At 67.5% G+C, this 57671-nt stretch carries 49 protein-coding genes, 1 pseudogene and 1 riboswitch (1 of these 51 only partly in view); of the genes and pseudogenes, 29 read left to right on the top strand and 21 right to left on the bottom strand.

The window, feature by feature from the left end:
- The 3 genes from ACIA76_RS03285 to ACIA76_RS03275 all read left to right on the top strand — a co-directional run.
- Window positions 1–5611, top strand: partial view of a non-ribosomal peptide synthase/polyketide synthase gene (locus tag ACIA76_RS03285; protein ID WP_397147827.1) — the 3' portion only. It extends 14921 nt beyond the left edge of the window; 5611 of the gene's 20532 nt are visible here — the last part of the coding sequence; its start codon lies beyond the left edge, outside the window; it ends in the stop codon at window positions 5609–5611.
- A gap of 71 nt (window positions 5612–5682) precedes the next feature.
- Window positions 5683–6921, top strand: a complete 1239-nt coding sequence (locus ACIA76_RS03280; protein WP_397147825.1) for an FAD-dependent monooxygenase — start codon at window positions 5683–5685, stop codon at window positions 6919–6921.
- 10 nt (window positions 6922–6931) lie between these two features.
- Entirely contained in the window at window positions 6932–8971 is a 2040-nt protein-coding gene (locus ACIA76_RS03275) for a M3 family metallopeptidase (protein ID WP_397147823.1), read from the top strand.
- Here the strand turns inward: ACIA76_RS03275 and ACIA76_RS03270 are convergent.
- From ACIA76_RS03270 to ACIA76_RS03250, 5 genes are read right to left on the bottom strand one after another with little or no spacing between them, the layout of a single operon-like run.
- Window positions 8942–10045 (bottom strand): glycoside hydrolase family 88 protein, encoded by a 1104-nt coding sequence (locus ACIA76_RS03270; RefSeq protein ID WP_397147821.1) that lies wholly within the window; start codon window positions 10043–10045, stop codon window positions 8942–8944. The two genes, ACIA76_RS03275 and ACIA76_RS03270, sit on opposite strands and share 30 nt — an antisense overlap.
- Complete coding sequence (locus ACIA76_RS03265; protein ID WP_397147819.1) at window positions 10032–12710, bottom strand: hypothetical protein; 2679 nt, start codon at window positions 12708–12710, stop codon at window positions 10032–10034. The genes ACIA76_RS03270 and ACIA76_RS03265 overlap by 14 nt, the downstream gene beginning before the upstream one ends.
- The gene (locus ACIA76_RS03260; RefSeq protein WP_397147817.1) at window positions 12707–13555 is read right to left on the bottom strand and encodes a carbohydrate ABC transporter permease; all 849 of its coding nucleotides are present in this window, start codon (window positions 13553–13555) and stop codon (window positions 12707–12709) included. Before ACIA76_RS03260 ends, ACIA76_RS03265 begins: the two co-directional genes overlap by 4 nt.
- Window positions 13552–14421 carry a carbohydrate ABC transporter permease gene (locus ACIA76_RS03255; RefSeq protein ID WP_397147815.1) on the bottom strand — a complete coding sequence of 290 codons (870 nt, stop codon included), beginning with the start codon at window positions 14419–14421 and terminating at the stop codon, window positions 13552–13554. The genes ACIA76_RS03260 and ACIA76_RS03255 overlap by 4 nt, the downstream gene beginning before the upstream one ends.
- Window positions 14418–15722 carry an ABC transporter substrate-binding protein gene (locus ACIA76_RS03250; RefSeq protein ID WP_397147813.1) on the bottom strand — a complete coding sequence of 435 codons (1305 nt, stop codon included), beginning with the start codon at window positions 15720–15722 and terminating at the stop codon, window positions 14418–14420. Before ACIA76_RS03250 ends, ACIA76_RS03255 begins: the two co-directional genes overlap by 4 nt.
- A gap of 127 nt (window positions 15723–15849) precedes the next feature.
- Between ACIA76_RS03250 and kduI the strand changes: the two genes are divergently transcribed.
- The 3 genes from kduI to ACIA76_RS03235 are packed head-to-tail and all read left to right on the top strand — an operon-like array spanning window position 15850 to window position 18190.
- On the top strand, window positions 15850–16668 hold the full coding sequence (kduI, locus tag ACIA76_RS03245) for a 5-dehydro-4-deoxy-D-glucuronate isomerase (RefSeq protein ID WP_397147810.1): 819 nt from the start codon (window positions 15850–15852) through the stop codon (window positions 16666–16668).
- Window positions 16665–17426: an SDR family oxidoreductase gene (locus ACIA76_RS03240; RefSeq protein ID WP_397147808.1), complete on the top strand. Its 762-nt coding sequence runs from the start codon at window positions 16665–16667 to the stop codon at window positions 17424–17426. The genes kduI and ACIA76_RS03240 overlap by 4 nt, the downstream gene beginning before the upstream one ends.
- Complete coding sequence (locus ACIA76_RS03235) at window positions 17423–18190, top strand: IclR family transcriptional regulator (RefSeq protein ID WP_397147806.1); 768 nt, start codon at window positions 17423–17425, stop codon at window positions 18188–18190. Before ACIA76_RS03240 ends, ACIA76_RS03235 begins: the two co-directional genes overlap by 4 nt.
- Here ACIA76_RS03235 and ACIA76_RS03230 read toward each other — a convergent pair.
- Window positions 18177–18971, bottom strand: coding sequence for an MspA family porin (locus tag ACIA76_RS03230; protein WP_397147804.1), 795 nt, complete (start codon window positions 18969–18971; stop codon window positions 18177–18179). The genes ACIA76_RS03235 and ACIA76_RS03230 overlap by 14 nt on opposite strands.
- An 11-nt stretch (window positions 18972–18982) precedes the next feature.
- Window positions 18983–19582 (bottom strand): MspA family porin, encoded by a 600-nt coding sequence (locus ACIA76_RS03225; RefSeq protein ID WP_397147802.1) that lies wholly within the window; start codon window positions 19580–19582, stop codon window positions 18983–18985.
- A 177-nt stretch (window positions 19583–19759) separates the two neighbouring features.
- On the opposite strand from ACIA76_RS03225, the gene ACIA76_RS03220 reads away from it, so the two are divergent.
- Genes ACIA76_RS03220 through ACIA76_RS03210 form a run of 3 tightly spaced genes read left to right on the top strand, consistent with a single transcriptional unit; the run spans window position 19760 to window position 22829 of the window.
- On the top strand, window positions 19760–21067 hold the full coding sequence (locus tag ACIA76_RS03220) for an ABC transporter substrate-binding protein (protein WP_397147800.1): 1308 nt from the start codon (window positions 19760–19762) through the stop codon (window positions 21065–21067).
- A 23-nt stretch (window positions 21068–21090) separates the two neighbouring features.
- Entirely contained in the window at window positions 21091–21975 is an 885-nt protein-coding gene (locus ACIA76_RS03215; protein ID WP_397147996.1) for a carbohydrate ABC transporter permease, read from the top strand.
- A gap of 47 nt (window positions 21976–22022) precedes the next feature.
- Window positions 22023–22829: a carbohydrate ABC transporter permease gene (locus ACIA76_RS03210; protein ID WP_397147994.1), complete on the top strand. Its 807-nt coding sequence runs from the start codon at window positions 22023–22025 to the stop codon at window positions 22827–22829.
- A gap of 2 nt (window positions 22830–22831) precedes the next feature.
- On the opposite strand, the gene ACIA76_RS03205 is transcribed toward ACIA76_RS03210, so the two are convergent.
- From ACIA76_RS03205 to ACIA76_RS03195, 3 genes are read right to left on the bottom strand one after another with little or no spacing between them, the layout of a single operon-like run.
- Window positions 22832–23917: a DUF4185 domain-containing protein gene (locus ACIA76_RS03205; RefSeq protein WP_397147798.1), complete on the bottom strand. Its 1086-nt coding sequence runs from the start codon at window positions 23915–23917 to the stop codon at window positions 22832–22834.
- 21 nt (window positions 23918–23938) lie between these two features.
- The gene (locus ACIA76_RS03200; protein WP_397147796.1) at window positions 23939–24739 is read right to left on the bottom strand and encodes an IclR family transcriptional regulator C-terminal domain-containing protein; all 801 of its coding nucleotides are present in this window, start codon (window positions 24737–24739) and stop codon (window positions 23939–23941) included.
- Window positions 24740–24762: 23 nt separating this feature from the next.
- Window positions 24763–25731: an alpha/beta hydrolase fold domain-containing protein gene (locus ACIA76_RS03195; RefSeq protein WP_397147794.1), complete on the bottom strand. Its 969-nt coding sequence runs from the start codon at window positions 25729–25731 to the stop codon at window positions 24763–24765.
- Between the two features lie 105 nt (window positions 25732–25836).
- Here ACIA76_RS03195 and ACIA76_RS03190 point away from each other — a divergent pair, with 105 nt between their 5' ends.
- From ACIA76_RS03190 to pcaC, 6 genes are all read left to right on the top strand, one after another.
- Window positions 25837–26589 (top strand): IclR family transcriptional regulator, encoded by a 753-nt coding sequence (locus tag ACIA76_RS03190; RefSeq protein ID WP_397147792.1) that lies wholly within the window; start codon window positions 25837–25839, stop codon window positions 26587–26589.
- Window positions 26590–26651: 62 nt separating this feature from the next.
- A complete protein-coding gene (locus ACIA76_RS03185; RefSeq protein ID WP_397147790.1) occupies window positions 26652–27842 on the top strand; it encodes a 4-hydroxybenzoate 3-monooxygenase in 1191 nt (396 codons plus the stop codon).
- Window positions 27843–27886: 44 nt separating this feature from the next.
- Window positions 27887–28603: a protocatechuate 3,4-dioxygenase subunit beta gene (gene pcaH, locus ACIA76_RS03180; protein ID WP_397147992.1), complete on the top strand. Its 717-nt coding sequence runs from the start codon at window positions 27887–27889 to the stop codon at window positions 28601–28603.
- Window positions 28600–29184: a protocatechuate 3,4-dioxygenase subunit alpha gene (gene pcaG, locus ACIA76_RS03175; RefSeq protein WP_397147788.1), complete on the top strand. Its 585-nt coding sequence runs from the start codon at window positions 28600–28602 to the stop codon at window positions 29182–29184. The genes pcaH and pcaG overlap by 4 nt, the downstream gene beginning before the upstream one ends.
- On the top strand, window positions 29181–30359 hold the full coding sequence (locus ACIA76_RS03170; protein WP_397147786.1) for a lyase family protein: 1179 nt from the start codon (window positions 29181–29183) through the stop codon (window positions 30357–30359). Before pcaG ends, ACIA76_RS03170 begins: the two co-directional genes overlap by 4 nt.
- Window positions 30360–31544 carry a 4-carboxymuconolactone decarboxylase gene (gene pcaC / locus ACIA76_RS03165; RefSeq protein WP_397147784.1) on the top strand — a complete coding sequence of 395 codons (1185 nt, stop codon included), beginning with the start codon at window positions 30360–30362 and terminating at the stop codon, window positions 31542–31544.
- Between the two features lie 110 nt (window positions 31545–31654).
- On the opposite strand, the gene ACIA76_RS03160 is transcribed toward pcaC, so the two are convergent.
- Together ACIA76_RS03160 and ACIA76_RS03155 are read right to left on the bottom strand one after the other, a co-directional pair.
- Window positions 31655–32377 (bottom strand): CoA-transferase subunit beta, encoded by a 723-nt coding sequence (locus ACIA76_RS03160; protein ID WP_397147990.1) that lies wholly within the window; start codon window positions 32375–32377, stop codon window positions 31655–31657.
- Between the two features lie 53 nt (window positions 32378–32430).
- Window positions 32431–33261 carry a CoA transferase subunit A gene (locus ACIA76_RS03155; protein WP_397147782.1) on the bottom strand — a complete coding sequence of 277 codons (831 nt, stop codon included), beginning with the start codon at window positions 33259–33261 and terminating at the stop codon, window positions 32431–32433.
- Window positions 33262–33398: 137 nt separating this feature from the next.
- Between ACIA76_RS03155 and ACIA76_RS03150 the strand changes: the two genes are divergently transcribed.
- Complete coding sequence (locus ACIA76_RS03150) at window positions 33399–33830, top strand: SSI family serine proteinase inhibitor (protein WP_397147780.1); 432 nt, start codon at window positions 33399–33401, stop codon at window positions 33828–33830.
- Here the strand turns inward: ACIA76_RS03150 and ACIA76_RS03145 are convergent.
- Window positions 33751–34872 (bottom strand): protein kinase family protein, encoded by a 1122-nt coding sequence (locus tag ACIA76_RS03145; RefSeq protein WP_397147778.1) that lies wholly within the window; start codon window positions 34870–34872, stop codon window positions 33751–33753. The two genes, ACIA76_RS03150 and ACIA76_RS03145, sit on opposite strands and share 80 nt — an antisense overlap.
- Window positions 34873–34948: 76 nt before the next feature.
- The gene (locus ACIA76_RS03140) at window positions 34949–35719 is read right to left on the bottom strand and encodes a TetR/AcrR family transcriptional regulator (RefSeq protein ID WP_397147776.1); all 771 of its coding nucleotides are present in this window, start codon (window positions 35717–35719) and stop codon (window positions 34949–34951) included.
- A gap of 82 nt (window positions 35720–35801) precedes the next feature.
- On the opposite strand from ACIA76_RS03140, the gene ACIA76_RS03135 reads away from it, so the two are divergent.
- The 9 genes from ACIA76_RS03135 (at window position 35802) to ACIA76_RS03095 (ending at window position 45076) form a co-directional block, all read left to right on the top strand.
- Window positions 35802–36758 (top strand): ATP-binding cassette domain-containing protein, encoded by a 957-nt coding sequence (locus ACIA76_RS03135; protein ID WP_397147774.1) that lies wholly within the window; start codon window positions 35802–35804, stop codon window positions 36756–36758.
- A complete protein-coding gene (locus ACIA76_RS03130; protein ID WP_397147772.1) occupies window positions 36755–37531 on the top strand; it encodes an ABC transporter permease in 777 nt (258 codons plus the stop codon). Before ACIA76_RS03135 ends, ACIA76_RS03130 begins: the two co-directional genes overlap by 4 nt.
- Window positions 37532–37752: 221 nt before the next feature.
- Window positions 37753–37956 carry a cold-shock protein gene (locus ACIA76_RS03125; RefSeq protein WP_397147770.1) on the top strand — a complete coding sequence of 68 codons (204 nt, stop codon included), beginning with the start codon at window positions 37753–37755 and terminating at the stop codon, window positions 37954–37956.
- A gap of 111 nt (window positions 37957–38067) precedes the next feature.
- Entirely contained in the window at window positions 38068–39351 is a 1284-nt protein-coding gene (locus ACIA76_RS03120; RefSeq protein WP_397147768.1) for a hypothetical protein, read from the top strand.
- Window positions 39352–39418: 67 nt separating this feature from the next.
- Window positions 39419–40969: an alkaline phosphatase D family protein gene (locus tag ACIA76_RS03115; RefSeq protein ID WP_397147766.1), complete on the top strand. Its 1551-nt coding sequence runs from the start codon at window positions 39419–39421 to the stop codon at window positions 40967–40969.
- Between the two features lie 66 nt (window positions 40970–41035).
- Window positions 41036–41123, top strand: a riboswitch (glycine riboswitch).
- A gap of 191 nt (window positions 41124–41314) precedes the next feature.
- Window positions 41315–42406, top strand: a complete 1092-nt coding sequence (gene gcvT, locus ACIA76_RS03110; protein WP_397147764.1) for a glycine cleavage system aminomethyltransferase GcvT — start codon at window positions 41315–41317, stop codon at window positions 42404–42406.
- A gap of 15 nt (window positions 42407–42421) precedes the next feature.
- On the top strand, window positions 42422–42793 hold the full coding sequence (gene gcvH, locus ACIA76_RS03105; RefSeq protein ID WP_397147762.1) for a glycine cleavage system protein GcvH: 372 nt from the start codon (window positions 42422–42424) through the stop codon (window positions 42791–42793).
- 16 nt (window positions 42794–42809) lie between these two features.
- Window positions 42810–44171 (top strand): L-serine ammonia-lyase, encoded by a 1362-nt coding sequence (locus tag ACIA76_RS03100; RefSeq protein ID WP_397147760.1) that lies wholly within the window; start codon window positions 42810–42812, stop codon window positions 44169–44171.
- A 50-nt stretch (window positions 44172–44221) separates the two neighbouring features.
- Window positions 44222–45076 (top strand): SAM-dependent methyltransferase, encoded by an 855-nt coding sequence (locus ACIA76_RS03095; protein WP_397147758.1) that lies wholly within the window; start codon window positions 44222–44224, stop codon window positions 45074–45076.
- Here the strand turns inward: ACIA76_RS03095 and ACIA76_RS03090 are convergent.
- From ACIA76_RS03090 to ACIA76_RS03070, 5 genes are all read right to left on the bottom strand, one after another.
- Window positions 45036–46307, bottom strand: a complete 1272-nt coding sequence (locus ACIA76_RS03090; protein WP_397147756.1) for a cation:proton antiporter — start codon at window positions 46305–46307, stop codon at window positions 45036–45038. The genes ACIA76_RS03095 and ACIA76_RS03090 overlap by 41 nt on opposite strands.
- Window positions 46304–47659, bottom strand: coding sequence for a cytochrome P450 (locus ACIA76_RS03085; RefSeq protein WP_397147754.1), 1356 nt, complete (start codon window positions 47657–47659; stop codon window positions 46304–46306). Before ACIA76_RS03085 ends, ACIA76_RS03090 begins: the two co-directional genes overlap by 4 nt.
- Window positions 47656–48744 (bottom strand): alpha-hydroxy acid oxidase, encoded by a 1089-nt coding sequence (locus tag ACIA76_RS03080; RefSeq protein WP_397147752.1) that lies wholly within the window; start codon window positions 48742–48744, stop codon window positions 47656–47658. The genes ACIA76_RS03085 and ACIA76_RS03080 overlap by 4 nt, the downstream gene beginning before the upstream one ends.
- 7 nt (window positions 48745–48751) lie before the next feature.
- The gene (locus ACIA76_RS03075) at window positions 48752–50335 is read right to left on the bottom strand and encodes an NAD(P)-binding domain-containing protein (protein ID WP_397147749.1); all 1584 of its coding nucleotides are present in this window, start codon (window positions 50333–50335) and stop codon (window positions 48752–48754) included.
- A gap of 121 nt (window positions 50336–50456) precedes the next feature.
- Window positions 50457–52568, bottom strand: coding sequence for an acyltransferase family protein (locus tag ACIA76_RS03070; protein WP_397147747.1), 2112 nt, complete (start codon window positions 52566–52568; stop codon window positions 50457–50459).
- Between the two features lie 161 nt (window positions 52569–52729).
- Between ACIA76_RS03070 and ACIA76_RS03065 the strand changes: the two genes are divergently transcribed.
- The 3 genes from ACIA76_RS03065 (at window position 52730) to ACIA76_RS03055 (ending at window position 56220) form a co-directional block, all read left to right on the top strand.
- Window positions 52730–54001: an acyltransferase gene (locus ACIA76_RS03065; protein ID WP_397147744.1), complete on the top strand. Its 1272-nt coding sequence runs from the start codon at window positions 52730–52732 to the stop codon at window positions 53999–54001.
- 223 nt (window positions 54002–54224) lie between these two features.
- Window positions 54225–55805 (top strand): amino acid permease, encoded by a 1581-nt coding sequence (locus ACIA76_RS03060; protein ID WP_397147742.1) that lies wholly within the window; start codon window positions 54225–54227, stop codon window positions 55803–55805.
- Between the two features lie 28 nt (window positions 55806–55833).
- Complete coding sequence (locus ACIA76_RS03055; protein ID WP_397147739.1) at window positions 55834–56220, top strand: transposase; 387 nt, start codon at window positions 55834–55836, stop codon at window positions 56218–56220.
- A 388-nt stretch (window positions 56221–56608) separates the two neighbouring features.
- Here the strand turns inward: ACIA76_RS03055 and ACIA76_RS03050 are convergent, their stop codons facing one another.
- Together ACIA76_RS03050 and ACIA76_RS03045 are read right to left on the bottom strand one after the other, a co-directional pair.
- Window positions 56609–57274: an LGFP repeat-containing protein gene (locus ACIA76_RS03050; RefSeq protein ID WP_397147736.1), complete on the bottom strand. Its 666-nt coding sequence runs from the start codon at window positions 57272–57274 to the stop codon at window positions 56609–56611.
- Window positions 57192–57359, bottom strand: a pseudogene (locus ACIA76_RS03045) (LGFP repeat-containing protein); the annotation flags it as partial. The pseudogene ACIA76_RS03045 and the gene ACIA76_RS03050, both read right to left, overlap by 83 nt.
- A gap of 46 nt (window positions 57360–57405) precedes the next feature.
- On the opposite strand from ACIA76_RS03045, the gene ACIA76_RS03040 reads away from it, so the two are divergent.
- Complete coding sequence (locus tag ACIA76_RS03040; protein ID WP_397147734.1) at window positions 57406–57669, top strand: hypothetical protein; 264 nt, start codon at window positions 57406–57408, stop codon at window positions 57667–57669.
- Window positions 57670–57671 lie beyond the last annotated feature (2 nt).

Raw genomic sequence — 57671 nt, 5'->3', positions numbered from 1 at the left:
CCGAGCCGATGATCAGGTGAAGATCCGTGGCTTCCGGATCGAACTCGGTGAGGTGGAAGCGGTACTGGCTCAGCATCCTTCGGTCTCGCGGGCGGTGGTGGTGGCGCGCCATTCCGGAATCGAGGGCGGTAAGCAGTTGGTCGGATATGTGGTCGCCGACCGATCGGGCGCGGAGGTCCGCCGGTGGGCGGCCGATCGGCTGCCCGAATTCATGGTGCCGACCGTGGTGATGGTGATCGACTCGGTGCCGCTGACCGCGAACGGGAAGGTGGATCGCCGGGCGCTACCGGCCCCGGAGTTCGGCTCGTCGGTGGCCTACCGGGCGCCGGAGGGCGAGCGGGAGCGGGCGCTGACCGAGTTGTTCGGCGAAGTCCTCGGACGCGACCGGATCGGTGTGGACGACAGCTTCTTCGAGCTGGGCGGCCATTCGTTGCTGGCCACTCGTCTGGTGAGCCGGATTCGGGTGGTGCTGGGGGTCGAGGTGTCGATCCGGGCGGTATTCGACGCTCCGACGGTGGCGCAGTTGGTGACTCGGCTGAATTCCGGCGGGCGGATGCGGCCGATGTTGTCGGCTCGGTCGCGGCCGGAGGTGGTGCCGTTATCGTTCGCGCAGCGGCGGCTGTGGTTCATTCATCGCCTGGAGGGACCGTCCGCCACCTACAACATCCCGTTGGCCGCGCGCTTGCGAGGGGTGTTCGATGCGTCGGCATTCGCGGACGCGGTCGGCGATGTCGTTGCGCGGCATGAGACTCTGCGCACGGTCTTCGTCGAGGTCGACGGTGTTCCGGCACAGCGTGTGCTCGATGCCGGCAGTGTCGAGGTGCCGGTGACCATTGCCGACGTGGATCCCGTGGATGTCGAGGCGGCGGTGAGTGCGGCGGTGGGATATCGGTTCGATCTGTCCACTCGGATTCCGATCAGGGTCACGGTGCTGCGTTATGGCCCGGACGAATACGTACTGGTCGTGCTGATGCATCACATTGCCGGAGATGGTTGGTCCATGGCGCCGCTACTGCGCGATCTGGCCACGGCCTATGCGGCGCGCCTCGGGGATCGCGCGCCGGGATGGGAGCCGCTCCCGGCGCAGTACGTGGATTACACGCTGTGGCAACAGGAATGGCTGGGGTTGCCGACCGATCCGGACAGTGTGTTGTCCCGGCAATTCGAGTATTGGCGGGGCGAACTCGCGGGGTTGCCGGAGCAATTGCGGTTGCCGACCGATCGGCCGCGGCCGCGGGTGGCCAGCTATCGCGGAGATCTGGTGGGTTTCGGTATCGATGTTCGGACCCGAGAGGCGTTGGAGCGGTTGGCGGCTCGCGAGGGTGCGACGGTGTCGATGGTGTGGCAGTCGGTATTGGCGGTGTTGTTGTTCAAACTCGGTGCCGGAGCCGATATTCCGATCGGGTCGCCGATCGCGGGCCGGACCGATGAGGCCTTGGCCGATGTGGTCGGATTCTTCGTCAACACCTGGGTGTTGCGCGCGACCGTCGCGCCGGCGGCGTCTTTCGTCGATATCCTGGGGCAGGTCAGGGAGAAGGCGTTGGCGGCGTACGAGAATCAGGACGCGCCGTTCGAATTGCTGGTCGAGTTGCTCAACCCGGCACGCTCGGCGGCCCATCACCCGCTGTTCCAGGTGTCGCTGGCATTTCAGAACAACGCACTGCCGACGGTGGACCTGGCGGGGGTCGGGATCGAGCCCTACCCCGTATCCATTGTGACCTCGCGGTTCGACCTGTATTTCAATATCGCCGACGCTCCCGCCGGTCACGAGTGGAGTGGGTTCGTCGAATACGCGACCGAGTTGTTCGATCGATCCACGGTCGAGGCGATGACGGCGCGGTTGATGCGGCTGCTGGAGCTGGTGGTATCGGATCCGCAGGCCCCGGTCGGGTCGATCGATGTGCTCGGCGGCGACGAACGCGAGTGGGTGTTGGCTCGCTGGAACGACACCGGCGTCGCGATCGATCCGGGCGTCACCCTGGTGGGATTGATCGAGGCGCGGGTGGCCGCGACCCCGGAGGCGATCGCGGTGGTCTGCGGAGACGCCGAGTTGACGTATCGGGATCTCGATGGCCGGGCGGATCGGCTCGCGCGGATCCTGATCTCGCGGGGAGTGCGCCCCGACACGGTGGTCGCGGTCGCGTTGCCGAGATCGGTGGAACTGATGGTGGCTTGGCTGGCGGTGTTGAAGGCCGGTGGCGGGTATCTGCCGATCGATCCGGCGTATCCGTCGGATCGGCTGGCATTCATACTCACCGATGCCGCACCGGCCGTTGTCGTGACCGACTCGGCCACCGCGCAGGCATTGCCCGACACCGCGATACCGCATATTCACCTCGACGCGCTTGCTGTCGATGGTGCGAGTGGTCGCGAGTCGGTCGTCGTGGTGCGGCCGCAGAATCTGGCGTATGTGATTTACACATCGGGTTCGACCGGTGTGCCGAAAGGTGTTGGTATCACGCATCGTAACGTGGTGAATCTGGTCGCTCAGGCGTGGCCGGTGCGTCCCGAGGATCGGGTGCTGGCGCATTCGTCGGTGGCGTTCGATGCCTCGACCTATGAGGTCTGGCCCGCGCTGTGTGGTGGTGCGACGGTGGTGATGGCGGGTGAGCGGCGTTCGGATCTGACGGAGATCGCACGACTGATCCAATCCTGGTCGGTGACCAAGATGTTCGCGACGCCCGCGCTGCTGTCGGCATTGCTCGATCACGTCGAATCCTCGCCCGAGGATCCGTTGCGAACCGTGACGCGGGTTCTCGTCGGCGGCGCCGAGGTGACAGCATCGGTGGTTCGGAAACTGCATGCGGCGTACGCCGATGTTCAGATCATGAACGGTTACGGTCCCACCGAGACGACGGTGTGTGTGACCGCCTACGACGCGGTGGGTGAGCTGGGTGGTGCCGTTCCCATCGGGCGCCCGTTGGGGAATGTGCGGGTGTTCGTACTGGATTCGTGGCTGGTTCCGGTTCCGGTCGGGGTGGCCGGCGAATTGTATGTGGCCGGTGCGCAATTGGCGCGGGGCTATCAGGGGCGCGCCGGATTGACCGCGGCGCGGTTCGTGGCCGATCCGTTCGATCCGAAGGGTGGCCGGTTGTATCGCACGGGCGATGTCGTGCGCTGGAATGCCGACGGGCAGTTGGAGTTCGTGGGGCGGGTCGATGATCAGGTGAAGATCCGTGGTTTCCGGGTGGAGCCCGGTGAGGTGGAAGCCGTTCTGGCACAACATCCTTCGGTATCGCAGGCGGTTGTGGTGGCGCGCGATACCGATGCGGGCGGTAAGCAGCTGGTCGGGTATGTGGTCGCCGATCGGTCCGGGCCGGCGGTCGGCGAGGACGAGCTGGTGGGGCAGTGGCGTCGGGTATACGACGACCTGTATTCCGGTGCCGGAGACAGCGATACCGGCGGTGCCGGATCCGGAGCCGGATTCGGCGCGGACTTCGACGGCTGGAACAGCAGCCTCACCGGAGAGCCGATTCCGATCGAGCAGATGCGCGAATGGCGGATGGCCACGGTCGAGCGGATCCGCGGATTGGCGCCGCGGCGCGTCCTCGAGATCGGTGTCGGATCGGGACTGTTGTTATCGCAGTTGGCCCCGGAGTGCGAACAGTATTGGGCGACGGATTTCTCCGCCGCGACCATCGCCACACTGCGACAGCAGCTGGGTGAACTGGGTGCGGGATGGGTCGATCGCGTCTCGCTGTCCGTGCGCACCGCCGACGATATCGACGGACTGCCGGAAGGTTACTTCGACACCGTGGTGTTGAACTCGGTGATCCAGTACTTCCCCGGCCAGGGCTACCTGCGTGATGTCCTCGACAAGGTGCTGGGGCTCCTGGCTCCCGGCGGCGCCGTATTCGTGGGTGACGTTCGCAATCTGGCACTGCTCGAGGATTTCGCCACCGCGGTGCAGATCGCGCGGAACGGTGGCGACGATCCCGCCGCGGTCGCCGCTCGGGTCCGTCGGGATATCGCCGCCGAACAGGAGCTGTTGCTGGCCCCGGAGTACTTCGTGGGGCTGCCCGGATTCGCCGGCGTCGATATCCAGCTCGAGCGGGGGTATTCGGTCAACGAGTTGACCCGGTACCGCTACGACATCGTCTTGTACAAGTCCCCGGCGACGCCGATCTCGCTTGCCGAGGTGCCGAAAGTCGTGTTCCGCGACCATGATTGGTTGCGTGGACTGCTCGGAGATCGACATCCCGGCGGTATTCGCGTGACCGGGATCCCGCATACCGGGCTGACGGGCGAGGGCATGGTGCCCGAGGATCTGCACGCGCTGGCACGGCAACGGGGATACACCGCCGCGGTCACCTGGTCGGCCGAACCCCTGCAGATGGACGCGGTCTTCCTCGATGCCGGAACCGGCGACGGCCGACCGCTGACCGGCATCTACCTGCCGTCGGCGGAGGTCGGCGACCCCGCGGTGTACGCGAACAATCCGCAGGCCGGTCTGCTGGCCGCGGACGTGCGCGGGTTCGCCGGTGAGCGATTGCCGGAATACATGGTGCCGTCGGTGGTGATGGTGCTCGAGTCGATGCCCTTGACCGCGAGTGGGAAATTCGATCGGCGCGCGTTGCCGGATCCGGAATTCGCCTCGGCGGTGCGGTACCGCGCACCGGAAACCATCCGCGAACATATGCTGGCGGAGTTGTTCGCCGAAATCCTCGGACTCGACCGGGTCGGCCTCGACGACGATTTCTTCGCCCTGGGCGGACATTCCCTGTTGGCGACCCGCCTCACCAGCAAGATCCGGGCGGTATTGGGAGTGGAAGTCCCGGTCCGGGTGATATTCGACGCGCCCACCGTCGCCCAATTGGTGACCCGGCTCGACGAGGGTGCCGCCGCGGGAACGGATTTCGATCCGGTGCTGCGGCTCAAGAGCTCCGGATCGCGGCAACCGCTGTGGTGTCTGCACCCCGGCGGCGGTCTCGGCTGGTTCTACCAGCAGCTCGGACCCCATCTCCCCGACCGGCCCGTCTATGCCATCCAGTCCCGCGGCCTCGACGGTGGGCCGCTGGCCGCCTCCTTCGAGGAGATGGTGACCGACTACGTCGACCGGATCCTCGACCTCCAGGACGAGGGCCCCTACTTCCTGTTGGGGTGGTCCTACGGCGGGATAGTCGCGCATGCGATAGCGCACCGGCTCGCCCGGCGGGGACTGCGGATCGGATTCCTCGGCATCGTGGACAGCAAACCCCCGATGCCCTCCGACGACCAACCCGACGTATCCGAAGACGATGCCCTGGCCGGTGTCCGGGACTGGGCGGCAGACAGATTCGGCGAGCAGCTCGAATCCCCGGTGATCCAGGAACTGGTGCGGCAGGCGACGAAGGTGCTCATCAACAACAGCACACTGCTCGACGGCTACACCTCCCCCTACTACGACGGCGACGCCACGATCGTCTGCGCCGCACTGGATACGGACGGTAGTCGAATCATCGATCCCGAGGAGGAGCTCCGACACGCCTGGCGTGCGCATATCGGCGGACGGATGGACGTCTTCGCCGTGGACTGCGCACACAGCGACTTCGACCGCCCGGAGAACATGAATCTCGTGGGCCGAATGCTGAACCTCCTCCTGGCCGAGGGCGATGTAGGCCCAGCGGCGTAATCGGGTTGTCCCGTCGCGGTGATCGCTGGAACACTGGCCTTTCCGAGGGAATCGCACGGGAGGGGTCCACCATGTCTCGACCGATTCGGGTTCTGGTGTGCGGCGGCGGGATTGCCGGTAACGCGGTCGCGTTGCAGCTGCTGCGCGCGGGGATCGACACCACCGTCGTCGAACGCGCCACCGAGCCTCGGCCCGGCGGTCAGGCGGTCGATCTGCGCGGGCCCAGCCGCAAGGTGGCCGAGCGGATGGGCCTGATGCCGGGCATCCGGCGACGTCAACTCGATGAGCGCGGCATGGTGTTCATTGATGAGCGCGGCCGGCTGCGGGCTCGGATGCCCGCCGAGATGTTCGGCGGCGAGGGGTTCGTGGCCGATATCGAGATCACCCGCGGCGATCTCAACCAGGTGTTGCTCGACGAAATCGCGGCGCTCCCAGCGGATTCCGGCACGCTGGACTACCGCTACGGGGAATGGGTCGAGGAGCTGGATCAGGGTGCCGAGGCGGTGAAGGTGCGCTTCGCCTCCGGCGCCACGGCCGTCTTCGATCTGGTGATCGGCGCGGACGGCCTGAATTCGGCCCTGCGCGAGCGGGTTTTCGGCCCACGCGAGCGGTTCACCGAATACCTCGGCGCCTACATCACGTTCTTCACCATCCCGACCCCGCCGGGGACGACGCTGGAAACCGGTTGGGTCGGTGTGTATCCCGTGCCGGGCAGTGTGGTCGCGCTGCGCCCGGATATGGATCCGGCGACCTCGATGGCGATCATCTCCACCCGCATCCCGGTCGACGATCGACTGCGCGGGGATGTGGCGGCGCAGCAGCGGCTGATCCGCGATCGGCTGACCGGGCACGGCTGGGTGATTCCGGCGATTCTGGACGCCATGCCCGAGGCGCCCGACTTCTACTTCGACGAGGTGACCCGGGTCCGGATGCCGTCCTGGTCGCGGGGCCGGGTGGCGCTGCTCGGCGACGCCGCCTACTGCGGGTCGCCGATGACCGGGATGGGCACCGCGCTCGCACTTATCGGCGCCTACCTGCTCGCCGGTGAAATCGCCGCCGCACCAGCCGATTTCGCCCGCGCGTTCGGTCGCTACGAGGAACAGCTGCGGCCGCTGGTGACCGAGGTGCAGAAGGGCACCGAGGGCTCGGTGCGGATGCGTCATCCCGAAACCCGGCGCGGGGTCGCGTTCCTGCTGGCCGTGGTGGGGGTGTTCGTCTCGCGACCGCTGCATCCGGTGCGGGCCCTGCTCACCCGTCTGATCGGTAAGCGGGGCGAGTATCCGCTGCCGGACTATCCAGATGCCGCATAGGGTTTCGGCTATGACGAGCAATCCCTTCTTCGAGCCCAGCACGCTGCCCTATCAGCTGCCGCCGTTCGCCGAGATCGCCGAGGAGCATTATCTGCCCGCGTTCGAGCGTGGCATGGCCGAGCAGCTGTCGGAGATCGCCGCTATCACCGCTGGTGGCGATGCGGCCACCTTCGCCGATACGGTGGTGGCGCTGGAGCTTTCGGGTGCCCTGCTGACCCGGGTGTCGCGCGTGTTCTTCAATGCCACCGCCTCCGATGCGAGCGCCGGTACCGACGCGATCGAGGCGGAGATCTCCCCGCGGCTGGCCGCGCACTGGGACGCCGTCTACCTCGATCGCGATCTGTTCGCCCGGATCGAATCGCTGTATCGGCGTCGCGACGACCTGGGGTTGGACGCCGAGGAGCTGCGGCTGCTCGAGCAGTACCACATCCGGTTCGTGCGGTCCGGCGCCCGGCTGGACGACGCCGGACAGGGTCGGCTCCGCGAGCTGAACGCGGAATTGGCGACGGCGGCAACCGAATTCACGCACAACCTACTCGCCGACACCAACGCCGCGACGGTGATCGTGGACAAGGCGGAGCAATTGAGCGGACTCGCCCCGGCGGCGCTGGCCGCCGCGGCCGAGAATGCGCGGTCGCTGGGCCATCCGGGGTCATGGGCGCTGAGCCTGCAGAACGTCTCCAATCAACCGGTCCTCGCGGAACTGGCGGACCGGGATACGCGGCGGCGGGTGATGACGGCCTCGCTCGGGCGCGGGCTGGGGGAGAACAGTCGTGTCGCCGTGCGGATCGCCGCGCTGCGGGCCGAACGGGCGGCGCTGCTCGGATATCCGGACCATGCGGCGTATGCGGTGGAGGATCAGACCGCCAAGACCGTCGATGCGGTGGAACAGATGCTGGGTCGGCTGGTCGGGCCCGCGGTGGCCAATGCCGAGCGCGAGGCCGCCGAGCTGACGGCGGCGATGCGCGCGGACGCCTCCGATATCGACGAACTGCGTTCCTGGGATTGGCAGTTCTGGTCGGAAAGGGTTCGGGCCGAACGGTTCTCGGTGGACGCCGAGGCGCTGCGCCCCTACTTCGAACTCGAGCGCGTGCTGCACGACGGGGTGTTCTTCGCCGCCGAACAGGTCTACGGGATCACCGTTCGCGAGCGCGGTGATCTGATCGGATATCACCCGGAGGTGCGGATCTTCGAGGTATTCGACGCGAACGGCGAGGAGCTGGGCCTGTTCCTCGGCGATTTCTTCGCCCGGCCGTCGAAACGCGGCGGGGCCTGGATGGACGAATTGGTCAGCCAGTCCCGGCTGCGCGGGACACTCCCGGTCGTGGTCAACAACCTCAATATCGTGAAGCCGCCCACCGGCGAACCGGCCCTGCTCACCTGGGACAACGTCCGCACGCTGTTCCACGAGTTCGGACATGCGCTGCACGGGTTGTTCTCGGATGTGCGGTTCCCGATCTTCGCGGGGACCGAGGTGCCGCGGGACTTCGTGGAATTCCCGTCGCAGGTGAACGAGATGTGGATGATCCACCCGCGGGTATTGCCCAACTACGCCAGGCATATCGAGACCGGTGCGCCGATGTCCGCCGAGCTGGTCGAGCGGATGACCGCGGCCACCCGTTTCGGTGAGGGCTTCCGGACCGTCGAGGCTCTCGCCGCGGCGCTGCTGGATTGGGCCTGGCATCGCGTGCCCGATGCGCGGACCCTGAGCGGGGTGGACGCCGAGGCCTTCGAGGAGCAGGCGTTGCGCACGGCGGGTCTGGCGATGGCGGCCATTCCGCCGCGCTACCGGACGGGCTACTTCCAGCACATCATCTCCGGCGGTTATGCGGCGGGCTACTACTCCTATATCTGGAGTGAGGTGCTGGACGCGGATACGGTCGACTGGTTCGACGACGGGACCGCGACGATCCGTGAGAAGGGCGAGACCTTCCGTCGCGAACTGCTGTCGCGGGGCGGCGCGGTGGATCCTCTCGCGGCCTTCGAAGCCTTCCGTGGCCGGGCGCCGCGGATCGAGCCGCTACTGGCCCGCCGCGGACTGGCCGACTGACGCCTCGAGCGCGGCGGCCACCGCGTGCAGGGCCAGGCCCTGGCCCCACGGCTGCAGGCGATCATCGCGAATGACGCTGTAGCCGAACGGAACCAGCTGCAGGACGGTGCCGGCGCTGACCCTGGTCAGCGTCCCCGCGGGATCGACATAGCCGAGCGCTCCCGCCACCGCCCGCAGGCCCGCGGTCATGAAATCCGTTCGGCGGCCGGGGATTACCGCCGCGGCCCGCAGCAGGGCCGCGCCGATCCCCGCCGCCGCGGAGGTCTCCAGGATTCCCGCGTTCTCGGGCTGCTCGTCGACGAGCACACTCCAGACACCGTGTGCGGGCTGCAGTGCGATCAGGGCGGACAGCTGCCGGGTCAATGATTCACTGATTCGGCGCACTTGGCTCGGATCCGTATCGACGGTTGCGCGCGCGGCCAGTTCGAGATACTCGACCGCGCTCAGCGCGCACCAGGCATTGGCTCGACCCCAGTAGTTCCAGATCGTCTCGCCGCGATGTGAGCCGTGCGCGAACAGGCCGGTGCCGGGATCCTGCAGCGTCTCGGCATGGGCCAGTAGCTGTTCGCCGAACAGCGCGACCAGATTCCGATCGCGCCGATACTCACCGAGATGTCCGAGGAAGACCCCGGCCATGAATGTGGTGTCCGCCCACACGCTTCCGGGCCAATGCTCCAGCGCGCCGTTGGAAGACCGTGTGGCCGAGGCTGATTCGTGCAACCACCGGCCGAGTTCGGTGGCCGGGGCCGCCAATTCCGGATACTCGGCGGCCGCGAGCAGCGCCACGATGCCCGGCGCCAGGTTGTTGACATGCGTGACGCTGATCCCGGCCGCGTACCGCCGCCGCAGCCACGTCACGATCCGGTCGGGGCACGGCGCGCGGCGGGCCCGCGCGAATCGCAGCATGCCCAGCAGGCATACGCCCTCGCCCCAGAACCAGGACGGCAGGCCCGCCGCCCAGGCTCGGGCACATAACCGTTCGCCGATCTCGATCAGGCGCGCCGCCGACAGATCGGCCAGCGGCGGCAGCGGGGCCCGCGCATACCGCGCGGAGGTGAGATCAGCGCCCGACATCGGGGCCGCCCGTGACCGCACTGGCTGGGTGGAGGCGGCGGCCGTGGGCGAGATCGAGCACCAACCGGTGCCCGTGCCACTGCGCGTCGAGCCGCTCCGCGCCGAACGGCACCCGCATCGCCGGATTGTCCAGATGCGGTGGATCATTCCCGAGATCCGGTGCGGCCGAACCGTTTACGGTGAACGCGCCCGGCCAGGCCAGGGCGAGGTCGCGCCCGTCGCGGGTCCGCCACGAGACCGAGCCCGGCGCGAACATCGGCTCGGACAGGGCGGTGACGAAGTCCTCGAACGAGCCGTCGGCCGCCGCGCGCCCGACCGTGGCGACATAGGCCTGTCCGTCGCCGAGGGGCAGCCAGGTCTGTCGCGCCTCATCGCCGGTCGTCAGCATCCGGAATCCGCCCGCGGCCGCGACCGCGACGAATCCGTCGCCCACCCGCCCGGCCAGCCACGACCCCCGGGTCACCCATTCGGCCATCCGGGGAGTCGGGAACCATAGATGTGTTCCGCCGAACCAGTCGGATTCGGGGATGCGGTGCAGGGCCAGCACGGTGTCCCGATGCTGATGGACGCGCGGCAGGACCCGGTGTCCCGCCCAGGCATTGGGCCGCGCCGCCGAGGAGGTGCTGTCGGCGGCGGGATGGGTCGCGAACACCTGCACCTCGGGCGCCAGCGTCGCGCCCCACACATGCTCCTGCAGTCCGGGCAGGCCCGACCGGTAATCCTGCACGCTGGACAGCATGGCGTCGGGGGTGCGCCACACCCGCAGATCGGAGCCGTAGGGCCGGTCCAGCAGATCGTGATGCGGGCGATAGCCGCCGCGATACACCTGCCGTCCCTCCCAGTGCTCGGGCAGTTCGGTGGCGACGGCGCGGATCAGTGCGGGCATGCGGTAGTGCCGGGCGGTGGCCAGCGCGGTCGCGGGCAGCACGGCCGCGTTCAAAGCCCCCGCACCCCAGAGCATCCACATCAGGGGTGCGGTCTCCTCGAAGCGGGAGGAGCGCAGTGTGGGCACATAGGAGCGGCCGTGCGCGGCGCCGTGCACGCCGTGCCAGGAGTTGCAGGCCAGGGTCAGTAATGCCTTGTCCAGCAGGGCTTCGGCCAGCTCCCGGGATCGATCGTCGGATCCGAATTCGAGCCAGGAGATCAGGGCGAGCGCATCGATGGCGAGGTAGGCGTTGGAGTCGAATTCGCTGAATCCGCCGGATAGCTTGCGCCCCATCCATTCCCGGGCCAGGCCCACACCGTGCTCGGCGTGTTCGCGTCCGGTCCACCCGGTATTGGTGAACGCATCATCCGCGAACAGCTCGCCGACCAGTGTTTCGGCTGTGTGCCAGACGAATTGGTGGTTCTCGGTGAAGTAGCACATGGCGTCGAGGCCGGGCTGATCGATCCAGTACTTGAACCCGAGCAGCGCCCGGCGGGCCCGGTCTCGCTGGTCCGGGGACCAGACCCGGTCGTCGAGCCGCCGCCACAGGTGAACCAGCCCGACGGCCTCGAAATCCGCGCAGTCCGACCGCGATTCGATCATGCGCAGGGCTGGTGTGAGGTCGTGGTCGGCGAGTTTCGTCGCCGGATTCAGGGCGTGGCGGGCGAGGGCGCGGGCGATGCCGGGAACTCCGGCGGCCGCATGGCGCAGCAGTTCGGTCCGCCAGGTCGCGGCGTCGGAGCCGTCGGGTCCGGCTCGGTGCACCGCGGGGATGCGCGCCGCGCGCAGCTGCCGCAGCACCGGGGCGGCGGGATCGTCCACGCGTATCGTCAGCACGGTTTCCCCGGTCGAGAGCATCGAGGCGGCCCCGGCGGCGCCGGGCGCGCCGGGCAGCGTGATCCGGGCCGTGCCGTCGGTCAGGACCACCGGTCGATCCGGATGGCCCTCGGCGCCGAGGAGATATCTCGCGCCGACGGGTCCGGTCACGGTGACCGTCCCGTCGCCCGCCCACGGTGTGAGGCCCACCGAGTCCAGCAGGTATTCCGCTGCCGCCGAACGGTATTCGTCCGCGCCGGGGGAGGGGATCACCACCCGCACCGGCAGTCCGCCGACGCGCAGGCGGGCGACGTGGCGGCATTCGCGGAAGGCGACCTGCCAGGTGATCAGGTGCACCACGGTCGACCCGGAACGCAACCGCACCCGCAGCGGCCGGTCATCCGGTTCCATGTAGGTGAAATCCTCAGCCAGGAAGGCCAATTCGCCGTCGATGAACACCGCGATCGGTCCGGTGCAGCCGATCTCCAGGGTCCGATATTCGGCTTGATCGGTCTCCAGCACGGTGGCGGCGACGGCGTGGCGATACTCCGGCGTGAAGCAGAATTCGCTCCAATCCAGCAGTCCATCGGTTCCGGTGTGCCTGCGCTGCCAGACCCCCTCGCGCGGATCGTCGCGCGCATCGAGTCGCCAGGCGAACGCCGCACCCTCCAGCACCGGCGGCAACTCCTGGTCGAGCAGGAGTGGATGATGGTGATACAGGCGGCTTTTCAGCGGCGCGACATCGGGACCATTGGTCAGCATCCAGCGCCCCCGAGGGCCCCACGGGCTGCCGGTCGCCTCGAGAATCCGATCCAGATCCGTACACGGGGTCGACCACGCCGGTGCGGTGAGCCAATCGCGGACGTAGCCGCGCCGGTCGAGGGTATGTACGGTGCGCTCGCCGAGGGGGAAGGGGTCGTTCACCTGATGGCTCCTCTCACGAGGCCGGAGATGATCTGCCGCTGCAGGATCAGGAAGATCACGATGACGGGCGCGATGGACACCACCGATACCGCGAGGATCTGATCGAACGGAATGGCCTGCTGTCCGGAGAAGCGCGCGATCGCCACGGGCAGCGTCTGTTTCGACTCGTCCTGGGCCACGATCAACGGCCACAGGAAGTCGTTCCAGCGCCAGATGACCGAGAAGATGGCCAGCACCGCCAGCGCCGGACGGCACAGCGGCAGTACGATCCGCCAGAAGATGGTGAACTCCCCGGCGCCGTCGATCCGCGCGGCCTCGATCGTCTCGTCGGGCAGCGTCAACATGTACTGCCGCAACAGGAATACCCCCGTCGGGGTGGCCGCGGGCGGAATGATCAGGCCGAGTAGCGAATTGGTCATCCCCAGCGAGGACACCACCTGATACACCGGCAGCAGGATCACCTGCAGCGGAATCATGATGGTGGACAACGTGATCAGGAACAGCAGATCCCGGCCCCGGAAGTTGTACTTCGCGAGGGCATAGGCGGCCATCGAATTCACCAGCAGCGTCAGTGCGGTCGCCGCGGCCGTGACGATCACGCTGTTGGCCAGATAGCGCGGGAAGTCGAACGCCGCCAGCCCGGTGGTGTAGTTGTCGAACGTGGGATGGCGCGGAAACAGCGTCGGCGGCTGCGCGGCCAGCTCCGCCGGTGTCTTGAACGACGACAGCGCCGCCCAGATCAGCGGCGCGACAACGACGATCGCACCGAATACCAGCACGCCGGTCCGGACCACCGAGCCCACCGCGGGCGTCCGCCCGGTGATCGAGGTCCAGGCGGCGGTCATATCGACTCCCGGCGGCGGCCGGCGACGTAGTTGAGGAAGGTGACCGCGAAGACCACCAGGAACAGGATCACCGCCGACGCGCTGGCCACGCCGTAGCTGATGGGTGAGCTGAAGCCGTTCTGGTAGATGTACTGCACGATCAGGGTCGAGGCTCCGGCCGGTCCGCCGCCGGTCAGCGTGTAGATGAAATCGAAGGCCTGGAATCCGGCGATGGTGGCCAGCGTGACGACCGCGAATGTGGTGGGGCGCAACAGCGGTAGCGTCATATGCCGGATCCTCTGCCAGGTTCCGGCGCCGTCGATGGCGGCCGCCTCGTACATCGACCCGTCGATGGCCTGCAGGCCCGCGAGCATGATCATGGTGTAGAACCCGAGATGAATCCACACCCCGACTCCGATCACCGATACCAGCGCCAGATCCGGATCGGCCAGCCACCCCGGATGTCCGAGGCCGATCGCGCCTGCCACCGAATTCACCAGGCCCGTCTGCCGATTCAGCGCGGCATTCCAGATCAGGCCGACCACCACCGGTGACACCACGACCGGCAGGAAGTAGGCCGCGCTCAAAGCCCCACGGCCCCACCGCTGTTTATCGAGCAGCAGGGCCAGCGCGATCGCGAGTACGGTACTCACGACGACGAATCCGAGGACGAATACCAGTGTTTGGCGCGCGATGGTCCAGAACTCCGCGCTGGTCAGGATCCGCTCGTAGTTACCCGTGCCGACCGCGTGGAAGACCAGGCCGTTATTGCTGTCGTAGAAGCTCAGATCGAAGCCGTTGATCGCGGGCCAGAGGGTGAACAGCCCGAACAGCACCATATTGGGCAGCAGGAACAGATAGGGAGCCCACGTGCGCCGGCGTCTCATTTCGTGGCCTTGATGATCCCGTCGATCTGCGCGCGCAGCGTGCGGACGCAGTCGGCGACGCTCTCCTGTCCGGCAACGACCTTGGCGAACTCCTTGATCAGCGCGTTCGCGGCGCCGGTGTAGGCGGGGCTGGCCTCATCGGTGAAATCGGCCGGTGGGGTGAGCCCGATCTGCGAGATGAACAGATTCATATCCGACGCGTGCGCCGGATACCGAATTCCAGAGGCCACCAGATCCTTTCGGGTCGGCAGCCAGGAGGACCTCAGATCGATCTCGCGCTGATTCTCGGTGCGATTCATCCACTGCGTGAATGCCGCGCCCAGGGTCGGCTCCTTGCTGTGGGAGAAGGCCACCATCGCCTTGCCGCCCGGGAAACCGCCACACCGCGCCGCGCACGGATTCGGCACGGCCGCCCAGCGGAACGGCGCGGATTTCGCGAACGCCCCCACCTGCCAGGGCCCGGACAGATACACCGGCGCCTGCCCGGCGAGGAACGGATCATTGCCGCCGCGGTAGTTGGTGCCCGCGCCGAGCCAGAAATCCTTGTCCACCTTTCCCGATTGCAGCAGCCCGTCGAACATGCCCAGCGCCTGCTCGCCCTTGGCCTGATCCAATCCGGTGGTGCCGTCGGGCCCGATGAGGTTGGTGCCGTACTGGCTCAGGATGGTGCTCAGCCGATTACCCGAGACGTCGATGGTCAGCGCCGATCTCATCGCATTGGCCCGCGCCACCGTGGTCGCGGTATCGATGAACTGCTGCCAGGTCCACGTCGTGGTCGAATCCGGCACCGGCACACCGGCCTTGGCGAAGGCGTCGACATTCACGAACGGGCCGTTGATGGTCTGATCGCTCGGCACGCCGTACATATGCCCGTCCTTATCCCGCACCGTCGCCTGCACGCCGTCGGTGAATTCGTCGAGATAGGACTTGCCGAAGTAGTTCGTGAAATCCAATAACTCACCGGCGTAGAGATGCCAGTCCTGTACGCGCGCCACCTCGGGGGCGGTGCCCGAGGCGATCCGGGCCTGCAGCGCGGTATTCAGCTGTGCGTAAGGCACCACCTGCAGGTCGACCGAGGCCCCGGTGGCCTGTTCGAACGTGGCGATGGCCGTCTTGGTGGCATCCAGATCCGGACCGTCGGTGAAGTACAGGTAGGTCATATGTCTGCCCCGGAAGGCATTGAAGTCCACGGTGACCGGGCCGGACGGGCTGCTGCCCGATTGCTGGACCCCCGGGGCGCATGCGGTCAGCGCCATGATCGCCGCGACGACGCATCCGATTGTTCGTGCCTTGATCCGCATGCGAACCACTCCTGCATTGTGCGGCGGGTCACGCCCTTGCCGCTGATGTGCTTGGTTCGGCATACTCCTCCCACGTCCTACGTGAGGGAAAGGGTTTCCCGCCTGACGGGAACGAGAGAAGATGTCTATGACCGACATTCGCTACGCCACCAGTCCCACCGAGATGGCGACGCTGTCGCCGGAGGAGCTGCGGGCGCGGTTCCTGATCACCGATCTGTTTGCCGCGGGCGCGGTGCGCTTCACGCTCTCGCATCACGACCGGCTGCTCGTGGGCGGCGCGATGCCAGCGGGCGGCATCCTCTCACTCGCCGCGCCCCGCGAGCTCAGCGCCGAGAACCTCTGCGACCGGCGCGAACTCGGCATCGTCTGCCTCGAGGGCATCGGTTCGGTGATCGCGGACGGCACTGCCCATCCGGTCGAGGCCGAGAGCATCGTGTACGTGGGTCAGGGCACGAAATCCGTTGCCGTACAGGGTGAGGCGACCTTCTACATCGTGTCCGCCCCCGCCCACGCGCCGCTGCCCACCACACTGGTCACCCGCGCCGACGCCGAGACCCTGACCATCGGCGACCCGGACAAGGCCAGCCTGCGCACCCTGCGGAAGTATGTGCACGACAAGGGTGTTCGCTCCTGTGAGCTGGCGCTCGGCATCACCACCCTGGCACCGGGCAGCGTCTGGAACACCATGCCGTGCCACACCCACGACCGCCGCACCGAGATCTACCTGTACTTCGGCCTCGACCAGGCGGAGCGGGTGGTGCATCTGTGTGGGCAACCGGCCCGGACCCGCAGCATCATCGTCGCCGACCGGCAGGCCGTGATCAGCCCGCCGTGGTCGGTGCACACCGGCGCGGGCACCGCTCCGTATCGCTTCGTCTGGTCCACGGCCGGTGAGAATCTCGCCTACAACGATATGGATCCCGTGTCGACGGAATCACTGTCGTGACCGCCGATCCGTTCCGGCTGGACGGGCAGCGCGCCCTGGTCACCGGCGCCCGCACGGGTATCGGCCGTGCGGCGGCGCTCGCGCTGGCCGCCGCGGGCGCGGATCTGGTGTTGTGGGGCCGCGATATCGAGGGACTGGAACCCGTGGCCGAGCAGATTCGCGCACTGGGCCGCGAATGCGGCACGGTGGCAGGCGATCTCACCGATCCCGACGAGGTCGAGGTCACGGCCACCGCGCTGGCCGCCGAACAGCGGATCGATCTGCTGGTCAACAACGCCGGCATCATCAGCCGTGGTGCGGCCGTGGGCATTTCGCTATCGGACTGGCGTCGGGTGCTGCGGGTCGATCTGGATTCGGCCTTCGTCCTGGCGCGCTGTTTCGGCGCACGGATGCTGGAGCGCCGCGCTGGCAGGATCGTGAACATCGCCTCGCTGCTGTCGTTCCAGGGCGGTGTCAACGTCGCCTCCTATACCGCGAGCAAACATGCCCTCGCCGGACTCACCAAATCCCTTGCCACGGAATGGGCGTCGGCCGGTGTCGGCGTGAACGCGATCGCGCCCGGATACATCGTCACCGACAACACCGCGGCGCTGCGGGCCGATCCCGCACGCGATCGCGCCATCACCGAACGCATTCCGGCGGGCCGCTGGGGCTCACCCGCCGATATCGCCGGTGCGGTGGTCTTCCTGTGCTCGCCCGCGGCGGCCTATCTGCACGGACATGTGCTGGTGGTGGATGGGGGATGGCTGGCTCGGTGAGTGGACCCGCGCGTCCGCGGCCCGGCGCCGTGGCCAAGGTGATGCTGGTGCTCGAGGCGCTGCCGAGCTGCCGCGGCGTCAGCGAGATCGGCCGCAGCACCGGGCTGTCGACCTCGACCGTGCACCGGATCCTGCGGGAGCTGGCCGAATTGGGTTGGGTCCGCGTCGATTCCGAACATCGATATCTGCCGGGTGTGCGGCTGCTGTCGCTGGCCGGGCAGTCGGCGGCCATCACCCAGATCGTGCGTCCGCTGCTGCATCGGCTCTGTTCGGAGACCGGCCACACCGTGCACTTCGCGCTGCGATCGGGCGATGAGGCGGTGTACGTCGACAAGCTCGAGGGTGACCGCGTCTACGCCATGCGGTCGCGGGTGGGGCTGTCGATTCCGTTGCACTGCACCGCGATCGGCAAGGTGATCCTGGCCCGGCTGCCGCGCTCGGAGGTGCGCGAGATCTTATCGCGCAAACCTCCGATCGCCATGACGGCCAGGACCATCACCGATCCGGATCTGCTGATCGCCCATCTCGCCGAGGTGGCCGAGCGTGGCTATGCCGTCGACGACGCGGAGAACGAGGAGCACACCCGCTGCCTCGGGGCGCCGGTGCTCGACCATCACGGCGTCCCGATCGGCGGCATCAGTGTCTCCGCGCTGACCTTCGATCTGGATCGCGCCAAGGTCCGTGCGACCGTGCCGCCGCTCATGGCCGCCGCCCGCGAGGCCTCCCACGCGCTCGGGCTGCCGCGGCCGCTCAGCCGAGACTGAACGGCTTGCCCCAGAGGGTCTGCGATACGTCCATCACGTTGTCCTGCACCAGAACCGTGGTGTACGAGCGGGCCTCGGCATCCCCGGCGCATCCGTCGATCGTCAGGGTGTGGTTCACGTACTGTGTCACCCCGGACGTGCCGGTGAACGGGTAGGTCTGGATCGCCTTGGTGGCCACCTTGCCCGGCTTCAGCGTCAACGACATGTTGGGATCGGAGTACGGCGTGACGCCCGAGGGCGCGATACCCACGCCGAGGTCGCCGGTGCCGACGCTGAGCCCGTTGCCGCCGCCCCCACCGCCGGTGGAGTTGCCGCCCGCAGCCCCGCCACCGCCCCCACCTCCGCTGTTACCGGCGGCGGCTCCGGGGGCCGGGGTCTGGTCGCCGCTGGGCGCGGCGGCGCCGGGAGTATTCGTCTGATCCGCCGCGTCGCCGCTGCCCTCGACGGTCACCTTGCTGCCGAGATCGACCTGGCAGCCCACCAGATAGCCGGTCTCGATGCGGCCGCCGGTGACCGTAATGCCTTGCGGCGTCGTGATATTCACCGAGGTGACGCCGGATACCATGGCATTGCGCGACAGCGGACTGGCCGCCATCGAACCCGAGATCGTGGCCTGCTCCCCGGTGCGAGCCACGTGGACGAGGACGCCGTCGGGCGCGGTGAACTGCCCCTCGCCGCCCGGCAGCGGCACCTGTGTATCGGCGCTCGCCGCAGCGCCGCCGGTCAGGATCGCGGGCAGGCAGCCGAGCATCGCGACGGCGAGGACTATCGAATTGCGCATCATATTCCTTCTCACCCGACGCTGAACGGCTGGCCGTACAGGGTCACCTCGGCCGAACCCTGCGCATTGATCACCGTCAAGGTGGTGAACGCGCGCGCCTGGGCGTAGCCGCCGCAGCCGGAGATCTGGATGCCGCGGTCGGCGTATCCGATGCCGACCGCCCTGGCCGCAGGATCGAGCTGTTTGGTGTCCAGGGCCACCGTCGACACCCCGCCCGGAACCAGATTGATGCTGGGCGCGAGTTCGGGAGTCAGCGCACTCGGCGAGACGTACATATCGCCGCTCAGCGAGAGCCCGCCGCTCAGATCGACCTGACAGCCGACCAGATATCCGGTCACCAGCGTGCCCTTGGTGGCGTTGTCCACCTTGGCGAAGATCGTCCCCGACACACTCGCGGTGCGCGACATGCCGTTACCGGCCAGCGACGGGGCGATCACCGCCTGCTCCCCGGTCCGGGTCAGATCCACCTGCACCCCCGTGGCTGTTGTCAGCGCCTCGCGCCCATCGGGCAGCGGTGCCACGGTATCGGCCTGTGCCACGGCGGACCCGAGGGTCAGTACGGCGAGTACGCCCCCTGCCCCGGCGAGCCATCCCCCAGCTCTGGAAACCAACGTCGTCGAACCCTTCCAATATAAGCACCGGCAAAACATGACTACGTTGAGCCATGAATGTGAACGGCAGCTGTGAATCGGCGGTGTGTCGGCCGACAGCTGGAATCCGGCCGCATCGTGGTGCCGATCAGGCTATCGTGAATGACCAGTCTTCTCAACGCTTTTGGGAGGCCGACGATGAACCGGCGGGCGCTGTTACGTGGCGCGGTCGTCGCCGGCGCCTCGATGGCCGTGCCCGCGCTGGCCGGCTGCGGCGGCGACGCCGACGCGCTGACGTTCTTCTTCCAGGCCGCCCCCGACGAGGCACGGGTGCGGCTGGGGATCATCGAGGCGTTCGGCCGCCTGCATCCGGATATCAAGATCGAAGTCCAGATGTCGGGCCCGGATCCGAATCAGCAGATCATGACCTACTGCGCCGGCGGCAAATGCCCCGATGTGCTGATGCAGTGGGAGTCGTATTCGCGCTTCGCCGAACTGGGCGTGCTGCAGGATCTGAATGTCATGCTCGACAAGGAGCCCGCCTACGCGAACCAGTTGCGCGGCGACGGGGAACCGGCCCTCTACGAGCTGTTCCACTACCAGGGTGGACAGTACGCCCTGCCCGAGCAGTGGGCGGGAATCTTCCTGTACTACAACAAGACACTGTTCGAGCGGGCCGGTGTCGCGCCACCACCGGCGCGCTGGGAGGACGCGTGGACCTTCGGCGAATTCCTCGCGGCGGCACAGGCATTGACCGAGCGGGACAGCTCGGGAAAGACCACCCAGTGGGGATTCGTCGACGCCTGGCCGGTGCCGCGGTATTCGGCGGCGATCTTCGGAATGAACAACGGCGGCCAGTGGTTCACCCCGCCGATCGATCCGAAGCGGACGAATATCGACGGCGACGAGTTCATCGAGGGATTCCAGTTCTACGCGGATCTGTCGGTGCGCCACAAGGTTTCGCCGCGGTCCAACGACTCCGAGGCGCTGCCGTCGATCGAGCTGTTCTCCCAGGGCAAGGCCGCGATGGTACTGACCGGGCACTGGCAGTATACCGCGATGCTGTCGATTCCCGATCTGGATTTCGATATCACCGTGTTGCCGGTCGGCCCGCGCGGTCACGGTGCGAAATCCGATATCGGCACGACCGGCCTGGGCATCGCGGCGTCCAGCCCGAGGAAGGAATTGGCCTGGGAGTTCGTGAAGTTCGCGACCGGTCCAGTCGGACAGCAGGCCGTCGCGGCCTCGGGCCTGTTCGTCCCGGTCCTGAAATCCGTGCTGAATTCCCCCGACTTCGCGAAGTCCCACAGCCGGATTCGCAATCTCGAGGTACTGACCGGCGGGCCCCGCAATTCCAACTACATCCCCGTGACACCGACCTGGGCCCGGGTCGACGACGCCTATCATCGCGCATGCGACCGGGTGCTGCGCGGCGCGGCGCCGGCCGGCTACTTCAAGGGTGAGGTGACCGATCGGATCAATGCTCTGCTCGGGGGGTCGGTATGAACGCGCCTCGGCGGGAGTCCGCGCTGACCCGCAAGAGGGCGGCGGCGAGCCGGATGTTCATCGTGCCGAATCTGCTCGCGGTGCTGGTATTCATGCTGATTCCGCTGGCCTTCTCGTTGTATCTGAGCTTTCACCAGTGGGATCTGTTCCACAGTCCGACCTTCGTGGGAGCGGCGAACTACCGCAAGCTGTTCACCGGTGATCCGTTGTTCTCTGTGGCACTGCTCAATACGGTGATCTTCACGATCGCCACCCTGGTGCCGACGGTGGTCATCGCTCTCGCGGTTGCCGCCGCCCTGAATGCGAAGGTCAAGGGGATCGGCTTCTTCCGCAGCGTCATGTTCCTTCCGCTGGTCTCCTCGGTCGCGGCGATGGCGGTGGTGTGGCATTACATGCTCGATGCCGATACCGGCGTCTTCAATACCGTGCTGGGCTGGTTCGGTATCGGGCCGGTGCCGTGGCTGATCGATCCGCATTGGGCGCTCGCCTCGCTGTGCATGGTCAGCGTCTGGAAGAGCGTGCCGTTCGCCACCGTGGTCCTGCTGGCCGCGATGCAGGGCGTACCGGAGGAATTGCTCGAGGCGGCGCGGATCGATGGCGCGGGCGGTTTCCGGCGATTCACCTCGATCACGGTGCCGCTGATCAAACCCGCGCTGGGCTTCGTTCTCGTCATCTCGATCATCAATTCCTTCCAGGCCTTCGATCAGGCCTATGTGCTCACCGGTGGGCCGCCGGGCGGCGCGGGTGGACCGGAATCGGGCACCTACATCTTCGGCATCATGCTGTTCCAGAACGCATTCCAATTCGACGATCTCGGCTATGCGTCGGCCCTGGCATGGGTGTTGTTCGCGATTCTGCTGCTGCTCACCTATCTGCAGTTGCGGATGGGGCGCAGGGGGGAACAATGACCGCGCGCCTGTCCGCGCGCACGCGGCGGGCGATCACCCGGCGCGGTATGCGCGGACTGTTGATCTACGTCGTGCTGGTGGTCATGGCGTGGTGTGCGCTGTTCCCGCTGCTGTGGGCCTTGTCCGGATCGCTGAAAAGGCAAGGGCAACTGAACAATGCGCTCGTGCCCGCCCATCCGCAATGGTCGAACTATCGGTTGGTCTTCGACTATGTGCCGTTCGGGAGGATGTTCCTCAACACCGTCCTCTACGCCGGATGCGTCACCGCCGGGCAGGTATTCTTCTGCTCCCTGGCCGGATACGCGTTCGCGCGCTTGCCGTTCAAGGGTCGCGACACCCTGTTTCTCGCCTATCTCGGCACGTTGATGGTGCCCCTGACGGTCACCGTGATTCCGCAGTTCATCCTCATGCGAACCTTCGGCTGGGTGGACAGCCCGCTGGCGATGATCGTGCCCGGCTTGTTCGGCAGCGCCTTCGGCACCTATCTGATGCGGCAGTTCTTCCTCACGCTGCCGGTCGAATTGGAGGAGGCGGCCATTCTCGACGGCTGCTCGGTGTGGCAAACCTATTGGCGCGTGGTGCTTCCGCATGCCCGCCCGGCCGTCGTGGTGCTCGCTGTCCTCACGTGGGTGACGGTGTGGAACGATTTCCTGTGGCCGCTGGTGATGATCCAGCGCGCCAGCATCTCCACCCTCAATCTCGGCCTGGTGTGGATGCAGGGTCAGTACACCTCGCAGTGGCCGGTGCTCATGGCCGCGTCGATCCTCATGCTGGCGCCGATGGTGCTCGTCTACGCCTTCGCGCAGAAGGCCTTCGTCCGCGGGATCGCCACCGCCGGACTCGCGGGGCGCTGACCCTAGACCGACAAGTCGCTCCATTGGGTCGCGGTATAGGGCCGGTGGCCCGGGACGCCGTTCCACGCGCTGATGATCAGCGTCATGGTGCTGGTGGACGGGCTGCCGGGATGGATGTAACCGCCGTACAGATCGGTCAGCTGCGGCACGAACCAGTGCGACGGCGGCCACATTTGGTTACCCACCACCTGTCGCCGCGGAGCCGACCACACCGCATCGGGGCGCGGGGCCGTGCGCGTGCGGATGCTGGAATCCGATACGTCGAAGTAGCTCATGACATAGGTGTCCGCGATGCGCTTGACCGAGAACTCACCGATGTTGTTGCCCGGACCGAAGATCGAGGAGGGCGCGGCCGCACCGGCGGACGCCCACTGCCACGCACCGCCGGTGAACGTCCAGTTCTCCCGGGTCTGCATGCGGCCGTTGAAGAAGTCGACGGGGTCGTAGCGGAACAGCTGAATTCGCCCGGCGTCGGCGGTGTAGAAGTGGCTGCCGTTCCAGGCCTTGGCGAAGACGTAGAGCTTCCCGTCCGGATCGACCCCGGCGAACGACCACATCATGTCCAGGCTGCCGTTGTTGCCCTGCGCGCTGCCGGGCCAGTGATAATCGAAGTCCTGCCAGGTCGAACCGCCGTCGTCGGAATAGGCCACCCCCGCCATCAGTGAGCCGTCGGTGGCGCTGCCCGGCGGGGTCACCCACTTGTTGACCGAGGTGTACTGGATGAACATCCGGCTCTGCCCGCCGACGGTCAGCGTGATCGCATCATTGGGAATTCGACTGACCTCATAGCCGAAACCGTTGTCCGCCTTGTGGAGATAGGTGAACAGCTGAGCGCATGTCGGTTGCGGCTGTGACCCCGTGAAGCCGATCGGTGTGGCGCCGGAGCCGTCGAAGGTCTGCTGGGACACCATGACCGGACTCCCGATGTACACACCGGTGGCCTCCTGTCCCACGAAGCAGTCCCCGAATACATACCCCCAGGTGCCGTCGGGTTGCTGGAAGGGGATGCACAAGTCCCCCGAACCGAGTCCGAACCCGCTCGCCGAATCGCCCGTGTTGTCACACAGATAGATTCCGTTCTGTGCCATGCACCACAGTATGCGCCACAATCACTTTCGATTCTCGGCTCCGGCCATCGCCCGGCTACGGCGCAGGTCCGCGGCGATCGCGTCGGCGGCGGCCCGCACGGCGGGGACCAGCCGGTCGTGCACCTCGGTCATCGAATAGCGGGCGGCGGGTGTCGAAATGTTCACGGCCGCAAGGACGGAACCACCGGCGTCCAGGATCGGGGCCGCCATCGATCGCAGGCCCAGCTCCAACTCCTGATCGACCACGCAGAAGCCGTCGCGCCGCACGCGGTCGAGTTCGGCGCGCAGGGCATCGGGGGTGTGGATGGTGCGATCGGTCATCTGGGTGAACCGCGCCCGGCGCAGATAGTCGTCGAGTTCGTCGCCGGGCAATCCGGCGAGCAGCACACGGCCCATCGAGGTGGCGTGGGCGGGAAACCGCGTGCCGATACTGATGGAAACCGTCATGATTCGGCTCACGGCGACGCGGGCGATGTAGACGATATCGTCACCGTCGAGGACCGAGACCGAGGAGGATTCGGATACCTGCTGCGACAACAGTTCCAGATGCGGCGTGGCCACTTCGGGCAGCGAGATACTGGACAGATAGCTGTATCCCAATTCCAGCACCTGCGGACTGAGCCAGAACAGCGAGCCGTCGGTGCGGACGTAACCGAGTTCGACCAGGGTCAGCAGGAATCGGCGCGCGGTGGCCCGGGTCAGATCCGTGCGCCGGGCGACATCGCTGAGCGTTTGCCGGCGATTGTCCGCATCGAAGGCCTTGATGACCGCGAGCCCGCGGGCCAGGGATTGGACATAGTCGGACGACGACGGCTCGGTCATGATCACACAGCGTAATGGCAGCGTCAGCGGTGTCCGAGCGACCTGTCCAGGAAATCGAAGAAGGCCTTCTTGATGGCGCGGGGATCGGCGAGGCCGAGGAATTCGTGATCGGTGTCGCCGTAGCCGTGGAATTCGGTCGGCACCCCGGCCCGGTTCAGGGCATCGCGCAATTCGACGCTCTGACCGAACGGCACGATATGGTCCAGGGCGCCGTGCTGGATGAGAAACGGTGGATCGTCGCGGTCGATATAGGCGATCGGACTCGCGGCGCGAGCCCGTTCCGGGCAGGTCGACGGCGCGCATCCGAGGTACTGCTGTTCCGGGGAACCCGCATCGTGAGGCAGGCCGAGGGTGGTTTGGGCCTGCATCGTCGAGATGTCGGAGGGTCCGAACCAGTCGGCGACCGCCTGCACCCGGCTCGACATCGCCGGATTGCCGTCCTCGCCTTCGAGTTCCGCGACGCCGCCGGTCGTGCCCAGCATGCTGGCGAAGTATCCGCCCGCCGAATCACCCCATGCGGCAAACCTGTTCGGATCGATTCGATACCGGTCCGCATTCGCGCGCAGCCATCGCACCGCCGCCTTGACGGTGAACAGTGGTGCGGGCCAAGGATGTTCGGGAGCCAAGGCGTAGTCCACGGTGGCGACCGCATAGCCGCGATCGGTCAGCTCCCGCGCGGTGCCGTCTATCGTCCCCCAGGGCAACGGCATTCCGCCGTTGGTCCGATCGCCGATGACGAAGCCGCCGCCATGGAGATAGATCACCAGCGGCCGTGGCGCGGAACCGGCCGGGAGATACAGGTCGAGTTCCAGGGGAGACCGGTCCGCCGCGGTATAGACCAGCCCGCGGTGCACCTCGGCCGCGGATGACGGCCGCGCGGCGGCGGTCGGGGTATTCGCGCCGAGGCCGACGACGCAGATCAGGGCAGTGATCGCACCGGCTACCCGGACGGCGGCCGCGGCCCGGGAGCCGCCGTATCGGGAAGTGATCATGTGACCCTCGATGTGGAGATGTTCGATATACGAACACACGTTCAGAATTGCGCATCATTGTGTGGTTCGCCATAGTGGGATGTCAACCAGTGTGCAGAGGTGACGATGGCCGGGAATGTATCGAAACCCGGGGCGAGCGTGGCGTCGAGAGTGCTCGCACTGCTGGGCGCCTTCGACACCGAACATCGGCGCCTCACCCTCAGCGCCCTGTCGCGTCGCGCCGGGCTACCGGTGGCGACGACCTATCGACTGGTCGGGGAGTTGGTCGCCTGGGGAGCGCTGACCCGCCGCGCCGACGGCGACTACGAGATCGGCCAGCGGATGTGGGATCTCGGCCTGCTCGCCCCGGTCCAATCCGATCTGCGGCTCGTGGCCTCGCCGTTCCTGCACGATATCTACGGGGCGACCCTGGCCACCGTGCACCTCGCCGTCCGCGACGGCACGAAGGCGCTCTACCTCGATCGGCTGTCCGGACATGCGTCCGTGCCGATCCTCAGCCAGATCGGCACTCGATTGCCCTTGCACGCCACGGGCGTCGGCAAGGTGTTGCTCGCCTACGCCCCCGAGGAGATCAGGGCGGAGGTCCTGGCGAACCTGACCCGCATCACCCCGTACACCATCACGCAGCCGGGCCGGCTCGCCGACGAGCTGCGCCGGATCGACAAGGACGGCTATGCGCAGGCCATCGAGGAGATGAGCCTGGGCGCCTGTACGGTCGCCGTCCCGATCCGGGTCGCCGATGCGGGCGTCATCGCGGCGCTGGGCATCGTCGTCCCGAGCCTGAAGCGGGACCGTCCGCGGCTGGTGGCGGCGCTGCAGGTGGCGGCCGCCGGGATCGCGCGTTGCCTGGATCGTTGAGGGTTTCCACTCAGTGGAAGCTTGTGATGGCGGATGGGTCCACACCCGGTTTATCTGGTTCTATGCGTACCGAGGTCGCCATCGTCGGCGCCGGCCCCGCCGGTCTACTGCTGGCGCATCTGCTCGCCCAGGACGGTATCGAGTCGGTGCTGATCGAGGCGCGCACACCGGATTACGTCCTGGGCCGGCTGCGGGCGGGCGTACTCGAATCCTCGACGGTGGACGTGCTGACCCGGGCCGGCGTCGGCGAGCGTCTGCACCGAGAAGGTATGGAGCACAGCGGGATATATCTGCAATGGCCGGGGCGGCGGCATCATCTCGACTTCGTCGAGCTGATCGGCGAATCGGTGACCGTCTACGGACAGACCGAGCTGACCCGCGACCTGATGGATGCGCGGCAGCGGGCCGGGCAGCGATCGTATTACGAGGCAGCAGATGTCGTCCTGCACGATATCGACTCCGAGGCGCCCTCGGCCGCGTTCACCGACGCCACGGGTGTCCGGCGGACCGTGCACGCGGCGGCGATCGCGGGCTGCGACGGTTTCCACGGCGTGAGCAGGACATCGATTCCGGCCGCGCGACAACGTATTTGGGAGCGCACATATCCGTATGCCTGGCTGGGCGTGCTCGCGGCGGTGCCACCGTCGACCGATGAGCTGATCTATGCCTGGCATCCTGAGGGTTTCGCCTTGCATTCGATGCGTTCGGAATCGACGAGCAGGCTGTATCTACAGGTCGATGCGGCCGAGGATCTCGCCGACTGGCCGGACGAGCGGATCTGGGACGCGTTGGCGCTGCGGCTCGGTCACGGACAGGACGGCTGGGAGCTGGAGCGCGGGGACCTCACCGGGAAGGCGGTGCTGCCGATGCGCAGCTTCGTCTCCGCGCCGATGCGGTACGGCCGGTTGTTCCTGGCGGGGGACGCCGCGCATATCGTTCCGCCCACGGGGGCAAAGGGTTTGAATCTGGCCGTCGCGGATGTGACGCTGCTGTCGCGGGCATTGCGCGCGCTGGTGCGGGAGGGCTCGACCCGACTGGCGGACGACTACTCCGAGAGCGCGCTGCGCCGAGTCTGGCGCTGCACCCATTTCTCCTGGTGGATGACCAGCATGCTGCACACCTCGCGCGACGAGTTCGACTCCCGGCTGCAGCTGTCGCAACTGGAATGGGTCGCCTCGTCCACCGCGGCGGCGACCGGTCTCGCCGAGAACTACGCGGGATTGCCGATCGAGTTCCAAGGAGCACCGTCGTGAACGCCGAACAACCCCTGTCCTCACAGGCCGATATCGACGCCGAGATGACCTCGATCCACCTGTTGCACAGGCGATCCCGCGACTGCGCGCCCCGCCTGGATTTCGCCCCGTACCGCAGCTCCCTGCTGCGGCATCCCACCAAATCCCCGCAGCATGCCGACCCCGAGGGTGTGGAACTGTGGTCGCCGGTGTTCGGCGAGCGCGATGTCGATCCGCTCGAGGCCGATCTGACCGCGCAGCACGGCGGTGAGCCGGTGGGGGAGCGGATGATCGTCACCGGGCGCGTCCTGGACGGCGAGGGCCGCCCGGTGCGCGGGCAGCTGGTGGAGATCTGGCAGGCCAACGCGGCGGGCCGATACATCCACAAACGCGATCGGCATCCCGCGCCGATCGACCCGAACTTCACCGGGGTGGGCCGATGCCTCACCGACGCCGCGGGGACCTACCGGTTCACCACCATCAAGCCCGGACCCTATCCGTGGCGCAATCACCACAACGCCTGGCGCCCGGCGCATATCCACTTCTCCCTGTTCGGCCGCGAATTCACCCAGCGGGTGGTGACGCAGATGTACTTCCCGGGCGATCCGCTGTCCGACCTCGACCCGATCTTCCGCTCGATCGTGGATCCCGTTGCGCGCGGGCGGCTGATCGCCAGCTACGACCACGCCGTCACCCGGCACGAATGGTGCACCGGCTATCGGTGGGACATCGTGCTGACCGGCAGCCATCGCACCTGGACCGAACCCGAGGAGGGGCAGTGAGCGCCCGCACGCGACCCCCGACCCCGGGGCAGACGGTCGGCCCGTTCTTCGGGTACGCCCTGCCCTACGAGGGCGGACATCGCCTGATCTCGCCGTGGCATCCGTCGGCGATTCGCTTGCACGGCACCGTATTCGACGGGAACGGCGATCCCGTTCCCGATGCGCTGGTGGAGATCAGGCAGGCCGATACGACGGGTGCGGTGCCGACCGTGCCGGGATCGCTGCGCCGCGACGGATCGACATTCACCGGTTGGGGTCGCGCCGCGGTCGACGAGGCCGGTCACTACGAATTCGCCACCGTGACACCGGGTCCGGTCGCGGATTCGGCGCCGTTCATCGGCATGGTCATCTTCGCGCGCGGACTGCTCGACCGGCTGTTCACGCGGATCTATCTGCCCGCCACGGCGAATCCGCTCGCCGATCCGCTCCTGGCATCGCTGCCGCCCGAGCGGCGGCGCACGCTGATCGCCGACCGCGACGGTGACCGGTCACTGCGATTCGACGTGCGTCTGCAGGGCGCGGAGGAAACCGTCTTCCTCGATTTCACCCCGCGCCACCGGGGATCCGAGGCGCGGCCATGACCGCCGACCCGTTCTGGCCGGGCCGTCATCGCGCGGGGGAGACCTTCGACGCCGCGGCCCTGGTGCGCGCCATGACCGCCGTCGAGGCGGCCTGGTCGGCGGAAATGCGGGCGCGGGGCCTGGCCCCGGCCGCGGATATCGAATCCTTCGCACCCACCCCGGCCGAGATCGACGAGATCGCCCGGGAATCCGAACTGGGCGGCAATCCGGTGATCCCGTTCGTGCATCGGCTGCGCGCACATGTCCACCGTGAATCACCCGCCGCCGCCGACCATATCCACCGGGGCCTGACGAGTCAGGATGTGCTCGACTCGGCGCTGATGCTGTTGGCGCACAATGCGACCGGCACCGTCCTGGCCGAGATGGACCGGCAGCTGCGGACATTGACGGATCTGACGCGCACGCACCGCGACACCCTCATGACGGCCCGCACCCTTGGCCAGCCCGCCGCGCCCACGACCTTCGGCCTGCGCGCGCTCGGCTGGCGCGACGACGTCGCCTCCGCCGCCACCCGGATCCGGGCCTGGCGCGCCTGCGCCCCCGCCCAATTCGGCGGCGCCGTCGGCAATCTCGCGGTCCTCACCGATCGGCTGGGTGGGCCGGACTCCGCGCTCGACGTCACCGACAGCGTCGCGCTGCGGCTGGGACTGCGCCCGGCGCAACCCTGGCATACCGCGCGCGGACCGGTCACCGGACTCGGCGACGCGCTGGTCACCGCCTGCGACGCCTGGGGCCATATCGGCAATGACATCGTCGGCATGACACGGTCCGAACTGGGCGAGCTGAGCGAACCGGCCGCCCCCGGGCGCGGCGGCTCCTCGGCGATGCCGCATAAACGCAATCCGGTGTTATCGATCCTGTTGCGCCGCACCGGTTCCACCGCACCGCTGCTGGGCGCGCAGCTGCACCTCGCGGCCGCCGGCAGCACCGAGGAACGTGCCGACGGCGCATGGCATACCGAATGGGCCACGCTGCGCGAGTTGACGATCCAGACCCTGGCCACCGCGAGCATCGCGACCGAACTGCTCACCGGACTGCGGGTCGACCGAGCCCGGATGCGGTCGAATCTCGATGCCGCACTGGGGTACCGGCTGGGCGGACGTGATCCGGAGTCCGGCCTCGGCGCCACCCGAACCATGATCGACCGCGCGCTGCGCGACGAAGAAGGCGAGTAGATGTCTGTTCCATTCACGTTGTCCATCAGCCGCTTTCGTGCGCCCGAGCCCGAGCTGCCCCTGCTGGTGCTCGGCCCCTCGCTCGGCACCACGCACGCGGTCTGGGAGGACATCGCCCCGGCGCTGGCGCACAAGTTCGATGTGATCGCCTTCGATCTGCCCGGCCACGGCCGCAGCGCTCGCGCCGACACGGCATTCGACCTCGCCGCGCTCGGTCGCGCGGTCCTCGCGGCCGTCGATTACGAGCAGGCGCTGCGCAGCGATCCCGGCACTCGATTCGCTTATGCCGGAGTCTCCTTGGGCGGCGCGATCGGTCTGCAACTGCTGCTGGACTGTCCGGCCCGGATATCGCGGGCCGCGGTGGTGTGCGGCGCGGCGAAGTTCAGCGAGCCCGAGATGTGGCATGCGCGGGCCCGGCTCGTGCGGTCCGGCGGAACCGCCGCCGTGGTGGAGACGGCGCGGGACCTGTGGTTCGCCTCCGGATTCACCGACCTGCAGCCGGATATCGCCGGGCGACTGCTGGATTCGCTGCGCGGCGTCGACGCCGAGAGCTATGCGCTCTGCTGTGAGGCGCTCGCCGCCTTCGACGTCCGCGACCAGCTTTCCCGGATCCGAACGCCCACCCTGGTCGTCTCGGGCGGCGCGGATGTCGCGACCCCGGCCGCGCAGGGGGCCGAGATCGCCCTGGGTGTTGCCCGCGGGCGACGGGTGGTGCTCGATCATGTCGCCCACCTCGCGCCGATCGAATCCCCGCAGCGGGTGCTGGCGGAGCTGCTCACCTTCTTCACCCGTGACGCGGTCACCCTCGAAAGCCTCTACGACAGCGGGATGGCGGTCCGTCGCGAGGTGCTCGGCGATGCGCACGTGGATCGCGCGGTCGACGAAATCGACGACACCACAAGGGATTTCCAGGAGCTGATCACCCGCTACGCATGGGGCACCATCTGGACCCGCCCCGGTCTGGACCGGCACATCCGGTCGGTCGTGACGATCACCGCCCTGGTCGCGCACGGCCACTGGGAGGAACTGGATATGCATCTGCGCGCGGCCGTGCGCAACGGCCTGAGCCGCGACGAGATCGTCGAGGTGCTCCTGCAGACCGCGATCTACTGTTCGGTGCCCGCCGCGAACTCGGCCTTCCGCGTGGCGCAGCGGGTCTTCAAATCCCTCGACGAGACCTCATGAGGTTGCCTCCAGGACGACCGCGAGGCCCTGGCCGACACCGATACACAGCGCGGCCGGCCCCCAGCGACTGCCGCCGCGCCGCATCTCGTGGGCGAGCTGGGTGGCGTCGGTCATGATGCCGCCCGCAAGGCGCGCAGCGCCGACAACTCGTCGGCCGAGGGCGGTTCGGTGACCGTCACCTCCGCGGCGACCCGCAGATTCCAGCCGGTGGCCGCGCGCACCTGTTCGGTGTCGACCCCGGGATGCGTTGCGACAAGGATCAATTCGCTGCTCGCATCGGGCCGCATGACACCGAGATCGGTGATGACCAGTGTCGGTCCCGCCCCCGGCAGGCCCAGTGCGGCCCGTTCGCCGTGGCCGCGCCCGTGGCCGAACGAGGTGACGAAATCGACCTGTTCGACGAACGAGCGCCGCGATTGGCGAACCACGACGAATACCTCGCGACAGGATGCGGCGATCTCCGGCGCGCCGCCCGCTCCGGGCAGCCGGACCTTCGGATGGGCGTACTCGCCGATGGCGGTGGTGTTGATATTGCCGTATCGGTCGAGCTGGGCGGCGCCGAGAAAGCCGATATCGATACGACCCGGCTGCAGCCAGTAGTTGAACACCTCCGGCACGCTGATCACCGCGTCGGCGGTCTCGGCCAGAATGCCGTCGCCGATCGAGGCGGGCAGCCGGGTCGGCTTGGAACCCAATGTCCCCGACTCGTAGACGAGGACCAGGCCGGGTGCGTGGGTGGTGCGCGCCAGATTCGCCGCGGTGGACGGCAATCCGATCCCGACGAAACAGCGCTGGTCGCCGCGCAGCGCCCGCGCGGCGGCGACGGTCATCATCTCGTCCGAGCTGTACGTCGAATCCGGTGCGGTGGTGGATGTTTCGTTCACGGTCACGCATCGCTCCCGATCGTCGGGGCGTCCGCGAATACGTGTTCGCGCAGCCAGTGGTCGAAGGTGTCGCGGTCGCGCCCGATGACGTCCCAGGCGGCGTAGTAGGCGTTGTCGCGTTCGGAATAGCCCTGTGCGTAGGAGGGATGCGCGCCGCCGGGAACCTCGGCGACGGCGGTCACTGCCCACGCGGGCAATACGATCGCGCCCGGAACCGGGGTGAGCGTCTCGACGATCTCCTCCACGGTGACCAGGCTGCGCCGCGCGGCCAGTACGGCCTCCTTCTGGACCCCGAGCAGCCCCCACAGCTGCACGTTCCCGTTCCGGTCGGCGCGCTGGGCGTGGATGACGGTGACATCCGGATTGATCGCGGGCACCGCGGTGAGCCGTTCCCCGGTGAACGGGCACACGATCGGCTTGATCGTGTCGGTCACCGTCGGCAGATCGGTGCCGACATAGCCGCGCAACACCGCGAACGGCAGCCCCGACGCGCCCGCGACATAGCGATTCGCCATGCCCGCGTGGCTGTGTTCCTCTATCTCGAGCGCGGTCGGCCACGAATTCTGCACGGCGTCGCGGAATCGGTGCAGCGATCCGACGCCCGGATTACCACCCCAGGAGAAGATCAGTTTGCGCGCACATCCGGCCCCGATCAGCTGGTCGTAGACGATATCGGGTGTCATCCGCACCAGCGTCAGATCGCGCTTGCGCTGCCGGATGATCTCCTGCCCCGCGGCGACCGGAATCAGATGGGTGAACCCCTCGAGGGCGATCGTGTCGCCGTCGTGGACGAGTTCGGCGATCGCCTGCGCCAAGGACGAAATCCTGGCCACACTCTCTCCTTGTTCGCATAATGAACACTTGTACTCATTATGAACACGCGCGTCGAGTGGGTCAAGGAACCGCCGAATGCGGCTAGGATTGCCGACCGGTAGCTCCGGTTCCTCGATTCGTGCGCGATGGGAGAATCATGGCTGTGGGTATTCGGTTCGGCGTCCTCGTCCTACTGGGTGCGGGAGCCCTCCTCGCGAGCGGTTGTCATTCCGGGAATTCCGACAAGGCGTCCGCCGATCATCTCGCGATCACCGTCTCCGATTCCGCGGTCCCGGGCTACGACGGACATCTCGACCTGACCTGTCACGCCGCCGCGGGCACTCATCCGGATCCGAAGGGCGCGTGTGATCGCCTGGACCACCTGGTGGCGTCGGGTAAGGAACTGTTCGCCCCGGTCCCGCCCGGCACGGTGTGCACTCAGCAGTACGGCGGTCCGGCGACCGCCCGCATCGTCGGCACCTGGTCCGGTCGCGCCGTCGACGCGGCCTTCACACGTACCGATGGCTGCGAGATGAGTCGCTGGGACGAACTCGTTCCACTCCTGCCCCCGATAGCGTCCGCGCACTGACCGGGGCCAGCTCCTGCTCGATATCGCGCCACGGAAACGGCGTCTGTTTGCTCTCGGTGAGCAGGCTGCGATGGAAGTCGTTGAGTAGTACCGCGGGCCGCACATGCTGGTCGATGAGCGCGGCGAGTTCGGGCGGAATATCGCCGGGGCGCCGCCCCGCGATCCAATCGCGCAGGAACACTTCGTATTCCGCTTGGTCGCGCACTCTCGCGAACAGATAGTGTCCGAGCAGATGGGTTGCGGTATAGCAATAGTCGTAGACGCGGTGATCGGCGAGGAATTCGGATTCCTGTGCGGAAAGGTCGAATCGGCGACTGAGGGCGAGACCCAAATCGGCGAAGTAGATCAGGCGGCCATCGGTCAGGACATTGGCGAAATGCGCATCGAAATGCACGAATCCGCGAGAGCTCAGGAAGGCGGTACCGCGCGCCAAAGCCTGCGCCGCCCAGGGATATACGCCGGGATCGCCGCGATGGATATCCAGCCAATCGGCGAGGGTGTGCGGCAGATGTTCGAGGAAGAGCACGAGACTGGCGCGGGACCGGCCGATGGCTTCCAGCCTGCGTCGCACGGCCGGTGAACTGTCCCAGTGCGATACCGCCCCCTCCAGGCCGCCGAATTCGTCGGCGAATCCCTCGGGCGCGGTATCGGGCAGCACCCGCCAGTGATACATGATCGGGGAGCCCGGGTAATCCCCGCCCAGCACCCAGTCCGTGGTGATGAGATGTGCGGTGAGTTCCCGCCAGGCGCTGAAACCGGCCGAGCCGAGCCCGTATTGGTAGCACATCGGCAGCCCGAAGACGTTCGCCGTCGATCGTGCGTAGCCGGGCCGTAATTCCCACTCCGTCAAGGGAACTCGCTTGACGAACACGCGTGTGCCGCCGATGTCCACCGCCGCCGATCTGCCACCGATCCCGGATCCGTGCGGCACACCCGCCCCCACGATCCCCGCGAGCTCACGGTCGCTCATCGCGGACAACCGGTCGTGCGCGGCCGTATAGCGGGCCACGCGCGCGGCATGCAGCGGATCCGGATCGTGCATCGACAACTCCTCGCCGAGCGGGGACGTGAGTGATCGGCAACCAGATCGACCTTACGCCGCAACGCCTTCGCCCAGGTTATCGCGCCGGGCGTTGGTCGATGAGAGGGGCGATCCCGTCGAGAATGCGATCGAGGCCGAAGCGCAGCGCGTGCGCGGGATCGACGGTGGCGTCGTAGGCGGTACCGGCCGCCGTCCCGACCCGGGATGCCACGGGGAATCGCGTCGGATCGATCAGCCGAGCCAGGATCGGGCCGGTGATCTGCCACCACTGCGGATCCGTGAGGCCGGACTCGGCGCTGAGTCGTGTTGTGCCGGAAGATAATCGGGCGGTGCCTTGGACGTGGGTCAGCATCAGGGTCAGGATCGAGTCCATCTCCACATCGGTGAGGCCCAGGCCGTCGAGGGGACGCAGTTCGGCCTCGTATTTGGTGATGGTGTGCGGGCCGACCGTCCTGGTGCCGACGAGGTCGAGCAGCCAGGGATGGCGGCGGTACAGATCCCAATTCCGTTGGGCGATCAGCGTCATCGCCGCACGCCAGCCGCCGGGCGCCGCGGCGGGTTCGGCGGGATCGCGGTAGAGGTCGGCCAGCACGGCGTCGTACATGAGGTCCACCAGATCGTTCTTGCCGGGGACATGGGTATACAGCGACATCGCGCCGACCCCCAGGCGCTCGGCGACCCGGCGCATGGTGACCGCGTCGAGGCCTTCCGTATCGGCGAGATCGATGCCCGCGGTGACGATCGTGCCGACCGTCAGACCCTTACGGCCCGGTTTCGGATGTAAGCCCCACAGCAGGGCGATCGTGCGTGCCGGATCGGCGTTGTTCGAGGCTGCCACGGCCGACATTCTCCCTTCCCGCTGCGCGACTCCGCTTCTTCATGTACCGTACTGCGTACGGTACATCGTACTGTTTCAGAAGGGGTGAGGGATGGATCCTGCGATCGAGACCAATGAGCTGCGTAAGACCTATCGAGGGGCCGAGGACGGCTCCGGGCTGGACGGCATCGACCTCCGAGTACCGGCGGGGACGGTCTGCGGACTGCTCGGACCCAACGGTGCGGGCAAGACCACGACCGTGCGGATCCTGTCGACACTGCTGCGTCCCGATTCGGGCAGCGCCCGTGTCGCGGGGTGCGATGTGGTCCGCGAACCGCGCCGGGTGCGGGAGCGCATCGGGCTCGTCGGTCAGCACGCCGCGGTCGATGAGGTGCTCTCGGGCAGACAGAATCTGGACATGTTCGGCCGCCTCAACGGGCTCGCGCCCCAGGCCGCCGCGCGCCGTGCGGAAAAGCTGCTCGAGCGATTCGATCTGACCGACGCCGGAAAACGGCCGGTCGGCAAGTACTCCGGCGGGATGCGGCGTCGGCTGGACCTGGCGGCGAGCCTGATCGTCTCGCCGCCGGTGCTTTTCGTCGACGAGCCGACCACGGGCCTGGATCCCGTTGCGCGCCTGCGGGTCTGGTCGGCGATCGAGGAGCTGGCCGCCGCGGGCACGACCGTGCTGCTCACGACCCAGTATCTGGAGGAGGCCGACCGGCTCGCGGATCGGATCGTGCTGCTCGCGCACGGCCGAGTCATCGCCGAGGGCAGCCCCGCCGAACTCAAGGCTCGCATCGGAACCGATCGGCTGGAGCTGGTTCTCGCCGATCCCGCCGACCTCGGGCGGGTCGAGGCCCTGGCCCGGCCGGTCAGCTGCGGTGAGATCACCACCGATGCGCAGGCCCGGGTGATCCGCATCCCGGTCGCCGACCGCGCCACCGCCGTCGTGACGATCGCCGCCGCCCTGCGCGACCGCGGTATCGCGCCGCTGGATATCAGCGTGCGCAGGCCCTCGCTCGACGAGGTCTTCATCGAACTCACCCTGCACGGAAAGGTCCCCGCATGATCGTCCACGACATCTCGACTCTCACCCGGCGAGATCTGCTGCATTGGCGCAACCGGCCGGGACCCGTGGTGGTCGGCTGGCTGTTCCCGATCCTGGTGATCCTGCTGTTCGGCGCCCTGCTCGGCGGAGCCATCCAAACCCCCGGCGGCGGCAGCTATCACGAATACCTGATGCCCGGTATGTTCGCGATGACCATGCTGTTCGGTCTCGAATCGACCATGACCGCCGTCGCCACCGACGCCGCACGAGGTGTCACCGATCGGTTCCGATCCCTGCCCATCAACGACGCCGCCGTCGTCGCCGGGCGGTGCGCCGCCGACATGCTGAACTCGGTGATCGGATTGGCGATCGTCACCGGAACCGGGCTGCTCCTCGGTTGGCGCTGGCAGTACGGACTCGCCGATGCCGTGGCCGCCGCGGCCCTGCTGTTACTGCTTCGATTCTCGCTGCTGTGGGCCGGAATCTATCTCGGGCTCGTGGCCAAGGGCCCCGAATCCGTCGTCGCCGTACAAATACTCGTATGGCCGCTGCTGTTCGTGTCCAACGCATTCATCGATCCCGCCACCATGCCCGGATGGCTCGGCATGATCGCCGACTGGAACCCGCTGTCGGCGACCGCGTCCGCGGTGCGGGAACTCTGTGGCAACCCCGGCCGGTCCGGACACTCATGGCCCGCACACCACTCGATCGCACTGTCGATGCTCTGGCCGCTACTGATGGTCACGGTATTTGTCCCGTTGTCCATGCGCCGCTTCCGTTCGCTGGGCAACTGAACCAACAAGGCCTCCCAATCGGAGCATTTACACCAAATGTCTCCGGCGGTACGCGGCCCGACCTGCGGGTATGGAGTAATCATCAGCGCGGCGGCGGGCCACGGGAGAGTGTGTGCTGCAGCACGTTTTAGACGGACGGCAAGAAATGTGGCAGACTGTGTGGACGAGTACGGGTTGTTGAAGTGATCGCTCGACTCACGACAGGAAAGTAACAAATAATAATGACGCAAGGCAGCGTGAAGTGGTTTAACGGCGAAAAGGGCTTCGGGTTCATCGCGCAAGACGGTGGCGGTCCCGACGTTTTCGTCCACTACTCCGAGATTGCCGGCTCCGGCTTCAAGTCTCTGGACGAGGGCCAGCGAGTCGAGTTCGAGATCGGCCAGGGCCAGAAGGGTCCGCAGGCCCAGAAGGTTCGCGCCATCTAAGAGGCAGACGACGAAGAAACCCGCGCCGACGGCGCGGGTTTCTTGCGTTCAGGGCCCGTTCGGGGTGGGCAGCCCGTATTGTCTCCGCGACAGCGAGTTCGAGGAGAATACGTGTTGTACCGCCTGGACGACATCGACTGTGTCAGTGCGCGTGGACATTCCGCGCTGGGTGGGGCCCTGGCGATCCAGGCGGTGTGGCGTTACGACCGGGCCGTGGATATGGCCAGGCTGACGGACTTCCATGCGGCTCTGCGGCGCGGCACGCTGGGGCGGGTAGTGGCGCCCGCGCTGATCCCCGCCGCGGGCGACCGGTGGAGCGCGCGAGCCGAGTTCGGTCCGATCGAGGTGGCGTCCGCACCGATTCCGCGCGCGGAGCTGGGGGAGTGGATCGCGCAACAGGCCCGGGCGGAGCTGCGCACCTACGGCGGTCCGGCCTGGCGTTTGGCGGTGGTCGACCTCGACGACGGCGGGAGCGCGGTATCGCTGCTGTCCTCGCACACCATCGCGGACGGCCGCGCGTTCTGCGCCGCGATCACGGCGGCGGTTGCCGACGAGCAGATCGAACTCGACTGTCGCGGTGACGAATTCGGCCCGATGCGGCAACTGTTCAGTGATCTCGGCGCCGCCGCGAAACGGCTGGTGCCGACGCTCGGGGCCGTTGTTCTGGGTGTGCGGCTCGCTGCGGCCCGGCGGGCGGAGGTCCGGACCGATTCCGGGAGCGATCGCGATTTCCGCGTGCCGACCGTCGACGCGACGATTCCGGCGGAGCTGTGGCGGGCGGCCGCGCAAGCCCGGGGCGGCACCGTCACCACACTCGCGGTCGCGCTGATGGCCGAGATCGCCGGCGAGTCGGGCCGCGTCGACGAACAGGGGCGGGCCCGCATGATGATGCCGGTCAGCACCCGCACCGACGGCGACGAACGCGCCAACGCCCTCGGCGCGATCGAGTTCGAGGTGGCCGACGCGCCGACCGATCTGGCCCCGCTGCGCGCGCTCATGAAGACGAAACTGGCCGCGGAACAGGTTGTGCCGCCGGTGATTTCGATGGCGGTGGCGCTGCCGTCCGGTCTGTACGGCGTGCTCGCGCGGCAGGCCGCCACCGACGCGACCCGCACGGTGTGCTCCAATCTCGGCACGCTCGACCCCGCGATCCTCGAGATCGACGGCAGCCCGGCGGCGTCGATCACACTCGGACTGATCAATCAGGGCCTGAACTCGCGTGCGCTACTGGCCGCCCGCGGCGGCATCCTGCACGGCGTGTTCTTCGAATGCGCGGGCGATATCACGGTGCGGATCAACGGATTTCATCCACCCGCTCTCGAGAACGCCGACCAGCTGGCCGATCTGGTGCAGCGGGTGCTCGCCCGATACGATCTGAAGCCGGCCTTCCGCTAGTCCTATATGTCCGTTTTGTTCCCTGGGTGTTCACATTTCGTTGGGTTCGCTGCGCCAGGGTGAGGCCATGTTCGGTCCTGATCTCGGTGTTTCCCGGCGCACGCTGCTGCGCACCTCCGCCCTCGGCCTGGTCGCCGCACCCGTGCTGGCCGCCTGTTCGAACGGCGGGCCCGCCCTGGTGCGCACGCGGCCGAACCTCACCCACGGCCTCGCCGTCGGCGATCCGCGCAGCGACGGCGCGCTGATCTGGGCCCGCTCGGATCTGCCGGCCCGGTTGATCGTGGAGACGGCGGCCACCGAATCGTTCACCGACGCACGGCGATTCACCGGCCCGCTGCTCACCCCCGATTCCGACGGCACCGGCCGCATGCGCCTCGCCGGGCTGCCCGCGGGGCAGGTGGTGCACTACCGGGTGACATTGGAGGGCGAGGACGGCGCCACCTCCGAACCGTCGACCGGCGTCTTCCGTACCGCGCCCACCGCGGCGTCGGATATCCGGCTGCACTGGTCCGGCGATGTGGCGGGCCAAGGCTTCGGCCGCAATCCGGATCTGGGCGGTATGCGGATCTTCTCGACCATGGCCGCGCGCGACCCGCATCTGTTCCTGCATTCCGGCGACGCCATCTACGCGGACAATCCGCTGCAGGAGTCGGTGACCCTGCCCGACGGGCGGATCTGGCGCAATATCGTCAGCGAGGCGAAGAACGCGCCGGCGGAAACGCTGGAACAGTTCCGCGGGCAGTACGCCTACAATCTCGGCGACGAGAACTACCGCCGCTTCAATGCCGCTGTAGCGCAACTGGTTCAGTGGGACGACCACGAGACGACCAACAACTGGTCCCCGGGCGGAACGGTCGCCGCGGAGAAGGGCTACTCCGTGCGCGATATGGATGTCCTGGCCACCCGGTCCTGGCGGGCGTTCCACGAATGGATGCCGCTGGATCCGCAGGAGGCCGCCGACGGCCGGCTGTACCGCAAGATCTCGTACGGCCCGCTGCTGGACATCTTCGTCCTCGATATGCGCACCTACAAGGACACCAACGGCGCCAACACCGCACCAGACGGCCGGATCTTCGGCCCGGTCCAGACCCGCTGGCTGATCGATGGCCTGCGGGATTCGCGCGCCACCTGGAAGATCATCGCCAACGATCTCCCGCTGGGCCTGGTGGTCCCGGACGGCAAGACCGCCTTCGAGGGCCCCGCCAACGGCGATCCCGGCGCCCCCTCAGGCCGCGAATCCGAAATCGCCCAGGTACTTTCGGCCGCGAAGGCCAATCGCGTGACCGGCATGGTGTGGCTGACCGCCGACGTGCACTACAGCGCCGCACATTGGTATTCCCCCGACCGCGCCTCCTTCACCGATTTCGACGAGTTCTGGGAATTCGTCTCCGGCCCGCTGCACGCCGGCGCCTTCGGTCCGAACGCCCTCGACGCGACCTTCGGCCCCGAGGCGGTCTTCGTCCACGCACCCCCTACGCAGAACACCTCACCCCTGGACGGCGCGTTCCAGCACTTCGGCGAGGTACAGATCGACGGCACCTCGCGCGAACTGACGGTCAACCTCTGCGACGCGTCCGGAACGGTCCTGTTCAGCCAGCGCCTGGCCCCGCCGCGGTAGCACCCGATGTGCCGGTAGTCCGATCGTCGCCTATGCTGTGCGACACAATCGAATATCGGGCCGCGACGAATTGGAGCGGGAGAGCCCCCGGTCACGGGGCGCCGAAGGAGCAACCTCCCCGGAATCTCTCAGGTACAGGTACCGCTTCGATCAGGCCACTCTGAAAAGTAGGCGCGCCGAGCGCCTCACCCACGGTGCAAATCGCTTTCATGCGGTGAAGCTCTCAGGTCCCATGACAGAGGGGGAGTTCCGTTACTGGGCGGCAGCCCGGTCGACTCGAGGACTTCCCATGACTGTCGAATTCGGCGTTGTGCGCGTTGCCCTCCTTATCGAAGGAGGTCGGCAGTGAGCACGCTGTCGCCATTGGATGCCGTTCATACCGCGGCGGGCGCCTCGTTCATCGACTTCGGCGGATGGCGGATGCCGGTGCGCTACACCGGTGAGCTGGCCGAGCATCGGGCGGTGCGTGAGGCGGCGGGCATCTTCGATCTGTCCCATATGGGCGAGATCGAGGTGTCCGGGCCGGAGGCCGCCCGCATGCTGGACTTCGCGCTGGTGGGTCACCTGTCCGCGGTGCCGGTGGGGCGCGCCCGCTACACGATGATGTGTCACGACAACGGCGGCATCCTCGACGATCTGGTGGTGTACCGGCTCGCCGCGGACCGATTCCTGGTGGTGGCCAATGCCGCCAACGCACAGGTGATCTACGTGCTGCTGCGCGATCGGGCGCACGGCTTCGCCGCCGAGGTGACCGACCGCACAACGGAATTCGCGCTGATCGCGGTGCAGGGCCCCCGCTCGGCCGCCATCGTCGGCGCGGTCGCGGAGGCCGATCTCGCGGGGTTGAAGTACTACGCGAGCACGGCCGCCCGCGTGGCCGATACCGACGTGCTGCTGGCCCGCACCGGATACACCGGCGAGGACGGATTCGAGGTGTACTGCCCGCCGGATCGCGCCGCCGGCATCTGGGGCGCCCTCGTCGAGGCCGGGCAGCCGCACGGACTGCGGCCCGCCGGTCTGGCCTGCCGGGACACGCTGCGACTCGAGGCCGGAATGCCGTTGTACGGCAACGAACTCCATGTCGGCATCGCACCGTTCGAGGTCGGTCTGGGGCGGGTGGTGAAGTTCGACAAGCCCGGCGCGTTCGTGGGACGTAAGGCGCTCGCCGCCCGGCAGCAGGCCGGAGCCGATCGGATACTCGTCGGATTGGTCGGCGACGGCCGCCGCGCGGGACGGCACGGTTACGCCGTCTTCGACGGTGACGCCGAGGTCGGCATCGTCACCAGCGGCGCGTTATCGCCCACGCTGGGCAGGCCCATCGCGATGGCGATGGTGACCGCGAAGTACGCCGAGCCGGGCACCGCGCTGACCGTCGATATCCGCGGCCGCCGCGAACCGGTCGAGGTCGCCTCCCTTCCGTTCTATTCCCGTCCCTGAAAGGCCTTGTCCGCCATGAGCTTTCCCGAACATCTGCAGTACACCGAAGAACACGAGTGGCTCGATACCGACGGCGATGTCGCGACCGTCGGGGTGACCGGATTCGCCGCCTCCTCGCTCGGCGATATCGTCTTCGTCCAGCTGCCCTCGGTCGGCGACCGCGTCGTGCGCGGGGAGACCTGCGGTGAGATCGAATCCACCAAATCGGTCAGCGATCTGTATGCCCCGGTATCGGGTGAGGTCGTCGAGGTGAACGACGTCGTCGTGGAGGAACCCGAACTCGTCAACACCGACCCCTACGGCACGGGCTGGCTGTTCCGGGTCCGCGTCGAGGAGACCGGCGACCTGCTCGACGCCGCGGCCTATGCGGTGCTGACCGGTGCCTGAGAGCGGTGTCACGCAGATGACCCTGAGCGTGTTCGACATGTTCAGCATCGGCATCGGGCCGTCGAGCTCGCATACCGTCGGGCCGATGCGCGCGGCGTTGATGTTCGCCGAATCCCTGGCCGCCGAGGGTCATTCGAGCCGCGCGGTGCGGATCGGCGCCGAACTGTTCGGATCCCTCGGCGCGACCGGGCGCGGGCACGGCAGTGATCAGGCGGTGATCCTCGGACTGTGCGGCGCGCGCCCGGAGACCGTCGACACCGATGCCGCACCGGATATGGTCGAGGCCGTGCGATCGCAGCGCCGCCTGCGGTTGCCGGGCGGAGTCGAGATCGCCTTCGACGAGACGACCGATCTGGTGCTCAACGGTCGCGAATCGCTACCCGGACATCCGAACGGCATGCGGTTTCGCGCCTACGACGACGCGAATGTCGTACTGGCCGAACGCGTCTACTACTCCGTCGGCGGCGGCTTCGTGCACGACGAGTCCGCCGCGCCCGCGAGCACGGCCGCCCGCATCGTCCCGTATCCGTTCCGCACCGCCGACGATCTGCTCGCCCACTGCCGCGAGAACGATCTGTCGATGAGCGCGGTGATGCGCGCCAACGAGCGGGTGGGACGCGGCGACGCCGAGATCGATGCGGGACTGCTGCGGATCTGGCAGGTGATGGCAGACTGTGTGCGCCGCGGCTGCGAGCGCGACGGCGTGCTGCCCGGCGGGCTGTTCGTGCCGCGTCGCGCGAAAACGCTGTACGACAAGCTGATCGGTGAACAGCCCGGCGATCCGCTGGTCGCGATGGACTGGGTGAGCCTGTACGCGATGGCGGTCAACGAGGAGAACGCCGCGGGCGGGCGGGTCGTCACCGCGCCCACCAACGGCGCGGCCGGAATCCTGCCCGCCGTCCTGCACTATTACCGCCACTTCGTACCCGGTGCCGACGATGCGGGCACGGTTCGTTTCCTGCTCACCGCGGGCGCGATCGGCGTGGTGCTCAAGGAGACCGGTTCGATCTCCGGGGCCGAGGTCGGCTGCCAGGGTGAGGTCGGCTCGGCGTGCGCCATGGCCGCCGCGGGCCTGACCGAGGTGCTCGGCGGCACCCCGCAGCAGGTGGAGAACGCCGCCGAGATCGGACTCGAGCACCATCTCGGCCTGACCTGCGATCCGATCGGCGGCCTGGTGCAGATCCCGTGCATCGAACGCAATGCCGTGGCGGCCGTGCAGGCGATCAACGCCGCCCGGATCGCCCTGCGCGGCAACGGCATCCACGTGGTATCCCTCGACAAGGCGATCAAGACCATGCGCGCGACCGGCGCGGATATGAGCGATAAGTACAAGGAGACCAGCCGCGGCGGACTCGCCGTCAATGTCATCGAGTGCTGATCGCCGGCGGGTTATGGTGAGGCGATTGCATTCGTGGGGAGGAGATCGAGATGGCGGTCCGGGCCTCGGATACTGCGGTGGGACCGATGGCGGTCGCCGCGATCGAGCGGAACCTTCCGCGCGAACAGCGGCTGTTCACCGACGATCTGGCGATTCGGATGCTGCCGCCCCCGGTCCGGTGGACCGTCGCCGCCACGCGCTGGGCGCCGGCGCGGCGAGCGGTGCTGGCGGCGCTGGGGCGAGCCATGGATCCACGAGTGCTGCTCTGGATGGTCTGCCGTAAGCGCTATCTCGACGATATGGTGACCGCGGCCGTCGCCGAGGGGTTCGAGATGGTGGTCGTCCTCGGCGCCGGATTCGACACCCGCGGTTACCGATTGGGCGGCGGTGTGCCGGTGCTGGAGGTCGATCAACCGGTCAACATCGCCGCCAAACGGGCGCGCATGGCGGTGCCCGACCATGTGACCCTGGTGCCGATCGACTTCGAAACCGATGATCTGGCAACGGTTCTGACGCAGTACGGCTACCGCACCGACCTGCGGACCGTCTTCGTCTGGGAGGGCGTCACCCAGTACCTCACCGAAAGTGCGGTCCGCGCAACCCTGTCCGCCCTCGCCGATGCCGCACCAGGCAGCAGGCTGGGCTTCACCTACGTGCTCAGCGATTTCCTGGACGGCACCGCCCTCGACGGTATGGACGGCTTCCATCGCCGCTTCGTCGGGGAGGGCAAGATCTGGCTGTTCGGTCTCGCACCCGAGGCGGTCGCGCCGCTGCTGGCCGAATACGGCTGGCGCGAACGCGAACAACTCGACGCCGATGCCTGCCGAACCCGTTATCTCGACCCGGCCCACCGGCCGGGGCGGGTCACGCGGATCGAGCGGTGCGTGCTGGCCGAGAAGTCCTGAGCACCTCGGCGTCGATATCCCGGCGGTCCAGCCAACTCAGGATCGGCGCGGTCATCGTCGTGGTCACCAGCGCCACCAGCACGAGGGCGGCGAACAACTGGCCCGAGACGATACCGGCCTGCAGGCCGATATTGAGCGCGATGAGCTGCATCAGGCCGCGGGCGTTCATGAGTGCGCCGATCCGCAGCGCTGTCGCATTGGGCTCGCCGCGCAGGCGGGCGGCGAGCCAGCAGCCGCCGAACTTGCCGACCACGGCCACACCGACCGCGGCGACGCCGAATATCAGCACGGCCGGTTGGGCGAACAGATCGAAGCGGGTCTGCAGGCCCGAATAGGTGAAGAACATGGGCAGGAACAGGATCCGGGTCACGCCGTGCGTGCTGTGTACCACCTGATCGGCGGATTCGCCCGGCGGCATGGCCATTCCGACGCAGAACGCGCCGAACACCGAATACAGCCCGATCGCATCGGTGAACCACGCTCCGGCGAACAACACCGTGATCGTCACGAGCAGACGCGATTCGGCCGACGCGCCGGGTCGCGCCAGATACCAGGCCAACAGGCGGCGCACCACGAACACCACGACGAGGACGAAGACCACGCCGCCGCCGACGGCCAGCAGGATCGGCCGGACGCGTCCCGCGGCCACACTGAGCACGCCCGCGAGCAGAACCCACGCGACCACATCGTCGGTGGCCCCGGCGGCCAGCGACAGCGAGCCGTGCCGAGTGCCCGACATGCCGCGTTCGGTAATGATCCTGGCCAACATCGGGAAGGCTGTGATGGCGAGCGCCACGGCGACGAATGCGGCCGTCACCGCGACCGGAACGCCCGGGACGAAGAGATCCACCCGCCCGGCGGCGCCCAGAGTCAGCAGAACACCGCCCAGCAGTGGAACCAGCACCCCGGCCGCCGAGATCGCCAACGCGCTGCCCACGAGCCCGCGCCCGGCATGCCGGCGGAACTCGTATCCGGCGTGAAACATCAACGCCGCCAACCCGATCTGGCCCACGACGTAGAGCACCGGGCGCAGCTCCGCGGGAAACAGCCGATTCGACAGCCCGGGCGCGAGCAGTCCGAAGACCGATGGCCCGAGCAGCACCCCCGCGATCATCTCACCGACCACCGCGGGCTGACCCAGCCGCGTGAAGACGAACGAGACACTGCGACAGGTCAACAGGATCACCACGGCCGCGGCGAAGAACACCGGTGCGAGCTGGCTCGCGCTCATCGCGCATCCACCTCTCGCCCGGCGAAGTAGTTCGTGCACAGTCGCAGCCGCCGCGCGTCCAGGACCATCCAGCTCCCGAGCACGAGCTGGATCACACTGCGCGGCACCGCCTCCCAGCGGTCCCGCCAGCGCAGCAGCCTCAGCGCGGCCGTGGCCGGGCGCGTCGCCGGGCGCGAGGTGAATACGCACGGGCCCCGGTTCGGCAGCGACCGGGTGTGTGCGACGGAGGAGTCGATGCGATAGCGGCGCAGCATCTCCCGGGCGCAGACCCGCATCGTCATCGACGCGAATCCGCGCGCCGGGCAGGGGCGATTGGCGGGGATTCCGAACGGAATGTAGTGCTGCGGACGGGTGTGCGGATCGAGCCACCGATCCGGATCGAACCGTCCGTCGCCCTGCTGATAGCGGGTGTAGTCGAACAGCAACACCGAACCGGCCGGGACCGCGGCACGGTCCTCACCCCCCGGGATCTCCGCCGTGGTGATTCGATGAGCGATTCCGAAAAGTGGGTACTGCCAGAGGGTTTCGTCGATGACGCGATCGAGGTAGGCGTCGTCGAACGGATCGGCGGTCAGTCGATCCTGGACGGCCGGGTGAGTGGCGATGGCCAACAGCAGATGCGCCATCGCCTCCGACATCTGCACCACCGCGGTGTTGAAGAAGGTGCCCTGCAGGTAGTACGCCTGCTCATCCGGCGACAGCGTGCCCGGCAGCCGTTCGGGCGGCGGATTCGTGGCGATCCGATCGCGCAGATACGCGGTCAGCCGGTTCCGGCGGCGCATATGCCGCAGCCGAGTGCATTTCAGCGAGCTCACCACATCGTCGGCATTGCCCGTGATCAGATCCCGGGCCGCGCGGGGACAGGGCTCGCCGAAGACGAGCTCGTAGTACACCTCGGCCCAGATCGGCATCATCACATCGCGCAGGCGAACCCAGCGGACCCGCCGCCCGCCCGCGTCGAGTTCGTCGGCGATCCGATGGGTGCAGCGCGCGACCAGCTCGGCCCAGGCGGGCCGGTCGAGCCGGGCCAGCAGCCGCCGGGTGGTCTTGGCGACATCGTCGTAGCGCGGCCCGGGTTCCAGATGTTCCTGATGTACCTGCGCGCCCGGAGACAGCCAGTACCAGAACAGATCCGACAGCGCGGCGCCCGCGCTGCGGCCGTTCGCCGCGGGATGTCCGTACAGATACCTGAATTCGCCGATCGGCAACCGATCGCTCGGCGTCGGCAGGCCGGTATCGCCGTTGACCAGGTCGAAGATCCGCACCCGCAACGCGATCACCGAGGCGGGCAGCCAGTACGGCAGGCTGGCGGCCACCGGCAGCGCCACGGCCGCGCGCCACCACCTGCTCATCGCGACGCCCCGCGCACCAGATCGGGCGTCAGATCGCGCAGACTCGTACCGCCACACAGGGTCAGCGCATGCTCGAACTCCTCGCGCAGCAGCTCGAGCACGTGGTGCACACCCGCCTCACCGGCACAGGCCAGACCCCACAGCACGGGACGCCCGATGCCGACCGCGGATGCGCCCAGCGCCAGCGCCTTCACCACATCGGTGCCGCGGCGCACCCCGCCGTCGAGCAGGATCGGGACGCGCCCGGCCACGGCGGCGACCACCTCCGGGAGCAACTCGATGGTCGAGGGCACGGTATCCAGTTGCCGCCCACCATGATTGGACAGCACCAGGCCGTCGACGCCGTTCCGCACGGCCGCGCGCACATCCTCGGGATGCAGCAGTCCCTTGAGCAGGATGGGCAGCGAGGTGATGCCGCGCAGCCATTCGATATGCGACCACGAGATCTCCGGTGACATCACGATCTGCCGGACGCGACCGGATTCCCCGTCGCGCGGATCGCGCAGATTCTCACACGCCAGCCCGTCCGGCAGATCGGTGAAACCGTTGCGGCGGTTGCGTTCGTTGGCGCCCCGGGCCGGAGAGTCCACGGTGACCACGAGCGCCTCGCATCCGGCGGCCGTGGCGCGCCGGACCAGGCGCTCGGTGAGTTCGAGATCGGGCTGGATGTAGAGCTGGAACCACAGCGACGCATGGCCGCCGGTCGCCGCGCGCGCCGCAGCGGCGATCTCCTCGACCGCCACCGTCGCCGCCATCGCGACGATCATGATCGTATCGGCGGCCGCGACCGCCCGCGCGGTGGCGAGCTCACCGTCGGGATCCACCAGCTTGTGGAATGCGGTGGGTGACACCAGGATCGGCATGCTCGCCCGGCTGCCGAGCAGGGTCACATCGAGCTGTGGTTTGCCGCCGCCGCGCAGCATGCGGGGCAGCAGTTGTAGCCGCGCGAATGCCGTCTCGTTCGCGCGCGCGGTGATCTCGTCGCGGGCGGCGCCGGCGATGTAGTCGACGTACACCGGATCCAGCGCGGCCCGGCCCGCGGCCTCGATCTCCGCCAGATTCACCAGATTTCGCGGATCGGGCATGCGGGACTCACCGTCCCGTGCCGACGCTCGCCGCGGCCCGCGCCCGGGCGAAGAACCCGGTCAGCGGGGCCCGGTGCGCCCGCGGGTCGTCCCATTCGTTTTCCAGGTTCTCCGCCATGTGGTGGGTGTCGCGCAGCCGGCCGTCGCGCCAATGGCGGATCACCGGATGCAGATACGCCGCGTCGATCGCCTGCTCGGGTGCGTTCTGCGCGACCCGGCGCACCGAGATGTCGAACGGATCGACCTTGTCGTGGTCGGGCCCGTACTCCAGCGTGACGGTGAAGTAGTCACTGCCGTCACCGTTGTCGCGCGCGTAATCGATCGGCACCTCCTCGAGGTATTGCGCCGGGCCGTGCGGCGGTATCAGCAGCACATCGCCGAGGACGCCGAACTGCTGCCACAGCGCCGAACTGCGGTTGACCCGCGCGATCACCGCATCGGCGAGCGCGTCGGCGGTGGACTCGACCGGTCGCCGCGGCCACGGCCGATCGTGGTGGCGCTCATCGAGAATGCGGCTCAGGGCCCGCACCGCATAGCGGAAGCCGTGGATGAAGCCGCCGGTGGACTTCTTGAAATCACGTTGCTGCATCAGCGTTCCCGCGAAGTACATCCCCGGCACGTTCACCGATTCGTACGCGGATGTCAGCTCGGCGAATCGGTCGTCGATGACCAGCTGTGGCCGGGCATCCGGATCGAAAACCGAAGCATCGAAACGGAATCCGGTACAGACGATCACCCGGTCGTAGCGCAGCCGCTTGACCACCTCGTCGGCCCGGGAGAAGCTGACGTCCACCAGATAGCCGTCGCCGTCGCGCTCGATCGAGCGCACATCGCCGTCGAGCACCGCATTCTGCGATTTGAGCTGATAGGTGTCGAGGAAGTTGTTGTTCACCGCGCGCAGATGACCGACGTAATGGGTCTTCCAGGCCAGCCGGATCGCGCTGCGGCCGACCACATGGATCACCGCGGCGGTGGCGACCAGGTTATCGGCGGTCTCGAACGCGGAGTTGCCCTTTCCGATGATCAACACCCGCTGATCGATGAAGCCGTCGGGATCGACCGGGACCGTGGCGTACGGTTCGGCGGTCTCGATGCCCGGGATCCGCGCAACGTTGGCCGCGCTCACCCCCGTCGCCATCACCAGCCGCCGGGCCCGATGCTCGCGTCCGGCCTGATCGGTGACGACGAAACCGGTTGCGTCCCGGGCGATCCGAACCACCCTCGTGCGATAGGAGATCGTCAGCCCGTACGCCTGCGCGAAGTCCGCCAGATAGCGCACCATGACATCGGCATCGGGAAAGTACTCCGCGCTGTAGCGGGTGAACAACATCCGGGGATCGGGCGACAGCAGCGAATTCCAGTCCATCCGCAGATTCAGCTCCGGATCGCTGGTCCCGGTATGTCTCTTGTTGATCGAGATCAGCTGCCGATGCCGGGGATAGGTCCGGAAGAACTCGCCCGGCCCGTCGCCGGCTTCGAGAATCCGATACGAATGCCCAGCCTCCTGCAGCAACTGTCCGAGCTGCAGCCCACCCGGGCCGGCACCGATGATGAGGTAGTCGAGGAGCTCTCCGAGCGATTCGTCGTGCATTGGATCACCGCCGAGGGGTCGGGAAAAGAAACTGAAAGACATGAGTTTACGATGCCGACGGATCGTTAGTTGAACGTTTCATCAACTCCGTCCGGAATGAATCCGGGACACCGCGCGCGATCTAGGGGTGGGGTAGCGCGCGCTCCGCCAAGGCCTCGACCACCGGCGCGAGCGTCCGCGCGTAGGTGACCGTGAGGTGGTTGTCGTCGCGGTAGATCAGATCCTTGCGGTTGATCAGCGGACAGCGATCGGCGGTGCAGAACAGGGCGGTGAGATCGTCGTACTGCCCGCCCGCGGCCCGGGTCGCCGCGGCCTCGGCCGCGATACCGGGATCGTCGACCGCGTCGGCGCGCGTCGGCGCGCAGGCCAGGGCGTCGTCGAGATGGCCCGACAGGCAGGTCGGCACGGTGGTGTGCGGATCCGGAATCGGGCCCAGCACCAGGACGCTCGCCCCGGTCGCGCGCAACCGCCCGACCAGGCGCCCGAGGCTGTCGATCCAGGCCTGATCGTAGGAGACGAAGCCGAAGTCGCCGCCGTAGCGCCGCGACATGCTCAGCACGATCAGTCGCGGATGTTCGGCCTGCAGCCGGTCCAGGACCACTCCGCGCCACTGCTCGCATTCGGTGTACTCGCGACCCAGATACGGGCTGGTGATCGGCAGATCCATCAGCGGGCAGGTGACCTTGCTCATCGTCTCCAGCCGCCAATGCTGTTGCCCGGCAATCCGATCGAATGCCGGACTCCACATGGCGGCATGGGAATCGCCGACCAGGGCGACCGTGGTGGGGGAGTCGGGATCGCCCGAAACACACTGGGGCTGACCGAGCTCGCGCCAGGAACGCACGCAGCCGTTGACGAACACGTCGGCCTTGTCGCCCGGTGCGTCGGCGAGCGAGGGGGTGAGATTGGAAGGGACGGACGATGTTCGGGCCGACGCGGCGATCGAGGCCTGCACCTGCGCGGTGAGCTGGGTGACCGTATCGTCGGCGGGAGCGGCGACCGCGGCCGGCGCCGCCCGGACGGTCAACGCCTCGACCGCCTCCCCGTGCCCGACCGGCACGGGCACGACCACCAGCAGCGCCAGCGCCACAGCCGAGGCGGCCATGCTGAACCCGCCGCCGAGCGCCAGGCTGCGGCCCGCCGAACGCCGCAGCGAGGCGGCGAAACGAACCGGATTCTCCACCAGCTGCAGGGTCAGCATGGCCAGGCCGCCGGACATCAGTACCGCACCCGCCGCGCCGACCGTTCCGAGCGGATGGCCCAGCATCCGCGGGGCCAGGATCAGTACCGGCCAATGCCACAGATACCACGAATAGGACAGGCGACCGATCGCCCGCATCGGCGGCAGCGACAGCGCGCGACCGACACCGGAAGGCGACGGCGCGCACCCGGCGACGATGATCAGCGCGGCGCCCAGCACGGGCAGCAGGGCGGCCGTGCCCGGATAGGGGGTCCGCGCGCCCAGCAGCAGGTACGCGCAGACGATCAGACCCAGCCCGGCCCAGCCGAGGACGCCGGACAGCGACGCCGGCAGCCTGCGCCAGAGCCCGGCCGACAGGGCCACCATGCCGCCGAGCGCCAATTCCCAGGCCCGCGTGGGCAATCCGAAGAACGCCCACGGCGGCAGCGTCTGCGTCCACCGCAGCGAGAGCGCGAACGAGATCCCCGCGATCGCCGTGAGGACGACGAGATACGGGATCGGGGAGGGTCGCGCGCCCGGTCGGCGCACGAGCCGGACGACCACGGCGGTGGCGATGATCAGCGCGGGCCACAGCAGATAGAACTGTTCCTCCACACCGAGCGACCAGTAATGCTGGAACGGCGACGGCGGAGCCCCGGCATTGAGATAGTCGGTGCCCTGCAGGGCGAGCCGATAGTTGCCGACATACAGGGCACTGGCGATCCCGTCGCCGAGGACGGTGCGCGCCTGCAGCGGCGGCAGCAGCGCGGCCGCGGCGACTGCGGTGGTCACCAGGACGATTCCGGCCGCGGGCAGCAGCCGCCGGGCCCGGGCGCCGTAGAACCGCGCGAGCCCGATAGTCCCGTCGTCGGCCACCTGTCGCCACAGCGTCCCGGTGATGAGGTATCCGGAGATCACGAAGAAGACGTCGACACCGGCGAATCCGCCGCTGATCCCCGGTAGACCCGCGTGGAACAGCACGACCGCCAGCACCGCGACCGCCCGTAGACCCTCGATATCGGGCCGGAAACGTATCCCGGCGGATCCCAGCATGGCAGGCATTCTCGCCAGACCCTCGCCCCTGCGCCAACACCTTTAGGTCCACCTTCACACAATCGTTGTGGTGGTTCTGCGAGGGTCCGGAGGAAGCACTGAGCTGATTCACAGGGTCATTGATGACGCTGGATTTGGTAAAGGCCGACGTGAGGATCCCCATGCCACCCACTGCGACCGCCATCGACGCGGCACCTCGGATCATCGAACCGGCCGCCCGGAGGGCGGATGAACGAACCGGCCCTCGCCGACCCTACCTGTATCAGCTGGACCTGTTCCGGGTCCTCACCTTCGCGTGCGTGATCGGGGTCCATGTGGTGGGCCGCTCGACCGATCCGTCGAATGTCGCGGCCAACGAGGTGATGTCGCTGCTGCACTTCACGCGGGAGGCGTTCTTCGCGCTCACCGGATTCGTGCTGGTCTATCAGCAGGCAAACCGCCCGCTGCGGGCCGGGAAGTTCTGGCGTCGGCGGATCGCGCTGGTCGGCATCCCGTATCTGGCGTGGTCGGTGATCTACTGGGCGTATTCGATCGTGACCGGGATGCATGTCGAGACGGCGCGGGCGGCCCTGTGGCGGTTGGTCTTCGAGATCGCCACCGGCGGCGCCTGGTATCAGCTGTACTTCCTGCTGGTGACGATGCAGGTGTACCTGCTGTTCCCGCTGATCCAGCGGCTGCTGAAAGCGACTGCCGGACACCATCGTTGGGTGCTGGCCGTCAGTGCCGCGGTGCAGGTGGGGTGTCTGCTGTGGCTGGCGCATCCACCGACGCTCACCGGCTCGGCCGCCGGGGTCTGGACCGACCTCTACGTCACCGTGCTGCCCTATCAGTTCTATGTGCTGGCCGGAGCGATCGCGGCCTGGCATATCGACGCGATCGATCGGGTCGTGGACCGATTCGGACCGATGATCGTCGGTGCGACGGTCCTCGCCGGAGTCGCGGCGGTCGCGGTGTATATGGACCAGATCGGCCAGGGTGTGCCGCCCTGGCAGGCCAGCGAGGTCTTCCAACCGCATCTGATGCCGTTCTATGTGCTGATCATCGGTGGCCTCTACACCGTGGGCCGCTGGTGGGCGCGGCATCGCCGATCCGACACGCTCATGGCCCGCGCCGTCAGTCTCGGCGCCGACCGCTCCCTCGGTGTCTTCCTGCTCCACCCGCTCGTGCTGCAACTGCTCGCACCGGTGGTTCCCTGGTTGACCTCCGCATTCGGCACCCTGTCCGGTGTTGCGGTGCTGTACGTGGTGGTGCTCGCGGGAACCCTGTTCGGCACCGAGATCCTGCGCCGCATCCCCGGCAGTCTCTGGCTCACCGGTCGCCCGATGCTGCACACCCGCCTGCCTCGAATCGGCTATCGAAAGGCCATCTCCCCCGTGGCCCCGACGCCGACCTATCGGCCGCTGGTGACCCAATCGGTTCCCTTCCCGCGGTGAGGAAGTGGCGCACCGGCATATCGAGCAGACGGCTCGCTGTTCGAGGTGTCGGTGCGCGGGGTCATGATTCCGGCGGAATCAGGCCAGCCACGGGTTGGGCGAGCAGAGCATCGAGTTGTGGTCAGCCCATTTCCGCGTTGTGCTGACGATCGGTCGAGGCCTGCCGCACACTGATCTCCTGGCAAACCTCTTGTGAGGGTGGCGTTTTCATTCGGGAGCAAGCATGACCGGACCCCAATCCCCTTCCGACGACGAACGCCGGCTCGCCGAACTCGGCTACACACAGGAACTGGCGCGGTCGTGGTCCGGATTCACCAACTTCGCGATCAGCTTCACCGTCGTGTCGATCCTGACCGGCGGACTCGCCAGTTACGGGATCGGGCTGGCCAACGGCGGGCCCATCACCATGTCGTGGGGGTGGCCGCTGGTATCGGTCATGGTGCTGTTGGTGGGGCTGGCGATGGCCGAATTGGCCTCGGCCTATCCGACCTCCGGCGGATTGTATTGGTGGGCATCGGAATTGGGTGGTCCGGTGTGGGGGTGGTTCACCGGGTGGTTCAATCTGGTCGGTCAGATCGCGGTGACCGCCGCGATCGATTACGGCGCGGCGATATTCACCACCGTGGTGCTCAATGTCATCGGCATCCCTATCGGAACCGACCGCACCGCGATCTTTCTCGTGTTCGTGGTCATCCTGGCGCTGCATGCGCTGCTGAATATCGTCGGCCCGCAGCTGTCCGCGGCGATCAACAATGTCTCCGCGTGGTGGCATCTGGGCGGTGTCGTGATCTTCGTGCTGGTGCTGGGAATCGGTGCGCGCCATCATCAGAGCGTCGGATTCGTATTCACCCGGACCGTCGACAACAGTGCGATCGGATTCGGTGGCGTCGCGTTCAGCTTCCTGCTCGGGCTGCTGCATGCCCAATACACGTTCACCGGCTACGACGCCTCGGCGCATATGTCCGAGGAGACCCGCGACGCCGCCCGGATGGCGGCGAAGGGAATCGTCAACACCATCGTCGTCTCGGCGGTGGCCGGATATCTGCTGATCATGGCGGTGACCTTCGCGATTCCGAATCTGAACGATGCCTTGGATCCGGCGAAGAACAGCGGCTATCCGGTGATCTACATCCTGGAGAACTCGTTGAATTCGTTCTGGTCGGGTCTGCTGCTGCTCATCGCCGCGATCGCGCAATTGTTCTGTGGCTACGCCTCGGTTACCTCGGCCTCCCGCATGCTGTTCGCCTTCGCCCGCGACGGCGCGGTGCCCGGATCGCGATGGTGGTCGCGGCTGTCGGCGCGCCGGGTTCCGGTGAACGCGGTGCTGTTCATCTCGGTCTTCGCCTTCGTGCTGCTGATCCCGTCGATGCTGGTGCCCGCCGCCGACGCCCCGACCGCCTACGCCGCGGCCACCTCGGTCGCCACCATCGGCCTCTATATCGCCTACGGCATCCCGATCCTGCTGCGCCAGTTGCACGGTGGGCGATTCCGCACCGGCCCTTGGCAATTGGGTTCCTGGTATCGCCCGATCGGGATCGTCGCACTGCTCTGGATCGTCTTCATCAGCCTGCTGTTCATCCTGCCCACCGACGACCGCGGCTATCCGTGGAACGGCGAGTTCACCTGGAACGCGGTCAATTACGCGCCGATAACCCTGGTCGGTGTCGTGGGCGCGATCGCGATCTGGTGGTTGGTCTCCGCCCGCCGCTGGTTCACCGGCCCGCGGCGCACCGTCGACGGAATGCCCGCTAGGACGGCGGCCGGGCGGTCGACTGCCGGAGTCGAAGATCCACCGCGACAGTGACATTCGGCAGTATCGGTCCGCGGCAACGTTGCCGAGTTCGAAGCAGAATCGGGGACCGAATGTCCGGAACAATCGCTGGGTGGTCGAGGGCATGTTGTATCGGCTGCGGACCAGCGTGCCGTGGCGGGACCTGCCGGCGGCGTTCGGCCCGCGGCAGGTCGTGTGGAAACGGCAGCGCCGCGACGCCGGTGACGGTACCTGGGATCGGGTGCTCACTGCTTTGGCGGCGTTGGCCGACAACAAGGGTGACCTGGATTGGGCGGTGTCGATAACTACGTGCGGCGAGCCGGGAGATCCGGCTCGCCGCACGTCTGTGCTCGTCGTGAATAGTCAATCCATGGGTTGTAGCCGCGTACCAGAACGCGTTGCGCGCCGACTCGCGCGGTTCTGCGATCTCAAAGGACGTCAGGTGTGAGACATGCAATAACCGTCAAAACAACGACAATGACCGCGTTTCCAGTTGCCTCCACCCACCGCGAAATCCCTTGCCGGAGAAAGACGCCTGATACACATGACACCGCTGTCGAGTACATGACCGGATGGGCTACTATCGACAATGGGGACACGCGGTCGCAAATTAGCCACACGACTGCCCCACTGATGAATCCTGCGGCCATAGGTATCCAGAAGGAATACCACGTATCCACATCCCGTATGGACGCTGGTTTTCTCTCGGCACGGCTGGTGATCTCATCATCGCCACCCGCGATGCGCCTTTTTCTCAATACCCAAGCGGACATTACCACCAACACTGCCGAGATAACATACGTTACCGAGACAAACGGTTCCACAGGGGTCTCCAATTATTGACACGCCTTCTGAATGGCCGGTATCATCAGGAAATCTTTTGCGATTTCCACCGGGATGCTCCCGTTCTTGAAATTAGCCCAAGTAGCCGCCCGTTCTTCGGGGGTTCTTGCGCCTCGCCACAGCTCCCATGCCTCTCGTGCGCCCCCTACGCCCTTGATAAATTTCGCGATCTTGACAAGTTTTGCCGCCGGAATAACGAGCGAGCCCACGGCTACAACAATCGTCGCCATACAACCTGCATCCTTGAGCGTGACGCCGTCGCCGAATCTGCACGCGCCACCCGGGCCGCCGTATGTTCCGAGCACACAGAAATCACCGAACGGCCAGGTTCGTGGTTCCAGATCTTCACCGTCGCTCTGTCGGGTGGGACTCGGATCCTTGTATCCGTAGGCGGGCACCTTCATGTCCACTGCCAGGATGGAACCGTTCTGGAAGTCCTGGCGAAAACCGTCGTACTCGGGGTCTCTGTACTCATCGCTGGTCGGGTATCCATAGGGACCGTTTTCCCAGCCGTTTTGTGCCCATTGATCGCGGATCATTCCCCACACCGGATGTGCCCCGGTCTCCCACCTGACGTGCCCCGGTGTTCGGATGCCAGTAGAACGAAGCAGTCTTCTCGAACACCTGGAACTTCCCGCCCCGGGCTGCGTTCGCCTCATCGGTGGTCGGGCAACCGTACACACGCTGTCCGCCCCGCGCGTTGTATTCGGCCTCGATCGCCCCGAACACCATTTTGCCGCACACCAGCGAATCTCGGACCTGCACCCCGTCACCCGACGGGGTCTTCGGATTGTCCGACGCTGACGGTGCCGATGACGACGGTGTCGGGTTGGGTTCGGGCCGAACGGTACTCGGCGCCGGGCGCGTCGTGGTCGGCTGCGGCGGGGCCGGGGCGGTCGTGGGCGGCGCAGATGGCGGTATCGGAGCGCCGGTGGATGGCGCCGACGGTGTAGTGGTGGTTGGCGCCGGGGTGACCGGCGGCTGGGGTGTGGTCGGCGGCGAGGTTGTCACCGAGGGGGTCGGTGTGACCGAGGGCGAGCCGGGCTCGGCGTGAGC

Source organism: Nocardia sp. NPDC051570, from assembly GCF_044454005.1.
In the GTDB taxonomy this organism is placed as follows: domain Bacteria; phylum Actinomycetota; class Actinomycetes; order Mycobacteriales; family Mycobacteriaceae; genus Nocardia.
The sequence above is the reverse complement of the archived record's forward strand: the minus strand, read 5'-3'. Positions and strand labels throughout refer to the sequence as shown.

Coding starts and splice junctions, on each gene's coding strand:
- ACIA76_RS03280 (WP_397147825.1), top strand. CDS start 5,683: ATGTCTCGACCGATTCGGGTTCTGGTGTGCGGCGGCGGGATTGCCGGT.
- ACIA76_RS03275 (WP_397147823.1), top strand. CDS start 6,932: ATGACGAGCAATCCCTTCTTCGAGCCCAGCACGCTGCCCTATCAGCTG.
- ACIA76_RS03270 (WP_397147821.1), bottom strand. CDS start 10,045: ATGTCGGGCGCTGATCTCACCTCCGCGCGGTATGCGCGGGCCCCGCTG.
- ACIA76_RS03260 (WP_397147817.1), bottom strand. CDS start 13,555: ATGACCGCCGCCTGGACCTCGATCACCGGGCGGACGCCCGCGGTGGGC.
- ACIA76_RS03255 (WP_397147815.1), bottom strand. CDS start 14,421: ATGAGACGCCGGCGCACGTGGGCTCCCTATCTGTTCCTGCTGCCCAAT.
- ACIA76_RS03250 (WP_397147813.1), bottom strand. CDS start 15,722: ATGCGGATCAAGGCACGAACAATCGGATGCGTCGTCGCGGCGATCATG.
- kduI (WP_397147810.1), top strand. CDS start 15,850: ATGACCGACATTCGCTACGCCACCAGTCCCACCGAGATGGCGACGCTG.
- ACIA76_RS03230 (WP_397147804.1), bottom strand. CDS start 18,971: ATGCGCAATTCGATAGTCCTCGCCGTCGCGATGCTCGGCTGCCTGCCC.
- ACIA76_RS03220 (WP_397147800.1), top strand. CDS start 19,760: ATGAACCGGCGGGCGCTGTTACGTGGCGCGGTCGTCGCCGGCGCCTCG.
- ACIA76_RS03210 (WP_397147994.1), top strand. CDS start 22,023: ATGCGCGGACTGTTGATCTACGTCGTGCTGGTGGTCATGGCGTGGTGT.
- ACIA76_RS03205 (WP_397147798.1), bottom strand. CDS start 23,917: ATGGCACAGAACGGAATCTATCTGTGTGACAACACGGGCGATTCGGCG.
- ACIA76_RS03200 (WP_397147796.1), bottom strand. CDS start 24,739: ATGACCGAGCCGTCGTCGTCCGACTATGTCCAATCCCTGGCCCGCGGG.
- ACIA76_RS03195 (WP_397147794.1), bottom strand. CDS start 25,731: ATGATCACTTCCCGATACGGCGGCTCCCGGGCCGCGGCCGCCGTCCGG.
- ACIA76_RS03190 (WP_397147792.1), top strand. CDS start 25,837: ATGGCCGGGAATGTATCGAAACCCGGGGCGAGCGTGGCGTCGAGAGTG.
- ACIA76_RS03185 (WP_397147790.1), top strand. CDS start 26,652: ATGCGTACCGAGGTCGCCATCGTCGGCGCCGGCCCCGCCGGTCTACTG.
- pcaH (WP_397147992.1), top strand. CDS start 27,887: ATGACCTCGATCCACCTGTTGCACAGGCGATCCCGCGACTGCGCGCCC.
- ACIA76_RS03170 (WP_397147786.1), top strand. CDS start 29,181: ATGACCGCCGACCCGTTCTGGCCGGGCCGTCATCGCGCGGGGGAGACC.
- pcaC (WP_397147784.1), top strand. CDS start 30,360: ATGTCTGTTCCATTCACGTTGTCCATCAGCCGCTTTCGTGCGCCCGAG.
- ACIA76_RS03160 (WP_397147990.1), bottom strand. CDS start 32,377: ATGATGACCGTCGCCGCCGCGCGGGCGCTGCGCGGCGACCAGCGCTGT.
- ACIA76_RS03150 (WP_397147780.1), top strand. CDS start 33,399: ATGGCTGTGGGTATTCGGTTCGGCGTCCTCGTCCTACTGGGTGCGGGA.
- ACIA76_RS03145 (WP_397147778.1), bottom strand. CDS start 34,872: ATGCACGATCCGGATCCGCTGCATGCCGCGCGCGTGGCCCGCTATACG.
- ACIA76_RS03140 (WP_397147776.1), bottom strand. CDS start 35,719: ATGTCGGCCGTGGCAGCCTCGAACAACGCCGATCCGGCACGCACGATC.
- ACIA76_RS03135 (WP_397147774.1), top strand. CDS start 35,802: ATGGATCCTGCGATCGAGACCAATGAGCTGCGTAAGACCTATCGAGGG.
- ACIA76_RS03130 (WP_397147772.1), top strand. CDS start 36,755: ATGATCGTCCACGACATCTCGACTCTCACCCGGCGAGATCTGCTGCAT.
- ACIA76_RS03125 (WP_397147770.1), top strand. CDS start 37,753: ATGACGCAAGGCAGCGTGAAGTGGTTTAACGGCGAAAAGGGCTTCGGG.
- ACIA76_RS03115 (WP_397147766.1), top strand. CDS start 39,419: ATGTTCGGTCCTGATCTCGGTGTTTCCCGGCGCACGCTGCTGCGCACC.
- gcvH (WP_397147762.1), top strand. CDS start 42,422: ATGAGCTTTCCCGAACATCTGCAGTACACCGAAGAACACGAGTGGCTC.
- ACIA76_RS03100 (WP_397147760.1), top strand. CDS start 42,810: ATGACCCTGAGCGTGTTCGACATGTTCAGCATCGGCATCGGGCCGTCG.
- ACIA76_RS03095 (WP_397147758.1), top strand. CDS start 44,222: ATGGCGGTCCGGGCCTCGGATACTGCGGTGGGACCGATGGCGGTCGCC.
- ACIA76_RS03090 (WP_397147756.1), bottom strand. CDS start 46,307: ATGAGCGCGAGCCAGCTCGCACCGGTGTTCTTCGCCGCGGCCGTGGTG.
- ACIA76_RS03085 (WP_397147754.1), bottom strand. CDS start 47,659: ATGAGCAGGTGGTGGCGCGCGGCCGTGGCGCTGCCGGTGGCCGCCAGC.
- ACIA76_RS03080 (WP_397147752.1), bottom strand. CDS start 48,744: ATGCCCGATCCGCGAAATCTGGTGAATCTGGCGGAGATCGAGGCCGCG.
- ACIA76_RS03075 (WP_397147749.1), bottom strand. CDS start 50,335: ATGCACGACGAATCGCTCGGAGAGCTCCTCGACTACCTCATCATCGGT.
- ACIA76_RS03070 (WP_397147747.1), bottom strand. CDS start 52,568: ATGCTGGGATCCGCCGGGATACGTTTCCGGCCCGATATCGAGGGTCTA.
- ACIA76_RS03065 (WP_397147744.1), top strand. CDS start 52,730: ATGCCACCCACTGCGACCGCCATCGACGCGGCACCTCGGATCATCGAA.
- ACIA76_RS03060 (WP_397147742.1), top strand. CDS start 54,225: ATGACCGGACCCCAATCCCCTTCCGACGACGAACGCCGGCTCGCCGAA.
- ACIA76_RS03050 (WP_397147736.1), bottom strand. CDS start 57,274: ATGAGGCGAACGCAGCCCGGGGCGGGAAGTTCCAGGTGTTCGAGAAGA.